Genomic DNA, 49,238 nt, shown 5'->3' on the forward strand with positions numbered 1-49,238 from the left:
CGCCATGCACGGCTGGATCTTCCAGACCGCCACCTTCCGCGAGATCCTGGGCATGCCCGGCGGCGAGCGGGGCACGCCCGACGACGCACGCGTCCAGCAGGTGTTCGCGCGCGCCGGGGCCTATGTGATGGGGCGGCGCATGTTCGACGAGGGCGAGGTCGCCTGGCCCGAGAACCCGCCGTTTCGCGGCCCCGTGTACGTGCTCACGCATTCGCCGCGCGAGCCGTGGGTGCGCCAGGGCGGCACCACCTTCCACTTCGTGACCGACGGCCTCGCGAGCGCGCTGGCCCAGGCCAAGGCCGCGGCCGGCGGCAAGGACGTGCGCATCTCCGGCGGCGTCGACACCGTCCGCCAGGCCATCCGCGCGGGCTTGCTCGACGAATGCACGATCCACGTCGCGCCGAACCTGCTGGGCGCGGGCCAGCGGCTGCTCGAGGGCCTCGCGCCCGGCGAGATGACGCTGGTGCCCGTGCGCGCCGACGGCTCGGCGCTGGTGACGCACCTGGACTATCGGTTCACCTGAACGAGGCCTGAGCCGTGACGTGAACGAGGCCTGAGCCGTGACGTGAGCGAAGGAGAATGGTGGCGCGCGCTCGCGCACACAACAATTCTTCAGGGAGCTCCCCATGTCCGAACATCCGTTCGCTGCGCGCGTTGCCGCGCGGCTGTCCTTCGCCGTGTCCGCGGTCGCCGCAACCGCGCTGCTCGCCGCCTGCGGCTCGCGCCAGCCGGCCCCGCCCGAGCCGCCGCCCGCCACCGCCACGCCGCGCAACAGCGTCGTCATGCCCGCCGTTGCCTACGGCACCACCGCCAAGGGCGTGCAGCTGACGAAGGCCGACGACGCGTGCGACGTGCCCGCGTCGTTGCGCCAAGCCGTGCAGGACCAGTTGCTCGACCCCTACGAGTTCGTGCTGGCGCCACCGGCACCCGCTGCGGCACAGGCCGCGCCTTCGCTGAAGCTGGAGATCACCGACCTGCTCGCGAATGCGGGCGGCCTGTACGGCGGCCCCAAGATCGTCCAGCTGCGCGGCACGCTGGAGCGCCAGGGCGAAGCGCCCGCCAGGTTCACCGCGCAGCGCCAGATGTTCATCTACTTCGGCATGCCGCGCAGCACCTGCAGCATGGTCGGTGTCGTGACCTACAAGCTGGGCGAGGACATCGCGCAGTGGCTGCTGAAGCCGCTGGACGGCGCGGTGCTGGGCGAGCGCTGAGCACTGCAAGGACATGGCGAACCACGAGGCCGCACAGCCGGTCGAAGCGGTTGCGATGGCAAGCGCCTCCGGTGCCGTCGCCTCGGCTGAAGTCGTGCGCGTCGACTACGCGATGCACCGGCTGGAGGTGACCGTGCGCAGCGCGACGCACGGCACCTCGGTCAAGATCGGCTTCGGCGAGGTCGCGGCCTACCGCGTCATGGACGAGCGGGACTTCGGCGAATACTGGCCTGCCTGCGCGTCGCCCGACGGCCTGCTGTTCCAGATCCGGTCGGGCGGCTGGCTGGCGAAGGAACGGGTTCGCCCCGGCAGCTGCATCGCCTTTCATGGCGATCTTCGCGAGTACCTGGTCGCAGGAATCACCGACTGCGTCTGCGTGCTTTGTGCCGCAGAGCCCACCATCGAGCCGTATCAGGGCGTGGCCTAACCCGCCCGCCCGATGATCGCCACCCCGAACACCACCACCCCCAGCGCCAGGTTCACCGTCACCAGCTGGCGCACCGTGTTCAGCCGCGCCGCGGCCACCGGCCATGCGCTCTGTTCCACCGCGCGCCGCAGCGCCTTGAACACCGACGCGCGGATGTAGACGTAGATCGCGGCCATCACGATCGCGATGCTCATCATGGCTTGCACGCGCCAGTGCACGCTGCGAAAGCCGCCGGTCGCGAGGATCATCGCCACGCCAGTCACGAACAGCAGCGTGAGCGCCGCGTCCACGCCGATGAAGAAGCGCCGCAGCGTCGCGGCCATCATGCGCAGGCGCAGCGGCGGCTCCAGCGTGGCGACGGCGGACGGGCGCACCGCGAAGTGCAGGGTCGCCATGCCGCCGACCCAGAAGGCGGCGCACAGCAGATGGACGAAGAGGGGAACGACGTAGGACATGGGGCCCGATCAGAACACCGAACGGGCCGTCCGCGCAACGCCGTTGCCGCCGGCTACGCCGCGACGCGGCGCTTGCGCGCGGCCGGCCGTTTCTGCGGTGCGGCTGCGGGTGCCGGTGCCGGCACCGCCAGGTCGGTGTAGCGCCGCATGTCGGCCACGATGCGCCGCAGCAGCTCGCTCGCGGCCGGCGACAGCATGCGGCCGTGGCGCGACACGATGTGCGAGCGCCCCTGCGACAGCAGCGGGTTCTTCATCGGCAGCTCGATCAGCTCGGGGTTGGTGGCGCTCGGCGTGAGCGAGATGCGCGTGCCCAGCGTGTAGCCCAGCCCGGCCGACACGAAGTGGCCGAGCGCGCTGAACGAGGTGGTGGTGAGCAGCGAGGGCAGCCGCACGCCCTCGCTGATCTCGGCCGCCTCGATGTGCTGGCGCACGCCGAAGTTGCGGTGCAGCGTGGCGCCGGGGTAGGGCAGCAGGTCGGCGAGCTTCAGCGGCCGGCCCAGCTGCGCGAGCGGGTGCGAGCGCAGCACCATCGCCTGGATCGGCTGCGGGTGCGACTGGTGCGAGGTGAGCCGCTCGTCCCTGGGCGGCTGGAACAGCATGCCGATGTGGGCGCGCTCCTCGACCACGCGCCGCACGATCTCGTCGGTGCTGGCCACGTCGAGCTCGACCGTGATCTTCGGGTGCGTGGTCATGAACTCGCGCAGGCTGTGGCGCATGAGCCAGTCGACGTAGCCCTCGCCGGCCACGATGTCGATGTGGCCGCGCTCGATCTTGCGGATGCTGTCCATCTGCGCCATGAGGTGCTGCTTCTGGCTGTTCTGGCGCCGCACGTAGCCGGCCAGCATCTCGCCCGCGTCGGTGGGCACCACGCCGCGGCCGTGGCGCTCCAGCAGCGGCACGCCGCACTCCTGCTCGAGGATGCCGATGGCGCGGCTCACGGCCGAGGGGTCCATGTCGAGCACGTCGGCGGCGCCGCGCACCGAGCCGCTGTCGAGCACCTGCATGAAGTAGCGCACGCGGCGCGTGTCGAGCTTGTCGTCCATCGCCCGGTCTCCTGAGTGTTGCATTCGATGCATCGAATATCCCGATTTACGGTCATTGATGCAAGAGGCCTGCATGCGGAAACTTGCCGGCATTCGTTCCAACCGCGCCAGATGAGCCCCCACCGATGACCTCTGCTGCCTCCGCTCTCGCCACCGCCGCGCCCTCCGGCGCCTCCGGAAAACTCAAGCTCGCGCTCGTCACCCTGGCCATCGTGGCCGCGGCCGAGCTGATCGGGCCGGTGCAGTTCAGCGTCGGCCCCGGCAAGGTGGCGCTGCTGCCGATGCTGTGGGCGCTGCTGATCGCGGCCGTGTGGGGCATCGCGCACCGCCGCGTGCCGGGCGTGGTGCGCGTGGCGACCGCCGAGCAGACCTTTGCCGGCGGCCTGCTGAACGCGGGCCTGCTGCTGTTCGTGGTGAAGCTGGGCCTCACGGTCGGCGCCGCGCTGCCGCAGGTGAAGCAGGCCGGCTGGGCGCTGCTGTTCCAGGAGTTCGGCCATGCGCTGGGCACGCTGGCGCTGGGCCTGCCGCTGGCGCTGCTGCTGGGCATCAAGCGCGAAGCCGTGGGTGCCACCTTCTCGGTGGGCCGCGAGGGCAACCTGGTGATCATCGGAGAGAAGTACGGCATGGCCTCGCCCGAAGGCCGTGGCGTGCTGGCCGAGTACATCACCGGCACCGTGCTGGGCGCGCTCTTCATCGCGGTGCTGGCGGGCTTCATCGCCAGCCTGCACATCTTCGATCCGCGCTCGCTGGCCATGGGCGCCGGCGTGGGCTCGGGCAGCCTGATGGCGGCGGCGCTGGGCGCCATCGCCGCGCAGCAGCCGGCCGAGATGCTGCCGCAGCTCACCGCCATTGCCGCCGCGTCGAACCTGCTGACCACCGTGGCGGGCTTCTACTTCACGCTGTTCCTCTCGCTGCCGCTGTGCTCGTGGCTCTACGGCAAGCTGGAGCCGGTGCTGGGCCGTTTCTCGAAGCGCGGCGCGCAGGACGCGGGCACGGCCGCCGTGTCGCAGGTCAGCGTGGGCCATGGCGGCGCGCTGCCGCTGCGCCACACGTTCATCGCCTGGGCGGTGGTGGGCGGCGGCGTGCTCATCGGCAATTCGCTGACCTACAAGGTGCCGATGCTGGTCTCGCTCGAAGGCATGGCCGCCGTGGTGGCCATCGCGCTGGTGGTCGAGGGCATCAAGCGCCTGCTGCCGCGCCTGCCGATGGTGCTGGTGCTGTCGGTGGTGGCCACCGTGGCGGGCATTCCGGGCCTGTTCCCGTTCTCCGACGCGCTCATTGCCATCACCGCCAAGCTCAACTTCCTGGCCTTCACCACGCCGGTGCTCGCGCTGGCCGGCTTCTCGGTCGCGAAAGACCTGCCGGTGTTCCGCCAGCTGGGCTGGCGCATCGTGGTGGTGTCGCTCACCGCCACGGCCGGCACCTTCCTGGGCGCCACGCTGATCGCCGAATTCTTCCACTGACAAGACAACCCACGAGAGGCCCACGCCATGTACCGCGACCCCGAAATTGCCGAAGACACCCGTGCCCGCATGCTGAGCTGGCGCCGCGACATCCATGCCAACCCCGAGACCGCCTTCGAAGAGCACCGCACCGCCAACGTGGTTGCCAACGCGCTGATGCTCATGGGCCTGCCCGTGCACCGCGGCCTGGCCGGCACCGGCGTGGTGGGCACGCTGAAGAACGGCGAGGGCCCGAGCATCGCGCTGCGCGCCGACCTGGACGCGCTCAACATGCAGGAGCTGGGCACGCAGGCGCACGCCTCCAAATGCGTGGGCAAGATGCACGCCTGCGGCCATGACGGCCACACCGCCATGCTGCTGGGCGCGGCCGAGCACCTGTCGCGCCACAAGCCCTTCAAGGGCACGGTGCAGTTCATCTTCCAGCCCGCCGAGGAGAACGAAGGCGGCGGCCGCGTGATGGTGGAAGAGGGCCTGTTCGACCAGTTCCCGGCCGACGCGGTGTACGGCATGCACAACTTCCCGGGCCTGCCGCGCGGCAAGTTCGCGATCCGCAAGGGCACCATGACGGCCTTTCTCGACACCTTCGAGATCGTCATCACCGGCAAGGGCAGCCACGGCGCCATGCCCGAGACCGGCATCGACTCGGTGGTGGTCTCGGCCCAGCTCATCAACGCGCTGCAGACCATCGTGAGCCGCCGCACCGGCGCAACCGACTCGGCCGTGGTGAGCGTCACCCAGATCCACGGCGGCGACACCTGGAACGTGATCCCCGAGACCGTGGTGCTGCGCGGCACCGTGCGCACGCTGGACGCCGCCATCCAGGACAAGACCCAGGCCGCGATGCAGCAGATCTGCGACGGCGTGGCCGCCACGCATGGCGCCAGGGTGGCGCTCGAATACCGCCGCGGCTACCCCGGCGTGGTGAACACGCCCGCCGAGACCGACGCCGCCATTGCCGCGGCCGCCAGCCTGGTCGAGCGCGAGCAGGTGCACACCGACATTCCGCCGGCCATGGGTTCGGAAGACTTCGCCTTCATGCTGCAAAAGCGCCCGGGCGCGTACATCGGCATCGGCGCGGGCGAGGGCCCGAACGACCCGAACGTGCACAACCCGTACTACGACTTCAACGACAACATCCTGCCGCTGGGCGCGGCGTACTGGGTGGCGCTGGTGAAGCAGCAGTTGCCTGTACCTGCAGGGGCATGATGCGCTGATGCTGTCCGCCTTCGACATCTTCAAGATCGGCATCGGCCCCTCGAGCTCGCACACCGTGGGCCCGATGCGCGCGGCGCTGATGTTCGCGCAATCGCTCGCGCCGCGCGGCGTGCTCGCGCGCGTGGTGCGGCTGCAGGTGGACCTGTTCGGCTCGCTCGGCGCCACGGGCCACGGCCACGCGACCGACCAGGGCGTGATCCTCGGCCTGCTGGGCGAGGCGCCCGACACGGTGCGGCCCGAAACCGTGCAGCCCCGGCTCGACGCGCTGCGCCGCAGCGGCCAGCTGAGCCTGCTGGGCACCACGCCCATCGCCTTCGACCGCGTGCGGGACATCGCCTTTCGCGGCGAAGAATCCTTGCCCGAGCATCCCAACGCGATGCGCTTCACGGCCTTCGCGCGCGACGGCACCGCGCTGGCCGAGGCCACGTACTTTTCCGTCGGCGGCGGCTTCGTGGTCGAAGGCGGCCAGGCCGTGGCCGAGACGGTGGCCACCGCCGCAACGGTGCCGCACCCGTTCACCACCGGCGACGAGCTGATGGCGCAATGCCGCGCCAGCGGCCTCTCGGTGGCCGCGCTGGTCATGCGCAACGAATGCACGTGGCGGCCCGAGGCCGAGGTGCGCGGCGGCCTGCTGCGCATCTGGGGCGTGATGCGGCAGTGCGTGCAGCGCGGCTTCGGCATCGACAACCCGCTGGCCGCGCAGCCCATGCCAGGCCCGCTGCGCATGCGCCGCCGCGCGAGCGAGCTGCACCGCGAACTGCTGGCGCAGGCCGGCGCGGCCGACCCGCTCGCGGCCATGGACTGGGTCAACGCCTTCGCCATGGCGGTGAACGAGGAGAACGCCGCGGGCGGGCGCGTGGTCACCGCGCCCACCAACGGCGCGGCCGGCGTGGTGCCCGCGGTGATGCACTACTACCAGCGCTTCGTGCCGCAGGCGAGCGACGAAGGCATCGTCGACTTCCTGCTCACCGCGGCGGCCATCGGCATGCTCTACAAGACCAACGCCTCCATCTCGGGCGCCGAGGTCGGCTGCCAGGGCGAGGTGGGCGTGGCCTGCTCGATGGCAGCGGGTGCGCTGGCCGCGGTGCTCGGCGCGTCGCCGGCGCAGGTGGAGAACGCGGCCGAGATCGGCATGGAGCACAACCTCGGCCTCACCTGCGACCCGGTGGGCGGCATGGTGCAGATTCCATGCGTGGAACGCAACGCGATGGGCGCGGTGAAGGCCATCAACGCGGCGCGCCTGGCGCTGCGCGGCGACGGCAGCCACTACGTGTCGCTCGACGCGGTGATCCGCACCATGAAGCAGACCGGCGAGGACATGAAGTCCACCTACAAGGAAACCTCGCTGGGCGGGCTCGCGGTGAACGTGGTCGAGTGCTGACGCGCTCGGCTCGGCTTTCAGCGTTCAGGGCACGAACATGTCCCACGGCCCCTTGCCCGCCGGCAGCCCGGGCCGCGCGGTGAGCGATTCCAGCGGCTCGCCGGCCTCGAAACGCGCGATCAGTGCCTCGGGCTCGAACACCACGCCCATGAAGTTCTCCGCATAGGCGCCGCCCGCGAAGAAGGCGCTGGTTTGCGCCGCGGTCTCGAACACGTCGTGCTGCAGCTCGAGCCGGTGGCCGTCGGGGTCGCGGTAGTACATCGACACCGTCGGCCCGTGGTTGATGCACCAGTAGGGCCGGATGCCTTGCGCGGCCAGCCGGCGGTAGTTGGCCAGCAGCTCGCCCAGCGAGCCGTAGGTGAAGGCGATGTGCTCCAGCCCGGTGCTGGCATCGGCCTCGTGCTTCAGGCCCGGCGGCGCGATCAGGCCGATGCGGTGGTGCTCCTCGTCGTAGGTCAGGAAGCACAGCATCTCGTTCTCGAACGCGGGCTGGGCCTGCAGCACCTCGAGGTACCAGGCGCGCGAACGCGCGAGCTCGCTCACGCGAAGCACCACGTGCGCGAGCTTGACGGGGCGCAGCGCGGTGCGCGTGAAGTCGGGCAGGGCGCGAGCGGGCAGCGTGCGCGCGGGCGCGGGCATGGGCGTGGCGATGTCGTTCATGGGTCGTCTCCTTTTTGGGGCGCACTGCTCAGGCGGCGGGCTCGGCCACCACGCGGTTCTCGAGGTGGCCGATGCCTTCGATCTCCACGCGCACCACGTCGCCCGGCACCAGGTAGCGCGGCGGGTCCATCAGCCCGCCCACGCCCGCGGGGCTGCCGGTGGTCAGCACGTCGCCGGGCTCCAGTGTGAAGGCGGTGCTCAGCTCGACCAGCATGGCCTCGATGCGGTGGAGCATCTGCGCGGTGTTGCCGTCCTGCCGCAGTTCGCCGTTGACCCAGGTGCGCAGCCGCAGCGCGTGCGGGTCGGCGACTTCGTCGCGCGTCACCAGCCAGGGGCCGAACGGGCCGTGCGTGTCGAAGGACTTGCCCAGCGTGTGCGTGGGCGCGCGCATCTGCCAGTCGCGCACGCTCAGGTCGTTCACCACCACGTAGCCCGCAACCATGGCCATCGCGTCTTCGGCGCGCACATGGCGGCAGCGCCGGCCGATGACCACGCCCAGCTCGCCCTCGTAGTCGAACTGGTCGGACACGCGGGGCTTGTGCACCGCGTCGAACGGGCCGGCCACGCACGACACCTGCTTGTTGAACCACACCTGCCCCGGCGCCCGCACCAGGCCCACCTTGGCGGCTTCCTCCAGGTGCGAGGCGTAGTTGCCGCCCAGGCCGAGAAATTTCTGCGGCGCCGGAATGGGCGCGGCCAGCCGCACATCGGACAGCGCCACGCGCGGTGCATCGGCCAGCGCCGCGTGCAGCCACGCCATGCCGTCGTCGCCGCGCGCGAGCAGTTCGCGCAGCCCGGCCGGCGCGCCGGGTTGCGCGCTCAGGTCGGCGATGCCGTCGTTTCGGACCACGCCGAAGCGAAGGGCGTCGCGGTGGTGGAAGCTGGCGAGTTTCATGGGGTGAAGGTTGACCGTGGCGGAGCGATCGATGATGCTGGTGGAACGAACGCAGAACAATTCGCTGCAAAAGAACGGATCGTTCCGCAGGCAGAACAAAACAGAGCGAGACATGAGCAAGACATGGAAGACTTCAACGACCTGGCCCTCTTCGCCCACGTGGTCACGCAGCAGGGCTTCAGCGCCGCGAGCCGCCACCTGGGCATTCCCAAGTCGCGCCTGAGCCGGCGCGTCTCGCAGCTCGAGGAGCGCATGGGCGTGCGCCTGCTGCAGCGCAGCTCGCGCCGGCTGCTGCTCACCAGCGTGGGCCGGCAGTTCTACGAGCGCTGCCAGGCGACGGTGGCCGCGGGCGAGGAGGCCTTCGACGTGGTGCGCCAGGCCACCACGCAGCCGCAGGGCCTGCTGCGCGTGAGCTGCCCGTTCACGCTCGCGCAGTTCTGGCTCACGCCGCTGATCCCGGCCTTCATGCGCGCCTGCCCCGGCGTGCGGCTGCAGCTGGAGGTGAGCAACCGGCGCGTCGATCCGCTGCAGGAGAACATCGACGTGGTGCTGCGCGTGCGGCGCCCGCCCTTCGAGGATTCGAGCCTGGTCGCACGGCGCCTGGGCGGCACGGTCGACGTGCTGCTGGCGAGCCCGGCGCTGGTGGCGCGGCTCGGCATGCCGCAAACGCTCGGCGAGCTGGCCGCGTGGCCGGTGCTGTCGCTGCCCGCCGAGAACGAGCGCTACCGCTGGACGCTGGAACGCGGTGTGCAGAAAGAGATGCAGGAGTTGTCGTTCACGCCGCACTTCGTCACCGACGACATGTTCGCGCTCAGGCATCTGGCCGAACAGGGCATGGGGCTCGCGCTGCTGCCCGAGATCATGTGCCGCGACGCGCTGGCCGAAGGCCGGCTGGTGCGCCTGTGCGGCGAATGGGCCTGCGCGGCCAGCGAGATCCAGGCCGCTTTCGCCTCGCGGCGCGGCATGCTGCCGGCCGTGCGCGCCTTCATCGACTACCTGCTGCAAAACCCGCCGGGCGAGGCGGCCGGGCGCACGGGCTTATCCTGAGCGCCCGGATTTTCGCCAGCCTTGCAGACCCCCCACAGACGCCCACACCAAGAAAGCCGAGGCCCCGCCATGACCCGCACCGTCGCCGAGAAACGCGCCGCCTTCCGCGCCCTGCACGCGCAAGGCTGCTTCGTCATTCCGAACCCATGGGACACGGGCAGCGCGCGCTTTCTCGAAGGCCTGGGCTTCCAGGCACTGGCCACCACCAGCTCGGGCTTCGCGTGGTCGCAGGGCCAGGCCGACGGCGCCATGTCGCGCGAACGCATGCTCGGGCACCTGCAGGAACTGGTGGAAGCGACCGACCTGCCCGTGAACGCCGACTTCGAAAACGGCTTCGCCGCCGACGCGCAGGGCGTGGCCGCCAGCGTGCGCCTGGCCATCGAGACCGGCGTGGCGGGCCTGTCCATCGAGGACTCGACGGGCGACGCCGCCGATCCGCTGTTCCCCATCGACGTGGCGGTGGAGCGCCTGCGCGCCGCGCGCCGGGCCATCGACGCGTCGGGTGCCGACGTGATGCTGATCGGCCGCGCCGAGAACTTCTTCGCCGGCCGCCCCGACCTCGGCGACGCCATCGCGCGCCTCAAGGCCTATTCGGATGCCGGTGCCGACTGCCTCTACGCCCCCGGCATCAAGACCCGCGAGCAGATCGCGGCCGTGGTCGCCGCCGTGGCGCCCAAGCCGGTCAACCTGCTGGTGGGCGCGGCCAGCGAACTCACCATGCAGGACATCGCCGAGCTCGGCGTGCGCCGCGTCAGCGTGGGCGGCGGCATGGCGCGCGCGGCCTGGGGCGGCTTCATTCGCGCGGCGCGCACGCTGGCCCGGCAGGGCCGCTTCGACGGCTTCGCGGACGCCGCGGCGGGCAACGAACTCAATGCCTTCTTTCGTCCCTTCGCCGAATGAAGGTCCGCAAGTCGAAGGTGCGCCAGTCCGGTTGAAGGCCATGGACGCGCTGCTCACCGAAATCCGCGCCTGCCACGCCTGCGCCGTGCACCTGCCGCTCGGCCCGCGGCCGGTGGTGCAGGCCAGCGCGAGCGCGCGGCTGCTCCTCATCGGCCAGGCGCCCAGCCTCACCGTGCACAGGACCGGCGTGCCATGGGACGACAAGAGCGGCGAGCAGCTGCGCCGCTGGCTCGGCATCGACCGCGTCACCTTCTACGACGCCACGCGCGTCGCGCTCATGCCCATGGGCTACTGCTACCCGGGCCGCGGCACCAGCGGCGACCTGCCGCCGCGCAGGGAGTGCGCCGCGCTGTGGCACGACAAGCTGCTCGCGCACATGAAGCAGGTCGAGCTGACCCTGCTCATCGGCCAGTACGCGCAGCGCCACTTCCTCGGCAAGACGGCGCGCGCTGGCGTCACCGAGACCGTGCAGGCCTTCGCCGACTACGCGCCGCGCTTCATCCCGCTGCCGCATCCCTCGCCGCGCAACACCGGCTGGTTCAAGCACCACCCGTGGTTCGAGAGCGATGTGCTGCCGGTGCTGCGCGAGCGGGTGCGCCACGCCCTGGGGCCCGCGCCATCCTTCGTCGTGGAACGAAGCGAGGAGGCGCCTTCGCCGGCACCATAGGGCGCTTTCCCCCTCCACAGAAAGCGCCCCCATGCCACGCGAAGTGATCCGTGTCGAACCGCTGTCGACCTACCTGGACAACTGGAAGGCGCCGACCTCGGTGGTCACGCGGCACGGCGGCACGGCGGCACGGCGGCACGGTGTACGTGTCGGGCCTGCCGCCGTTCGACCCGGCCACCGGCCAGGTGGCCGACGCACCGCTGGAGCGGCAGACCGAGCTGGTGCTCGACCAGCTCAAGCTGTGCCTCGAAACCGCCGGCTCCTCGCTGGACCACGTGCTCAAGTGCAACGTCTACTGCACCTCGGTGGAGAAGTTCGCGGCGGTCAACGCGATCCATGCGCGCTATTTCCCGAAAGACCCGCCCGCGCGCATCTTCGTCTGCGTGCCCGCATGGCCGGGGCGCTTCGACATCGAGATCGACTGCATCGCCGCCCTCCGCACTGCATTCAATGCCTGACTTCAGGGTGCCGAGGCCACCGAGGCGGTGGCCGCGCCGAAGGGCTGCGCCGCATGGACCACGCGCCCGCCCACCACCGTCATCAGCGAGGTGGTCTTGCCGATGCGCTCCAGCGGCACCGTGAAGAAGTCCTGGTCGAGCACCGCGAAGTCGGCGAGCTTGCCCACCTCCAGCGTGCCGCGCCGGCCTTCGTCGAAGCTGAACCACGCGCTGCCCGCCGTGTACAGGCGCAGCGCTTGTTCGCGCGTGGGCGTTTCGTCGGCGCCGCGCATGGCCTTGCCGCTCACCGTCTTGCCGTCGAGCATCCACTGCAGCGCGACGAAGGGGTTGTACGAGGCCACGCGGTGCGCGTCGGTGCCCGCACCCACGTTCACGCCCGCTCGCAGGGCCGTGCCGATGGGCGGCATGCGCCGCGCGGCCTCGCCGCGCACGGCCAGCGCGCGGTCGCCCTGGAAGTACATCGCGTCCTGCATGGTCCAGCCGATGCCCAGCGCCTTCATGCGCGCGAAGGTCTCGGGCGAGGCGTCGTCCAGGTGGGCGATGGACCAGCGCAGGTCCTTCAGCGGCACCTCGGCGTTCAGCTTCTCGTACAGGCCGAGCAGGTGGTCGACCGAGCCGTTCTCCTGCCAGTGGATGGTGACGGCCAGCCTCTGCGTGGCCGCCCATTTCACGAGCTCGTAGAACTTCGCCTTCGCGGCCTCGTCGGGGAAGTTGTTGTTGTACATCGCGAGCGTCACGCGTTCGCCCAGCCCGTTGAACTTCAGCATGTCGTCGCCGAAGCCCATCGGCAGCATCTGCGTGAGGTCGCGGAACTCCTGCAGCTCGGCGCCGGGCTTCTGCGCGAACACGCTGTAGGCCACGCGCAGCGTCAGCGCCTTCTCGCGCCACAGCGCGAACAGCGCCGCGTACTGCGAAGGCGCGATGCTGAAGCCGCCCGGGTCCACCAGCCCGGTGACGCCGAGCCGGTTCAGCTCGGTGAAGAAGGCGCGCGTGCCGGCCAGGTTGTCGTCGTAGGTAGGTTTGGGCAGCTTGTCGAACAGCGCCGAGATGCCGACGATGTCGCCGGTCATCCAGCCCGGCGCGCCGTCGGGCGAGGCCTTCATGCCCACGGGCAGCGTGCCGGCCGGCACGCCCAGCGCCTCGAGCGCCTTGGGCGTCATCACCACCGCTTCGTAGAAGAGCTGCACGTACACCGGGTTGCCGGGCGCGGCCTCCTGCAGCTCCGCCAGGGTCGGGCGGCGGCGCTCGGCGAACTGCTGCTCGGTCCAGCCGCCGGCCACGATCAGCCAGCCGCCGGGGCGCGCGCTGGCTGCGGCGGTGCGGATGCGCGCCATGGCTTCGGCGATGGTGCCCGCGCCGATCCAGTTGACCTCGGTCGAATAGCTCAGCGCGGCGCGCACCGCGTGCATGTGCGAGTCGATGAGGCCGGGGATGACGGTGCGCCCGCCGGCGTCCACCGTCCGTGTGGCGGGGCCCGAGAGCGCGCGCATCTGCGCGGCGTTGCCGACGGCCACGATGCGCCCGTCGCGCACGGCCAGTGCCTGCGCGGTGGCACCGCCGGCGTCGAGCGTGGCGATCTTTGCATTGGTGAGGACGAGGTCGGCCGGTTGCGCCTGCGCGGCAACGGGCAGCAGGAGGCTGGCGGCAAGGGCGGCAAGGGCGGCAAGGGCCACGGCCATGAAGTGCGTGCGGGCCATGTCAGTCGACCTTGATGCTGGCAGCCTTCACCACCTGCTGCGCCTTGGCCGTCTCGTCGACGATGAACCTGTTGAACTGCGCCGAAGGCATCGTGAAGGGTTCGGCGCCCAGCTTCTCGAGCCGCTCCTTCAGCTCGGGCGACACCATGATCTTCGCGACCTCGGCCTGCAGGCGCTCCACCACCGGCTGCGGCGTCTTCGCGGGCGCGAACAGGCCGACCCAGAACAGGTACTCCGAGCCCGGCACGCCGGCCTCGACCGTCGTCGGCGCACTTGGCAGCGCCGACGAGCGCTTGCCCGTGCCCACCGCGAGCGCCTGCAGCTTGCCGCTCTGGATGAGCGGCAGCGCCGACACCATCGGCGCGAAGAACCAGTCGACGCGCCCGGCCATCACCTCGGTCATGGCCTCGGGCGTGCCGCGAAAGGGCACGTGCTGCGCGTCCAGGCCGGCGGCGAGGCGGAACACCTCGGCGTTCATGTGCGTGGCCGAGCCGTTGCCGGCCGAGCCGTAGTTCAGGCCGCCGGGCTTGGCCTTGGCTTTCGCGACCAGGTCCTTCACGTCGGTGAAGTGCGACGGCGCGGTGACCAGCACGTTGGGCAGGCTGGCCATCGGCGTGATGCCGGTGAAGTCCTTGAGGGTGTCGTACGACAGCCCCTTGTAGATCCACGGGTTCACGAGGTGGCCGGCCGAATGCACCAGCAGCGTGTAGCCGTCGGCCGGCGCCTTGGCCGTGAGGGCCGCGCCCAGCGTGCCGCCGGCGCCGGGCTTGTTGTCCACGATGACGCTGGTGCCCAGCACGGGCCCGAGCTTCTCGGCCACGAGGCGCGCGACGATGTCGGTGCCGCTGCCCGCGGTGAAGGGCACCACGAGCTTGATGGGCTGCGTGCCCGGCCACGGGCCCTGCGCGTGGGCGCCGGGGAGCGCGCAGGCGGCCAATGCCGCGGCCAGCGCCGTTGCCAGCGTCCGCCGGCGGCTCCAGGTGAATGTCTTCTTCATGCGTCTTGTCTCCGTTGATTTATTGGGTTGAGCGATGAATGACTGACTGATGAAAGAAAGGGCCGCTACGGCGGCGGTGCGTGGGGCATCACCAGCGCAACCAGCACGGGCCGGTTGCCGCGGTTTTCCAGCTGGCGCTTTTCGCCGGGGGCGAAGCGGCAGCTGTCGTAGGGCCCGAGCACTTCTTCCCAGCGCGCGCCGTCGATCTCGCCCACCACGTGCAGCTGGCCTTCGAGCACGAGGTAGAGCTTTTCCATGGGCGAGCCGTCCAGGCCGGTGTGGCCGCCGGGCAGGATCTGGCTCATGCCCATCCACATCTGCGTGGAGGGGCCGGCTTCCTTGCCTTGCAGGCGCAGGCAGCGCATGTCGAAATGGTTGGGCGCCTCGTAGTGCGGCGCCGCGTCGAAGCGGGTGACGTGCATGGCGTGGGGTTCCTTGCAGGCGGTTCAGGGGCGCAGCACGACGCGGTCGGTGCTGCCCGAGAGCACCAGCCGGTAGGCGTCGAGCGCTTCGTCGAGCGTGAAGCTGCGCGCGACCGGAAAGGGCTTGAGCGTGCCGCGCTCGAAGCCTTCGCGCATGGCGTCGAGCTGCGCGGTGCTCGCGATGCAGTCCATGGCCAGCGAGTCGATGCCCACGAAGGTGTGCATGCCGCGGTAGAACGCGAAGATGTCGAAGGGCACCGCGCGGTCGTGCGTGGCAATGAAGATCTGCGTCGCGCCCTTGGCCATGGCCTTGTTGGCCGCTTCGAAGTAGGCGCTGCCCACGGTGTTGTAGACGATGTGCGCGCCGCGCCCGTCGGTGAGCTCGCGCACCCGCGCGCCCACGTCGGCGTGGTGGCGTGCGTCGATCGCATCGACCGGCCCGCTCGCAAAGCCCTCGAAGGGGCCTTCGCGCCGCTGCACCGCGATCACGCGCGCGCCGGCCTGCGAGGCCAGCTGCACCGCCGCCTGGCCGACCTTGCCGTTGGCGCCGAGCACCAGCACCGTCTGCCCGGCCTGCGGCATGCCGCTGCGGCGAAAGCCCTCGTACGCGGTGACGAAGGGCACGCCCACCGCGCCGGCCTCGTCCATCGAAATGCCCTGGGGCTTGGCGCGCAGCGCCTGCGCGGGCAGCACGAGGTAGCGCGCATGCGAGCCGTCGCGCGTGATGCCGACGTCGCCGCCGGAGCCGTAGACCTCGCGGCCGATCCACTCGGCGGGGCCGCTCACGACGGTGCCCGCAAAGTCGCGCCCCGGGGTGCGCGGCCACACGGCCTGCGGCATGATGCCCAGCGTCGCCTTCACGTCGCTCGGGTTCACCGCGGCGGCGGCGACGCGCACCACGGCATGGCCGGACGGCGGCGTGGGTTCGGCCTGGGCAGCGGCTTCGAGCCGCAGCGCGTCGAGGGTGGCGGCCTTCTCGGTCACGCGCAGTGCGCGCGCCGGGTGGGCCGGGTGGGCGGCCTGTGCGGTGTGCGTGGTGTGCGTGGTGTGCATCGCGGCGGCGCTCATCGTGCGGCTCCCTGCACGGCGCGGGTGTCGGCCAGGCCCAGCATGGCGCGCGCCTCGCGCGGGTTGGCCACCTCGCCGCCCAGGCTCACGAGGATGTCGCGCGCCTTCGCCACCAGTTGTGCGTTGCTCTCGGCGAGCACGCCCTTCTCGAGGTAGATGTTGTCCTCCATGCCCACGCGCACATGGCCGCCCAGCAGCCAGGCCTGCGCGACGATCGGGAACTCCATGCGGCCGATGCCGAAGGCGCTCCAGAAGGCGCCGCGCGGCAGCATGTTGCGTGCGTACAGCAGCGTCTCGGGCGTGGGCGCGAAGCCGTACTTCACGCCGAGCACGAAGGTCCACATGGCGGGGCCGTCGAGCGTGCCGTCGGCGATCAGGTCGAGCGCGAGGTTGATGTCGCCCGAATCGAAGATCTCCAGCTCGGGCTTCACGCCGGCCGCGCGCATCACCTGGGCCATGCGCCGCACGTTCTTCGGCGTGTTGATCACCACGTCGGGGCCGGAGTTCATGGTGTTCAGGTCGAGCGAGCACACGTCGGGCCTGATGAGCGCGATGTGCTCCACGCGCTTTTCCGGTGGCAGCAGCGTGGTGCCGGGTGCCGCGACCTTCGGGTCTTCCTCGCTGGGAACGAAGCGCCCGCCGGGGCCGGTCGTGAGGTTCACGATCAGCTCGCGGTTCTCGCGGCGGATGCGCTCCACCACTTCGCGGTACAGCTCGACCTCCATGGAGGGCTTGCCCGTTTCGGGGTGGCGCACGTGGATGTGCACCTGGCTCGCGCCGGCCTCGGCCGCGGCCAGGCATTCGTCGGCGATCTGCACCGGCGTGATCGGCAGGTGCGGCGTCTGCTCCGGCTTCACGAGGTTGCCCGTGACGGCGCAGGTGATGAGGGTCTTGGCGGCGCTCACAGGTGGCGCCCTCCGTCGACCACGATGCGCGTGCCGGTCACGAAGCGCATCGTGGTGGCCAGCGCCTCGACCGTGGCGGCCACGTCGTCGGGCTGGCCGATGCGGCCCAGCGGCGTGGTGCTGGCCATCTTGTCGGCGAACTCCGCGCCGCGCCCGGGCACGAAGCCCGAGGCCACCGCGCCCGGCGACACCGACACCACGCGCACCGCCGGCGCCAGCGCCTTGGCCAGCGCGTCGCCCACCACGTCGAGCCCGGCCTTGGCCGCCACGTAGGCCAGGTTGCTGCCCACGCCGGTGAAGCCGGCAATGGACGAGATGTTGGCCACCAGCCCGTCGCCGCTGGCCTTCAGCATCGGCGCGAAGGCGCGGATGGTGGCGAACACGCCGCGGAAGTTGGCGCGCACCATGTCGTCGATGAGTTCGTCGGTCAGCGCGTCGAGGTCGGCGGCCGGCACGGGCTGCGTGTGGCCCGCGCTGTTCACCAGGATGTCGCAGCGCCCGAGCGTGGCCTGCACCTCGGCGGCGGCGGCGTTCAGGCTGGCCGTGTCGACGATGTCGGCGCGAATGGCGGCATGGCGCTGGCCGTGGGCCGAGGGCAGGGCGGCGGCGCGCGCGGCGCCATCGCCCTTGCGGTGCAGCAGCACGCAGGTGGCGCCCAGCGCGGCCAGGCGCACGGCCGTGGCGTAGCCGATGGCGCCGAGGCCGCCGGCGATGACGGCGACCTTGCCGTCGAGTCGGGATACGGGGTCGAAGCTCATGGGGAGTGTCTCGGGTTGAGTCAGGGAATGGGGGGGCGGGGGAACTTCATCTCGCCGGGTTCGAGCTCGAAGTCGTGGTGCATCGATGCGGTCTTGCCGTCGGGGGCCAGCGCGAAGCGGCCGATCAGCCGGCGCGTCACGCCGAAGGTCGGGTCGCTCTCGAGGTTCTCGTCGTCGTCCGCGAACACCTGCGTGATCAGCACCTTGTGGCCCGGCTTGCTCACCATGAAGTGCAGGTGCGCGGGGCGATTGGGGTGGCGCAGCTGCGCGCGCAGCAGCACGCCGCACGGCCCGTCGGTGGGCACCGGGTAGCCGGCGGGGCGCACGCTGCGAAAGTGGAAGCGGCCCTCGGCGTCGGTGTCGAAGCGCCCGCGCAGGTTCATGTCTTCCTGCGCCGGGTCCTGGTTCTCGTAGAGGCCGACCGGCGAGGCCTGCCACACGTCGACCGTGGCATCGGCCACCGGCCGGCCCTGGGCGTCGCGCACCGTGCCCGTCACCTCGAGCGGAATGCCCGGCGTGCCCGAGCGCGCGATGTTGTCGCCCAGCGCGCAGGCCGGTGCGTTGGCGCGCCAGAACGGCCCGAGCAGCGCGGCCGGCGACTCGCCGTGCGGGTCCTGGTTGTTCTGCAGCGCCACCACGGTCGACACGCCCAGGATGTCCGCCGCCAGCACCACCTCGTTCTTGGTCTCGCCGGTGGCGTGGCCGATGGCGACGATGAATTCGAGCGCCTGCTCGAACTCTTCCTCGGTCAGCTTCACCTCCTGGACGAAGGCGTGCAGGTGGCGCGTGAGCGCGTCCATCACGGTGCGCAGCCGCGGGTCGGGCGTGCGCTTCATGGCGTCGAGCGTGAAGCCCAGCACCGAGCCGGGAGAGGTGGCAATGTTCATGGCGGGTCTTTGCAATCGTTTGCACGATGTTAGTCCAAATCGCCGAAAAGTAAAATGGCGGGAATCCGGGGTTCAGGAATGAGGGTAAGTCACCCAAGACCGCCGTACCGGACGACAATCGTTTGCACCAATGAGCACCCGCCCGCCCGCCCCTTCTTCTCCGACCGCCCCCGTCACCATCCGCGACGTTGCCCGCGCCGCCGGCGTGCACGTGTCCACCGTCTCGCGCGCGCTCAGCCCGGAGAAGCGCTCGCTGATCAGCGACGAGGTGCTGCGCGTGGTCGAGGAGGCCGCGCAGCGCCTGGGCTACCGGCCCAACCGCGCGGCCTCGGCGCTGCGCACGGGGCGCACCCACACCATCGGCGTGCTGGTGCCCGACATCACCAACGCGGTGTTCCCGCCGATCCTGCAGGGCATCGAGGCCAGCGCGGCGGCGCGCGGGTACTTCGTGTTCGTCGCCAACGTGGTCGACCATGCGCTGGCGCGGCCCGTGCTGGAGCGCATGCTGGCGCAGCGCGTCGACGGCGTGGTCATGGCCACCGCCACGCGCGACGACCCGCTGGTCGACTTCGTCACCCAGGCCGGCATGACGGCCGTGCTGGTCAACCGCGCCGACGAAACCGGCCGCCTGCCCGCCGTGGTGAGCGACGACCGGCTCGCGATGAAGCTGGCGGTCGACCACCTCGTGGGCCTGGGCCACAAGCGCATCGCGCACCTGGCGGGCCCGCAGACCATTCCCACCGGCGTGGGCCGGCGCCTGGGCGTGGAGCAGGCGCTGCGCGACCACCGCATGAAGCCGTTGCGCGTGGTCGAGTGCGCAAGCTACAGCCGCGAGGCCGGTGCCGCCGCCATGAAGCAGATGCTGGAGGCCGGTGCCCCGCCGCAGGCCGTGGTGTGCTGCAACGACCTGGTGGCGCTGGGCGCCTACGACGCGTTGCGCGAGGCCGGCCTGCGCGTGCCGCAGGACATCTCGGTGACGGGCCACAACGACATGCCGCTGGTCGACATGGTCGACCCGCCGCTCACCACCATCCGCCTGCCGCACCGCGAGCTGGGCTGGCGCGCGGCCGAGATGCTGTTCGAGGAGATCGACGGCCACTCGATGTCGGCCTCGACCGTGGTGCTGCGCCCGGAGCTGGTGGTGCGCAAGTCGACGGGTGCGCCGGCAGCGGCACGCTGAGCGCCGGCGGGGCTGCCGGCGGGCCTACTGCCTTACTGGCCTACCACCAGCGGGCGATGTCGTCGCTCAGTCCCGCCAGCAGCAGCGCGACGGCGACCAGCGCGACGATGCACTTGGTGCGCCGCGACAGCCCCTGCTTCGGCGCGAAGGCCTCGGCGCCGCCGCTGCTGAAATGCACGCCGCAATGCGGGCACTGCCGCACGTGGCCGAAGATGGGCTCGCCGCAACGCGCGCAGGGCACTTCGCCGGGGCCAGGGCCGGGTTCTGGCGAGGGCGCGGCGTCTCGCGCCGCCTGCGCCGCGGCGCGCTGCCTCAGCCGCTGCTGCTCCAGTCGGGCGCGGCGTTCGCGGTGCGCGGCCAGGTCGATGGGTTCGTTGGGCTTGTCGGACATGAACGGAATCGGGTGCGGAATCAGGTGCTAAATCAGGTTCAGCGTACCCGCGGCGCGGTCTTCCTGCGAGCGGCCGGCCGTCGCGGCGGCTTGGCCTCCAGCACCAGCTCGGCGGGCAGCTGGTCGTTCCACGATTCGGTGAAGTAGGCGCGGTCGCTCGGCACCAGCTGCGGCAGCGCTTCGCGCAGCAAGGCCAGCGACTGCTCGGCCGCCTTCAGGTCGCCCGCGTGCGCCGCATACCAGGCGTGCTCGAACAGCAGGCTGCAGTGCTGCAGCCCCGGATAGCGGCGGCGCCCGGCCTGGTGGTCGGCCAGCCGCGCCTGCGCCACCTGCACCCAGCGCGCGGGCCAGTTCGTGGCGTCGAAGGCGTCGGCGAGCGGACCGGCCAGCCTGGAAACGGCGGCGGGGTCGAGCGGCTTCTGCGCGCGGAACTGCGCGAGCGCGGGCGGCTTCTCGTGGTCGCCGGGCCGGCAGTGGCCGCGCGCGATGCGCATCAGGTAGATCGCGTTCCACGCCGAGCGGCCCTGGCCGTCGGTGTGGCCGCAGAGCCATTCGCTGAAGGCGATCCACTGCACCGCGCGGCGCGTGGTGTCGGCGTTGCCGTCGTGCGCCAGCGCGGGCAGGTCGGACAGCCCCACGCGGTCGAACAGCCACGCGGCCATGCCCATGTTGGCCGCCACGTGCTGCGCCGCGTCGAACGAGTGCGACTCGAACGCCGCCGCCAGCGCCTCGCCGAAGCGGCGCAGCGATTCCTCGGCCAGCGCGGCCGCGGCCGGCTTGTCGTCGGCCGCGAGCCCCAGCGCGCGCGAACGGCAGGCCAGCGCCCACAGGTTGCACCACTCGAAGCGCACGTCGGGGTGGTGGCGCAGCACCAGCGCGCGCGCCGCGTCTTCGGCCATGCCGGCCAGCAGCGACTGCGCCAGCGGCAAGTCGCGCGCGGTGTAGGCGCACCAGGCCGAGACGATGCATTCCATCGCGCCCAGGTAGTCGTTGCCCGCCACATGGTGCGCGAGCCGCTGCTTCTTCAGCGCCTGCAGCCGGCGGCGCGCCTGCTCGTTGTCGCCGAGCCGGCGCCACAGCATGGCCTCGTTCAGCGTGACCAGCGCGCGCTGGAAGTCGGTGGCGGCCAGCGTGCCGGCCAGGCGAATCGACTCCAGCGCGCTGCCGTTGCCGTCACCGCCGGCCACCGGCGCCATGAGCCGGCCTTGCCGCGCCGCCTGCTGCGAGGCGACCAGCTGCTTCCAGAAGGCCGCGTCCTGCAGGTGCACCGCATCGGGCGGCGCCGAGCCGGTGGCCGGTGCCGCCTGCGCCTTGCGCGAACGCAGGCCCAGGAACGACGCCACCTCCGCCGCCGTGGCCGGGCGGCCGTCGACCCGCACGCGCACGCGCTTCGCCTCGGCCGCCGGCAGCCAGAACGGGCCCTGGCTGCGCCGTTCGGCGTTCAGGAAACGGGGCTCGCGCTGCGTGTCCTCGCCCCAGCCGACCTCGATGTCCCAGGCCTTGAAGTCGCGAAACGCGCGGCTCACCACCATGCGCAGCGTGCTGGCGTCCGACACCTCGCCGCGCAGGTCGGCCAGCCGCACGACGCCGTCGGCGGCCTCGTGGGCGTGCTGCATGCGCACCAGCAGCCAGAGCGACTGGAAGGCCGCGCGCCGTTCGTTGACGGACTGCGGCGACGTGAGTTCGATGAACAGGGGGGCGGGTGAAACAACGGGCTTGGGCACGCCCCGAATTGAACCTCAAAACGGGCGCGATGCCTGAAGAAAAGCGCCGCGCTGCTCAGTACCGGTGGCGGTCCAGCAACTCGGGCACCTCGCTGCGCCCGATGCCCAGGTCGCGCAGCTCGTGCTCGCTCATGCCGGTCAGGTGCCGCATGTCGGCACGCGCACGGCGGCCGTTCACCACGCGGCGGCGCCAGCCGCGCAGGGCATGGATCAGGCGTTGATGAAAGGACGTTGGCTTCGGCGCTGTCACGATGGGCTCCTTGGTTGGGAGCGCCCATCTTCTTGCGGTGCGTGATATTGTGGAAGTTGAGATTCCTGACACCGCCGATCAGTTTTTCTGATACCTGAGAAACCCGCCACCCCATGCGACAGCTCAACCTCGACCAACTGCGCACGCTCATCGCCATCGCCGACCTCGGCACCTTCTCGGCCGCGGCCAAGGCGCTGCATCTCGCGCAACCCACGGTGAGCCTGCACATCAGCGAACTCGAGTCGCGCCTGGATGCGCCGCTGGTGCTGCGCGGCAACCGCCGCATCACGCCCACGGCCGCGGGCGCGGCGCTGGTGGAGCGCGGGCGCAAGCTGCTGCGCGACACCGACGATGCCGTCGAGGCGGTCAAGCGCCAGGCCGAAGGGCGCGTGGGCCGCGTGCGGCTGGGCACGTCGACCGGCGTGCTGGTCGACCTGCTGCCGCAGGTGCTCGAGGCGCTGGGCGAGGCGCACGCGGGCATCGACGTCGAGGTGAGCATTCGCGGTTCGTACGAGGCCATGGAGCGGCTCGCGGCGGGCACGCTCGACATCGGCCTGGTGGCGCTGCCGCAGCCGCCGGTGCGCGGCATCGTGGTCGCGCCGTGGTGCGAGCAGCCCATGATGGCGTTCGTGCCGCAGCGCTGGAAGGCGCCCAGGCGCGTCACGCCGGCCTGGCTGGCGGCGCAGCCGCTGATCTTCAACGAGGCGACCACGCACATGTATCGCCTCACCATGGAGTGGTTTGCCGCGGCCGGCTTCGCGCCGCGCGCGCGCATCGAGCTCAACTACGACGCGGCCATGCGCAGCCTGGTGGCGGCCGGCTACGGCGCGGCGCTGCTGCCGCTGCAGCAGAGCACCGACACGGCGCACAACGAGCGCATGCGGATCCTGCCGGTGACGCCCAAGCTCACGCGGCGCGTGGGCATTGCGCACCGCCAGCCCGCGCTGCTCGACGGTGCGACGCTCAGCGTGCTGAAGGTGCTCACGGCGTTCCGCCAGGCCTGAGCATGGGGAGCCGGGTGCTCGGTCGCGGACTCAGTCCCGCGTGACGGGCCCGTGCGGAATGCCCTCTATCGGGCACTCCACCGTGCCGATGGTGCTGCGCGTGAACGCCTCCACCTTGTCGCGCGCGGCCTGGGGGTCGTTGACCCACTGCGCATAGAAATCGAACGGGCAGTCCGCCACGCCCTTGTCGCCGTCGCCCGAGTTGACGATGCCGGTGTAGCCGCGGTGCAGCAGCTTGAACAGGTGGTTCTGCGACTGGCCGTTTTTGCGCGCGTCGCGAATGAGGCCCATCGACAGCTCGGCGTAGTTGATGCCCATCTCTTCCTCGCCGCATTCGCCGAGCGTGCGTCCGTCGAAGCCGATCAGCGCCGAGTGGCCGAAGTACGAGTACACGCCATCGAAGCCCGCCGCGTTGGCCACCGCCACGTAGGTGTTGTTCATGAAGGCCATGGCCTTGGACACCAGGATCTGCTGCTCCTTGGCCGGGTACATGTAGCCCTGGCAGCGCACGATGAGCTCGGCGCCGCGCATGGCGCAGTCGCGCCAGATCTCGGGGTAGTTGCCGTCGTCGCAGACGATCAGGCTGATCTTCATGCCCTTGGGGCCGTCGCTCACGTAGGTGCGGTCGCCCGGGTACCAGCCTTCGATGGGCGTCCACGGCATGATCTTTCGGTACTTCTGGACGATCTCGCCCTGGTTGTTCATGAGGATCAGCGTGTTGTACGGCGCCTTGTTCGGGTGCTCTTCATGCCGCTCGCCGGTCAGCGAGAACACGCCCCACACGTTGGCGCGGCGGCAGGCGTCGGCAAAGATGGCGGTCTCCTCGCCGGGCACCGTGGCCGCGGTGTCGTACATCTCCTTGGCGTCATACATGATCCCGTGCGTGGAGTACTCGGGAAAGACCACCAGGTCCATGCCCGGCAGGCCCCGCTTCATGCCGACCAGCATCTCGCCGATCTTGCGGGCGTTGTCCAGTACCTCGGCCTTGGTGTGAAGGCGAGGCATCTTGTAGTTGACGACCGCGACGCCGACGCAATCGCTGCTGCTCGAAATATCACCATGTCTCATGACGCTGCTCCTGAAGGGTGGTTGAGAGAAAAACAAAAAAGCCCGAGCCGGTGTTCAACCGATTCGGGCTTGTCTGTGGGGCGGCGGGCAACGGGTTCGTGTCGTCGGAGCCGATTGTTCTCAACTCGGCGCAGGCTGCACATACGTCATTTCGCTGATTGCGGCGGGGCTCGGCGCGTTATGCATCCGGCCCGCGCTCAGCGCGGCTATCTCGCGGTCCGCGTTCAGCGCGACTGCCTTGTGGCCCGCGCTCAGCGCGGGCGTGCGTACTCCGACTCGATCCACGCGGTGGCGCTCGACGCCGTGAGCCTGAACGCGGGCGACACGTTCACGCTGGCGAGTTCCGAGTCGTCGGCGTCGTCGTATGCGGTGAGGGTGGCCGAGGGGTTGTCCTCGTCGGGCACGATGGCCAGCGTCACGCGCACGCGCTGGTCGTTGCGCGCGGTGACGGTCACGCTCTTGTTGAGCGTGGCGTGCAGGTGCTGCTCGTGGCGGCGGATGACTTCGGCGGCGGTCTTCACCAGCGTGGAGAAGGCGGGGCCGTCCAGCGGCTTGGGGTTCTTCTTGTCGCGGCCCATGGTCCAGGGGCCGACGAGCGCGGGCTCGGGGTCGCCCTGGCGGGTCATCTCGACGGCCCAGCCGTCGTCTTCCTCGTTCTTGATGACGCGGGCGGTCCACAGGCCGTCGCGCCAGAGGCGGGCCTCCCGCAGGGGAAGGGAGTCGGAGTCGGTCGGTTCGGTCGGATCGTTGAGGTCGGTCATTCGGTGGTGTGTGTTCTTGCGCGGGCCATTTTCCCCTGTGCGCCGGCCGCTTCGGGCGCGCCAACGTACTGTTGCAGTCCGCCGGCCAGCGCGTCGAAGGCGGCGCGGCAGCGCGGGCTGTGGCGCAGGTCCTCGTGCATGGTGACCCAGGTGTCGAGCTTCATCGAGAAGGCGCGCGGCAGCAGGCGCACCAGCGCGTCGCTGCGCCGGGCCAGGCCGACCTGGCAGATGCCGATGCCCGCGCCCGCACGGATCAGCGCGAGCTGCGCCAGGTCGCTGTCGGTGCGCAGCGAGAAGGCGTCGCGGGTGTAGCCGGGCAGCGCCTTGCCCGCGCTGCCCGCGCTGCCCGCGCTGCCCGCGCTGCCCGCGCTGCCCGCGCTGCCCGCGCTGCCCGCACTCGCCGCCTTGACCGCATCGCGCACGAAGGCCGACGGCTGGTCGTAGCCGATCACCGCATGCGCGGCCAGCTCCTCCAGCTTGCGCGGCGTGCCGTGGCGCGCGAGGTAGTCGCGGTGCGCGTGGAAGCCCAGTTCGATGTGGCCGATGCGCCGCGCCACCAGCTGCTCCTGCTTGGGGCGCACCATGCGCACCGCGATGTCGGCCTCGCGGCGCAGCAGGTCCTGCACGCGGTTGGTCAGCACCAGCTCGACCTTCAGCGCCGGGTGCGCCTCGCGCAGCCGCGCCACGATGGGCGGCAGCACCTCCACGCCGATCACCTCGCTGGCCGACACCCGCACCACGCCGCGCACGCCCGTGCCGTGGCTGCTGGCGGCGCGCTCCAGCGAGGCGGCCGTGCTTTCCATGGCCTCGGCGTGGGTCTGCAAGGCCAGCGCCACCTCGGTGGGCAGCAGGCCGACCTGCGAGCGCGTGAAGAGCACCACGCCCAATGCCGCCTCGAGCGCGGCCACGTGGCGCCCGGCCGTGGGCTGGGTGATGCCCAGCGCGCGCGCCGCGCCTGAAAGAGAACCCTCGCGCAGCACGCCGAGGAAGGAGCGGTAGAGCTCCCAGCCGATGTTCGAAGTCATACGGAAATGTATAGCTGCTGGCTCATGTTCGGCAATTCCAATGCAACCTCGCCCAGCCCAGAATTCATCCATCGACACCTTTTCAGGAGCACTTCATGGCACGCAACGACACGGTTCTGGTTCTGGGCGCAACGGGCGGCATCGGCGGCGAAGTGGCGCGCCAGCTGCGCGACGCCGGCTGGGAGGTGCGCGCACTGAAGCGCGGCGCGACCGAAGGCCGCCGCGACGGCATCAGCTGGCTGGCCGGCGACGCGATGGACGCGCAGGCCGTGCGGGAGGCCGCCCGGGGCTGCGCGGTCATCGTGCATGCGGTCAATCCGCCGGGCTACCGCCGCTGGTCGGAGCTGGTGCTGCCGATGCTCGACAACACCATTGCCGCCGCCAGGGCCGAAGGCGCGACCGTGGTGCTGCCCGGCACGGTCTACAACTTCGGCCCCGACGCCTTCCCGCTGCTGGCCGAGGACGCGCCGCAGCACCCGCTCACGCGCAAGGGCGCGATCCGCGTCGAAATGGAGAAGCGGCTGGAAGACGCGAGCCGCCAGGGCGCCCGCGTGCTGATCGTGCGCGCCGGCGACTTCTTCGGACCGAAGGCCGGCAACAACTGGTTCTCGCAGGGGCTGGTGAAGGCGGGACAGCCGGTCAAGGCCGTGAGCTACCCGGGCCGCGCCGGCGTCGGCCACCAGTGGTCGTACCTGCCCGACGTGGGGCGCACCATGGTCGAGCTGCTGGCGCGGCGCGACCGGCTCGAGCCCTTCGCGCGCTTCCACATGGCCGGCCACTGGGACGCCGACGGCACGCGCATGAGCGACGCCATCCGCAAGGTGGTGGCACGCCACGCGCAGGGCGGCGGCGCAGCGGTGCGCGTGTCGGCCTTCCCGTGGTGGCTGCTGACGCTGGCCTCGCCCTTCGTCGCCACCTTCCGCGAGATGCGCGAGATGCGCTACCTGTGGCGCACGCCCGTGGGCATGGACAACGCGAAGCTGGTCGCCTTCCTGGGCCGCGAGCCGCACACGCCGGTCGAAGAGGCCGTGGAGGCGGCGTTGGAAGGCATGGGTTGCCTGGCCGCCGCACCGGCGGCGGTGGCGGCCTGATCCGTCGGCGCCATCGACGTGATCGTGTGATCAGAACACCGACAGCCCCGTGCGCGCCACGAACATCTCGAGCGCCTTCATGCCCAGCAGCGAATTGCCCGTGGCGTCGAGCGCGGGCGACCACACGCACAGCGTGAGCTTGTCGGGCACCACCGCCACGATGCCGCCGCCCACGCCGCTCTTGCAGGGCAGGCCGATGGAAAAGGCCACGTCGCCGGCCGCGTCGTAGGTGCCGCAGGTGAGCATCAGCGCGTTGATGCGCCGGGTCTGCCGCTCGCCGGTGATCCCGGGTTCGCCGTCCAGCGGGTGGGCACCGTCGCGGCACAGGAAGGCCGCGGCGCGCGCCAGCTGGCGGCAGCTCATGCGCAGCGCGCACTGGTGAAAGTAGGTGTCGAGCACGGCGGCGACGTCGTTGTCGATCTTGCCGAAGCTCTTCATGAAGTTGGCCAGCGCGATGTTGCGAAAGCCCGTGTCGGCCTCCGACTGCGCCACCTCGTCGTCGAAGCCGATGGGCTCGCCGCACAGGCTGGTCATGAGCGCGAGGATGTCGGCCTTGGCACTGTTGCCGTTGCTGCCGTTGTCGCCGTTAGCCAGCGCCTGGCTCACCAGCCGGTCGGCCACCGCGATGGCGCCCGCATTGATGAACGGGTTGCGCGGCTTGCCCTGTTCGTTCTCCAGCTGCACCAGCGAGTTGAACGGGTTGCCCGACGGCTCGCGGCCGATGCGCTCCCACAGCGTGTCGCCCATGCGCTGCATGGCGAGCGTGAGCGTGAACAGCTTCGACACGCTCTGGATCGAGAACGGCGTCTCGAAGTCGCCCGCGCCGGCCTCCTCGCCCTCGCAGGTGCGCAGCGCAATGCCGAACTGCCGCGCATCGACGCGCGCCAGCGCCGGGATGTAGCTTGCAACGGTGCCGCCCTGGCCGAGTTGCGGGCGCAGGGTGGCCGCGATCTCGTCGAGCACCGGCTGGAATTTCATGGTCTGGGTCATCGGGTTCATGCCGTGCGTTGTACCGCGGGCCGCCGGTTCACCAGCACGATGCCCACTGCGACGCCCGCCAGCGCCACGACCAGCTGCGCCGTGAGCGGCTCCTTCAGCAGCACCACGCCGCACACCAGCGCGAACACCGGCGTGAGGAAGGTGAAGGACGACATCTGCGTGGCCGGGTAGTGCCGCAGCAGCCACATCCAGGTGAGGTAGCTGGCGAAGGCGCCGATCACGGTCTGCAGGCCGATCGAGCCCCAGGCCGCCGCCGAGTACGCAAAGCCCCAGTGCTCGCCGAGCGCGAGCGACAGCAGCGGGCACACCGCGGCCGTCACGGCGACTTGGTAGAACAGCGTCTTCTCGGCGCTGGCCGTGGCCAGCCGCGTGGTGCGCAGCGTGAGCGTGGTCAGGCCCCACAGCGCGCCGGCCGCCAGGGCCATGGCGTCGCCGATGAGCTGCGACGAGCTCATGTGGCCGAAGCCCTCGCTGAACGCCAGCACCACGCCGGCGAACGCAATGAACAGCCCCAGCCACTGGAAGCCGCGCAGCCGCTCGGCCGGCACCCAGCGCGGCAGCAGCAGCGACACCCAGAAGGGCGCGGTGTAGAGAAACACCGTGAGCCGCGAGGCGCTGGTGTGCTGCAGCCCCAGGTAGATGCCCGCGAACTCGCCCGAGAACAGCAGGCCGGCCAGCAGCCCCGGCCACAGCGTGCCGTCGCGCGCGAACAGCGGCACGCCGCGCCACACGCACCACAGCCACAGCAGGAAGGTGGCGCCCACCATGCGGATCGAGGCCTGCCACATCGGCGGCACCTCGGCCACGGTGGTCTTGATGAGGATCTGCTGCAGGCCCCAGAAGGCGCAGCAGGCAATGAGCAGGCCGATGGCGAGGCTGTCGAGGTGGGTCTTGCGCTGGATCATTTCGCGGTCAGTCAATCGCGGCGCGGGGCCGCCAATTCGTCCGATGATCGTATCGCGGCGCCGGGCGTGCCGTGTGACGGCGTGGGCACTGCGCGCAGCCGCGGTATTTCGCCCCGCGCGGCCAGCGGGTGGCCGGGGGGCGGCCTACCTCGGCCCTACCTCGTGGCCACGGGGTAGGGCGGCTTGCCCCGCGTGCCCACCATCAGGTCGGGCACCACCGCCTCCACGTCGGGCAGCGCGCGCGCCGCGCGCTCGAGCTTGCTCGCCAGCGCCGCGTTCGGCACGCAGCCCTGCAGGTACACCCAGCGGCGCTGCACGGTCACCCAGACGCTGCCCTTGTCCACGCCCGGCACGGCCCGCAGCGCGGCGCGCACCTTGGGGGCCAGGGGCTTGTCGTAGCGGTAGGCGTTGCTGTCGGTGCACTTGCCGGCCAGCCAGCAGCTGGTGCCGCGCTCCAGCCGCGAGTGCGTCTGCAGGCGGCGCTCCTCGGCCGTGTAGAACGGCCCCTCGGGCACGGCGCAGGCCGGCAGGCCCGCGGCCACCTGGAAGAACGGGTCGTCGAACCAGTTCTGCTTGACGGGCTCGCGCGGTGCCGCAGCTTCCTGCGCCATGCCCGCCTGTGCGGCAAGCAGCAGGACGAGCAGGAGCGCAGGGCGGGCCATTACAAGGGGTGTTCGGTGTAGAAGCGCCCGCCGTGGAACAGCAGCGGCGAGGCGCCCGCGTCGTGCGTGCAGCGCTCCACCTCGCCCACGAAGATCACGTGGTCGCCTTCGTCGTAGCGGCTGCGGTTGAAGCACTCGAAGCTGGCCGCGGCCCCCGCCAGCACGGGCGCGCCGCCGATGCCTTCGGTGAAGGCCACATCGGCCCAGCGGTCGATGTTCTTGGTGGCGAAGCGCTCGGCCAGCGCCTTCTGGTTGGCCGCCAGGATGTTCACCGTGTAGTGCGAGCCGGCGCTCAGCGCGGGCATGGAGCCCGCGGCGCGCGCGAGGCTCCACAGCACCAGCGGCGGCGCGAGCGACACGGAGTTGAAGGAGTTGGCCGTGAGGCCGACCAGCGTGCCGTCGGCCGCGCGCGCGGTGACGATGGTGACGCCGGTCGCGAACGTGCCGAGCGCTTCACGAAACTCGTCGGGCGAAAAGGAGGGCGGCTGGGCCCGTCGGGGAGTGGTCACTGAAAAAGGCAGCAAGGGCTTGGAGGGCAGAGGGCCATTTTGGCTCAGCGACCCGGGGGCTGCTCGGCGGGGCTCATCGATCGGGCCGCAAGCCGGTGAAAAGGCAGTGGCCCCGCCACCTATCCGAAGAACCAGTAGCACACCGCCACGGCCGCCACCACGCCCGCCAGCTCGGCCAGCAGCGCGCAGGCCACCGCATGCCGCGCGCGCTGGATGCCGACCGCGCCGAAGTACACCGCCAGCACGTAGAAGGTGGTCTCGGTGCTGCCCTGGATGGTGGCGGCCACCAGCGCGGGGAAGCTGTCGACGCCCTGGCTCTTCATGGTCTCGATGAGCATCGCGCGCGCCGCGCTGCCCGAGAACGGCTTGACCAGCGCGGTGGGCATGGCGTCGACGAAGCGCGCGTCGAAGCCGCCCGCGCTCACCAGCCAGCGCAGGCCGTGAAGCACGAAGTCCAGCGCGCCCGACGCACGCAGCACGCCGATGGCGCACAGCATGGCGACCAGGTACGGCAGCAGGTTCTTCGCGATGTCGAAGCCTTCCTTCGCGCCTTCGACGAAGCACTCGTAGACCTTGATGCGCTTGAAAGCCCCCGCCAGCAGGAACCCCACGATCACGCCGAACAGCGTGAGGTTGCCCAGCAGCGACGACAGCGACGCGATGGCCGCCGCCGACAGGGTGCCCAGCAAGGCCATGAAGCCGCCCAGCAGCAGCGCGCCGGGCAGCAGGTAGGCCAGCACCACCGGGTCCCACAGCCGCAGGCGCTGCGCCAGCGCCACCGTGAGCAGCCCGACCAGCGTCGAGGCGCTGGTGGCCAGCAGGATCGGCAGGAACACCAGCGTCGGGTCGCCCGCGCCCTGTTGCGCGCGGTACATGAAGATGGTGACCGGAAGCAAGGTCAGCGACGAAGCGTTGAGCACCAGGAACAGGATCTGCGCGTTGGTGGCCGTCACCGGGTCGGGGTTGAGCCGCTGCAGCTCGCGCATGGCCTTCAGGCCGATGGGCGTGGCGGCGTTGTCCAGCCCCAGCGCGTTGGCCGCGAAGTTCATGGTGATGAGCCCGAGCGCCGGGTGCCCGGCGGGCACGCCCGGCATCAGGCGCCGGAAGAGCGGCCCCAGCAGCCGCGCGAGCCAGCCCACCAGCCCCGCCGCCTCGGCGATGCGCAGGAAACCGAGCCACAGCGTGAGCGTGCCGAACAGCAGCACCATCACCTCGACCGCCAGCCGCGCCATGGTGAACAGGCTCTCGACCAGCGCCGCGAACACGCCCGGGTCGCCCCCGACGAGCCACCGCGCGAGCGCCGCGAGCGCCGCCATCCCGAAGAAACCAAGCCACAAGCCGTTGAGCACGCTTCTTTTCCTTTTTTGCGGGCCGATCATAGGCCGCCATTCCGGGCCGCCGCGAGCTACAGTTCGGGCCATGCGCGCCGCCAACTTCCGCCGAACAGCCGCCCTGGCACTGGGCGCAGCCACCCTCTGGCTGGCCGGTTGCGCGAGCCTGCCGCCGCCCCGGCCGATGCCGGTGGTCACTGCGCTTTCCGCCACGGACGTGTCACAAACCGAACTGGCGCAGCTCGCGGCCAAGGGCACGCCGGGCGGCTCCACGGCGCTGTCGGGCTTCCGGCTGCTGCCGGAGGCGGCCTTCGCGTTCGATGCGCGCATCTCGCTCGCCCGCCACGCCGAGAAGTCGCTCGACGTGCAGTACTACCTGATACAGAAGGACGACGTCGGCCTGCTGTTCCTGAAGGAGCTGCGCGAGGCCGCCGCGCGCGGCGTGCGCGTGCGGCTGCTGGTGGACGACCTGTACACCGGCGGCGAAGACGAGGTGTTCAGCACGCTGTCGGCGTTCCCCAACATCGAGGTGCGCCTGTTCAACCCGCTGCCCTCGCGCGCCAGTTCGCTGTCGGCGCGGCTCCTGTTCTCTCTGACCGACTTCGGCCGCATCAACCACCGCATGCACAACAAGCTGCTGGTGGCCGACAACAGCTTCGCGGTGTCGGGCGGGCGGAACATCGCCAACGAGTACTTCATGCGCAGCACGGCGGCGAACTTCATCGACATGGACGTGCTGTCCAGCGGCCCGGTGGTGCGCCAGATGTCCGAGGGCTTCGACCGCTACTGGAACAGCGAGCACGTGCGCCCCATCGAGCAGGTCGCGCCGCAGCGCCTGCCGGTGGAGGAGGCGCAGAAGCGCTTCGACGCCATCGCGCGCACGGCCGTGCCCGACGTGGCCATGCACCAGCGCGACGTGCTCAACAGGCCGCCGGTGGGGCAGGAGCTCATCACCGGCAACGTGGGGCGCTACTGGGCGCCGTCCACGCTGTTCGTGGACTCGCCCGAGAAGATCACGCGCAAGCCCGACGCCGCCTACGAAGGCAGCGTGACCGAGGGCGCGCTGAATGTCATCAACTCGGCCAGGCGCGAAGTGAAGATCGGCTCGCCGTACTTCATTCCGGGCGCGCACGGCATGGCCATGATGAAGAAGGCCATCGAGGGCGGCGGGCGCATCACGGTGGTCACCAACTCGCTGGGCGCCACCGACGAGCCGCTGGCCTATGCGGGCTACGAGCGCTACCGCGCCGACATGCTGAAGATCGGCGTCACCATCTACGAGATCGCGCCCACGCTCACCGGCCGCTCGGGGCGCTTCGGCGACTTCGGCAAGTCGATCAGCCGGCTGCACGCCAAGCTCGCGGTGATCGACGACGACCGCTTCTTCGTGGGCTCGATGAACCTCGACCACCGCTCGGCCGCGGTCAACACCGAGATGGGCCTGGTCATCGACAGCCCGGAACTGGTGCAGGACTACGACAAGCTCATGGCCGGCGACCGCGTCAACCTCGGCTACCGGCTGCGCCTGGGTCCCGACGGGCGGCGCGTGCAGTGGCTGGAGTACGACGACGCCGGCGGCGACATCGTGCACGAGGACGAGCCGGGCGAGTTCCTCTGGCTGCGCTTCAAGAACTGGCTGCTGCTGCCCATCGTGGGCGAGGAACTGTTGTAGGCAGCCTACCGGCGGGCGCGCTTTGTCATCTCCGGAGGGGGTTAGTGCATTACATTTCCGGTAGAAATGTAAACTTTTGTCACTGCCCCTTGAGGCCCCTGGAGACTTCGACATGACCGTTCCCGTGCCGCGCGAGTCCATCTCTGCGCTTTCGCCGCTTTCCACCAGCCGCCGCCGCGCATTGACCGGGCTGGCCACCGCCGCGGCCGCCGCGGGGCTGGGGTTTCCGGCGTTCGCGCAGGCACGTTCGGTGCGCATCGGCGCGACCTTCGACAACAGCAGTGTCGAGAAGGCCAACGGGCAGGGGCTGTTCCAGGGTTCGAGCGCATTCTTCGCGGCGCTGAACAAGGCCGGCGGCATCAACGGCACCAAGGTCGAGCTCGTGATGGCCGACGACACCTTCAAGCCCGACGTGGCCAAGGCCAATGCGCTGGCCTTCGAGAAAGACAGCGCGGTGCTCGCGCTGCTGCATCCGCTGGGCACGCGCCAGACCTCGGAGGTGATGGACGCGGTGCCCGGCATGGCCGTGGTGGGCCCCAACACCGGCACCATCTCGCTGCGCAAGAAGAATTCGCCCAACACCTTCTGGGTGCGCGCCAACTACGACCAGGAAGTCGACAAGCTCGTGAGCACGGCCGCCGTGCTGGGCCAGACCCGCATCGGCCTCGTGCATTCGGAGGATCCGCTGGGCCAGTCGGTGCTGGCGGCCTTCAAGAACGCGCTGGCCAAGGCCAAGCTGGAGCCCGCGGTCATCGCGACCACGCCCAACACCACCAGCATGGAAGTGGGCCCCGCGGCCGCCGCCATCGCCAAGGCCAAGCCCCAGGTGGTGGTGGTCGGGCTGGCCGGCACGGCGCCGGTGTTCCTGAAGGCGCTGCGCGAGGCGGGCAACAGCAGCTCGGCCTACGGCCTGTCGATCACGGCCAGCGCGCTCGCGGCCATGGGCGACCTGGCCAAGGGCCTGGGCTTCGTGATCGTGGTGCCGTCGCCGTACTCGACCAAGTTCGAGATCGTGCGCCGCTACCAGGCCGACATGCTGGCCAGCGGCGTCAAGGAGTTCTCGCTGCCCAGCCTGGAGGGCTACATCGACGCCGCCGTGCTCGCCGAAGGCATGCGCCGCGCGGGCGGCACGCTCACGCGCGCGTCGGTGATGTCGGGGCTCGCGAGCATCGAGAACTTCGACCTCGGCGGCCTGAAGATCCACTACGGCCGCACCAACCGCGAAGGCGGGCAGTTCGTGGACGTGGCGGTGATCGGCAGCCGCGGGCAGATGCTGAGCTGAGCCGGTGCTCCCCCGGGGAGCGTCTGCGGATACCTTGGCAAGGGCCGCGCTCTGCGGCGGGGGTGCGCCGGTACAGTGCACGCCCATGGACCTCGACTTCCCGCTGTTCAACGGCCTCCTGCTTCTCGGCTTCGGGAGCTGTGCGGCGCTCGCCCTGGCGGCCTTCCTGTTGTGGCAGCGGGCCGTTTCGCGGGGCCGCATCGGCGCGCTGGGCGCGAGCCTCGGCCATGCCTTGTGCGTGGCCGCGGTGCCGCTCGGCGTGTGGTGGAGCATCCAGGCCTTCCTGGAGCACCTGCCGGCAGATCCGCCGTCGTTCTGGACGCACCTGGCGGACATCAGCGTGGCCTTCATCCTCTTCGCGTGCCTGTGGATGTCCTGGGCCGTGGCCTTCGTCGTCGCGTGCCTTGCCGCGTGGCGCTTCTCGGTCTGTGCGAAGCGGCTGGGGCGGCAACCCCGGGCCTGAGACGTGAGACCGAAGCCGTTTCAGCCGGCCACGCCCTCGGCCACGTCCGTGGTCGCGTCTTGCGCGATCCCCACGCCCAGCAGCCCTTCGAGCAGGCCCCGGTCCGCCGCGAGCGCCGCGCTCGGCCCGGCATGCACCACGGTGCCGCGTTCGAGCACGATGGCCTTGTGCGTCATCTCCAGCGCCAGCACCGGGTGCTGCTCCACCACCACCGAGGCCAGGCCTTCCGATTCGCACAGCCGGCGGATCGCCGCGGCCAGCTCCTCCACGATGATCGGCGCGAGGCCTTCCATCGGCTCGTCGAGCAGCAGCAGCCTGGGGTTGGTCATGAGCGCGCGGCCGATGGCCAGCATCTGCTGCTCGCCGCCCGAGAGCTGGTTGCCGTAGTTGCCGCGCCGCTCGCGCAGGCGCGGAAAGAACTGGTACACGCGCTGCAGGTTCCAGGCGCCGAAGCGCGCGATGACGGTGAGGTTCTCTTCGACGGTGAGCGAGGGGAACACCTCGCGCTCCTGCGGCACCCAGCCCAGCCCGGCGCGCACGCGCTGGTGCGAGGGCCAGCGCGTGATGTCCTCGCCCTGCCAGCGGATGGCGCCCTGCATCACGCGGGTGTTGCCCATGAGCGTCTCTAGCAGCGTCGTCTTGCCCACGCCGTTGCGCCCGAGGATGGCGAGGCTCTCGCCCTGCTGCAGCGAGAAGCCGAGGCGGTTGAGCACCACGGCGTTGCCGTAGCCGGCGGTGACGCCGTCGAAAACGAGTGCGGGCTTGGCGGTTTCAGCCATGGTGGTGCGAGCTTCCCAGGTAGACCTCGCGCACGCGCGGGTCGGCGCCGATCTCGGCGGGCGTGCCTTCGGTGAGGATGCGTCCGCCCACCAGCACCGAGATGCGGCGCGAGAAGCGGAAGACGAGTTTCATGTCGTGTTCGATGAACAGAACGCTGATGTCCTGCGGCAGCGCCGCGATGGCTTCGAAGAGTTCGCCGCTCTCGTCCTCCGGCACGCCGGCGGCCGGTTCGTCGAGCAGCAGGATGCGCGGCTTGGCCGCCAGCGCCAGCGCGATCTCCAGCAGGCGCTGCTTGCCGTAGGCCAGTTCGGCCACGGGCACGTCGGCCAGGCTGTCGAGCCGCAGCGTGCCCAGCAGCGCATGCGCCTCGTCGAACACCGCCGTGCAGCCCTTCAGCGGCCGCCACCAGGTGGCGCCCAGCCCTTCGCGCTCGCTGATGGCCAGCACCACCGACAGGAGCGGCGTGAGGCTGGGGAACAGCGTGTTGATCTGGAAGGTGCGCGCCAGCCCCATGCGCGCGCGCTTGTCGCTCGACAGGCGCGTGATGTCGCGATCGCCCATGTGGATGCTGCCGCTGGTGGGCTTGAACACGCCCGTGAGCAGGTTGATCAGCGTGGTCTTGCCCGCGCCGTTGGGGCCGATCAGCGCCTGCCGCGCGCCGGGTTCGAGCGACAGCCCGACCTCGCTCACGGCATGGAAGGCGCCGAAGTGGATGCCCAGGTTTCGCGTGCGCAGCGTGTGCGTGGTCGAGCCGCTCATCGCGCCTTGCCTCCCGTGCGAACCAGGCGCGAGAGCGCGCCCATGATGCCGCCGCGGCCCAGCATGACCGCCGCGATCAGGAAGATGCCGAGCCAGAACATCCAGTACTGCGGGTTCATGTCGGCGAACCAGTCGTGCACTAGCATGTAGACGATGGCGCCGATCACGCCGCCGTACAGGCGCCCGGTGCCGCCGAGCACCAGGATGATGAGCACCTCGGCCGAGCGGTTGAAGCCGATCGACTCGATGCCCACGAACTGCGTGGTCTGCGCCAGCAGCGCGCCCGCGACGCCGGCCACCGCGGCCGAGAAGGCGTAGGCCATGCGCAGGCGCGCTTCCACCGGCGAGCCGATGGCCAGCATGCGCTTGCGGCTGTCGTGGATGCCGCGCAGCGCCAGGCCGAAGGGCGAGCGCAGCACCAGCCGCACCAGCAGGAACATCGCGAGCACCACGCCGAACGCATAGCAGAAGGCGGTCTTGCCGTAGAGATCGAAGTCGAAGAAGCCCAGCACCGGTGCAATGACCACGCCCTGCAGGCCGTCGGTGCCGCCGGTGATGCCCGACAGGCGGTTGGCCACCTCGAACAGCAGCACGCACACGCCGATGGTGATCATCAGCCGCGTGAGGTCGGCGCCGCGCACCACCAGGTAGCTCAGCACGTAGCCCAGCACGCCGCACACCGCGAGCGCGAACAGCAGGCCGGTGAAGGGCTCGCTCCAGCCGTACTTGGCGAGCAGGCCGGCCGCATAGGCACCCGCGCCGAAGAAGGCCGCGTGGCCCACGGTGAGGATGCCCGCGTAGCCCAGCGCCATGTCGAGCGACACGGCGAACAGGCCGAAGATCATGACCTGGCTCATCAGCGTGAGCTTGTCGGGCAGCAGGAAGAAGCACGACGCCAGCGCGAGCCAGAAGGCGGCTTCCGCGATGCGCAGCTGCGCGGGGGAAACGGCCAGCGCTTTCATGCGAGCCCCTTCTTCGCGACGATGCCGTTGGGCCGCACGAGCAGCATGACGATCATGAAGACATAGATGAGAAAGGCGCCCGCCTCGGGCAGGTAGTACTTGCCGGCCACGTCGACGATGCCCACCAGCAGCGCCGCGATGAACGGCCCGGTGACGGTGCCCGCGCCGCCCACGCACACCACCATCAAGAAGTAGACGAGGTACTTGAGCGGGAACGACGGCTCCAGCCCCAGCATGCCCAGGCTCAGCGCGCCGCCCAGGCCGGCCAGGCCGCAGCCCAGCGAGAAGGTCAGGAAAAACAGGCGCTGCACGTGGATGCCGGTGCCGCCCGCCACGCGCTGGTTGTCCACCGCCGCGCGCACCATCGCGCCGTAGCGCGTCTTGCCCAGGCCCAGCAGCAGCGCAACCAGGACGGCCACGCCGCAGACGATCAGGAACAGGCGGTAGCGGCCCACCTCCAGGCCCAGCAGCGACACCTGGCCGTCGAGCGCCGGCGGCAGCGTGAAGGGCTGCATCGTCGGCCCGAAGAAGTAGGTGAAGGCCGCGATCGACACGAACACCACGCCGATCGACAGCAGCACCTGGTCCAGCGGGTGCGCGCGGTACAGCCGCCGGTAGAACGCGAACTCCAGCACCGCGCCCACCACGGCCGCCGCCACGAAGGCCGCCGCCAGCGACAGGCCGAAGCCCAGGCCGAAGTGGTTCATCAGCACGCTGGCCGCATAGCCGCCCACCATCGCGAAGCTGCCGTGCGCGAGGTTGACGAAGTTCATGAGCCCCATCGTGATGGACAGGCCCACGCCGATGAGGAACAGGAGCATGCCGTAGGCCACTCCATCGAAGATCACGATGCCCATGAATTTCCTGCTTGCTGCTTTCTGCGTGCTGGCTGGCGGACGGAAGGTGTCCCGGTTACTTGGCCGCGGCGGCTTCCTTCGCCGGGTCCTTCACGCGGTCGAACTTGTCGAACTCCACGTTCACCAGCTGGCCGTTCACGCGCTCGGTCTTGCGGATGTACACGGTCTGCACGATGTCGCGCGTGGCCGGGTCGATCTCGATGGGGCCGCGCGGGCTCTCGAAGCTCAGGCCCTTGAGCGCGTCCATGAACTTGTCGCCGGTGGTGTCGCCCTTGGTCTTGGCCAGCGCGAGGTCGATGGCGGCCATGGCGTCATAGGCGGTCACGGCGAAGTAGCTCGGGCGCAGCTTGGCGCCGTTGTCGGCCGCGAAGTCCTTCACGAACTTCTGGTTCTTGGCCGAGGGGTGAGCGAACGAGTAGTGGTGGCTGGTGACCAGGCCCAGCGCCACGTCGCCGGTGGCGTCGAGGTAGCTGTCGTCGGTGGCTTCGCCCGTGGCGTACAGCTTGATGCCGGCCTGCTCCATGCCGCGCTCCTTCCACACCTTCAGGAAGGCCGGCGGCATCACGCCCGAGGGGAAGAAGAAGAACACGGCCTGGGGCTTGGCGTCCTTGATGCGCTGCACGTAGGCCGAGAAGTCGGGGTTGTTCATGGGCGTGCGCACCTCGCCCGACACCTTGCCGCCGCCGGCGGTGAAGGTCTTCTTGAAGGCGGTTTCGGCGTCCACGCCCGAGGCGTAGTCGGCGACCACGGTGTAGGCGTCCTTGATGCCTTCCTTGAGCATGTAGCGCGCCATCGGGTCGGTGACCTGCTGCACGGTGAATGACAGGCGCGCCACATAAGGCGAGCTGGTGGTGATGGCCGAGGAGGCGGCGTTCATCACGATGGTCGGGATCTTCGCCTGCGTGGCGATGGCGCCCACGGCGTAGGCGTTGGGGCTGAAGTCCAGGCCGGTGAGCACGCTCACCTTGTCGCGCACGATGAGCTCCTGCGCGATGCGCTTGGCGGCGTCGGGCGCGGGGCCGGCGGTGTCCTTCTTGATGATCTCCACGGTGCGCCCGCCCACCTTGCCGCCGTGCTCCTTCAGGTACAGCGCGATGCCGGCGTCGAACTGGCGGCCGTAGTCGGCGTAGGGGCCGGAGTAGGTGGCGATGAGGCCGATGCGCAGCGGCTCGTCGGCGGCCTGGGCCGTGGCGCCCAGCAGGCCGAAGCCGGCCAGCAGCAGGGTCGAGAGAACGGTTCTCTTGGTCATCGTCGTCGTCATGGGAAAACGCCTTTCAGGTGGAATGAACGCGCCCCCTCGGGCGCTGCTGTCGTGTAACCGGATGTGCAACGCGGGCGATGATGCCCGAGCCGCGCTTCAAACCTGGGTATCGGGCACGTGCACCGTGAGGCCATCGAAGGCCGCGGTGACCGTGAGCTGGCAGCTCAGCCGGCTGCCGGGCCGGCGCTCGGACGCCACGGCCTCGAGCAGCGCGCTCTCCATGTCGTCGGGCGGCGGCAGCAGGCCGATGAAGGCGTCGTCCACGTAGACGTGGCAGGTGGCGCAGGAGCAGCAGCCGCCGCACTCGGCGTCGATGCCGCGCACGTTGCCGCGGATGGCGGTCTCCATCACGCTGGCGCCGACCTTGGCGTCGACCTCGCGCGTGGTGCCGTCCTTGAGGATGTAGTGGATCGTGGGCATTCTTGTGGAGGCTCGTTCAGAACATGTCGAAGTACTCGCGGTGTTCCCACTCGCTGACTTCGAGGTTGAAGCGGGCGATTTCCGCTTCCTTGATGTGGCAGAGGTAGTCGACGAAGGTCTTGCCCATCTGCGTGTTGAGCATCTCGTCGCGGCGCAGGCAGGCCAGCGCATCGCCGAGCGAGCGGGGCAGTTGCTCGGCCGGCGTTTCGTACGGCGCATCGGCGGAAGGGCCCGGGTCGGTCCGGTTCCCGATGCCGTCGAGGCCGGAGAACAGCTGCGACGCGAGGTACAGGTACGGGTTGGCCGTCGGCTCGCCCACGCGGTTCTCGATGCGCGAGGCGTTCTGCCCCACGCCGCCGAGCACGCGCAGCATCGCGCCGCGGTTGTCCTTGGCCCAGATCGCGCGGTCGGGCGCCAGCGAGAACGGGCGGTAGCGGCGGTAGCCGTTGATGGTCGGGCTCGCGAGCGCCGCGGCGCCGCAGGCGTGCGCCTTCAGGCCGCCGAGGTAGTGCATGCCGATCTCGCTCAGGTGCTGGCCCTCGGCCTCGGGCATGAACGCGTTCACGCCGTCGCTCTTGCGGCGCAGCGACTGGTGCAGATGCCAGCCGCTGGACATCACGTTGGGGATCTTCGGGCGGCACATGAAGGTGGCGTGCAGGCCGGCGCGCTGGCAGATCTGCTTGATGGCGCTGCGCAGCAGCACCATGGTGTCGGCGGGCGTCACGCCGGCGGTGGGGCCGAAGGTCAGCTCGAACTGGCTCGGGCCGAACTCGATTTCCAGCGAGCGCAGCGGCAGGCCCAGCGCAATCAGCTGCGAGCGCAGCAGCTCCATCAGCGTGTCGACGCGGTCGTAGCGCAGCTCGGTCAGGTACTGGTGGCCGTGCGACAGCAGCGACACGCGCGGCGGCTCGCCGGGCTGGCCCGAGTCGGCCAGGCCCATGCGCGCGTCTTCCAGCTTGAAGACGTGGAACTCCACCTCCAGGCCGGCGATGAAGTCCAGCCCCAGCGCGTCGAGCTGGCGCACCGCGCGCTGCAGGATCTGCCGGGTGGCGAAGGGGCAGGGCTTGCCGTCGGCCATGTAGGCGTCGCACAGCACCCAGCCGGTGCGCGGCGACCACGGCAGCACCTTGAAGGTGGCGGGGTCGGCCACGATGGTGAAGTCGGCGCCGCCCTGCAGGCCTTCGATGGCGAAGCCGCCGTTGGCGCTGAACACCGGGAACACGGTCTTGTGCGAGGTGTCCTTGGCCAGCAGGGTGGAGGTGAGGTTCACGCCCTCCCACAGGGCCGAGCGCGCCTCGGTGGCGACCAGCGTCTTGCCGCGCAGGATGCCGTGCTGGTCGGGCCAGGCGAAGCGGACGAGGTCGACCTCGCCGCTGTCGATGCGGCGCACCAGTTCCCTGGCCTGCGCGTGCTGGTCGTCGGACCACAGACCGAAGCGGTCGACGAATGTGTGGCTCTTGGTGCTCATGGCGTGCGTGCGGTGAGCGGGGCTCAGGCGGCGAGCCGTGCCGAGGCCCAGTCGGACTTCAGGCGGCGCGCGCGGTCGGCCTCCTGCCAGTAGGTCTCGGTGGCGGCCTCGTCGCTGACGTGGCCGATGCCGTCGATGGACGGCGGCCCGGTCATGGCGCTGGCCTGCGCGGCGTCGATGAGCATCGGCGCGGTCTCGCCGGCCAGGGTGGCCTCGATGGCCTTCACCAGCACGCGGCGGTAGGCGATGATGCCCTTGTCGGTGCTGCCCAGGTGCTCGCGCGTGCGGTCTTGAATGGCGCCCTGCGACTCCACCGCCCACTGGTCGTGCACGTTGATGTCGTCGCCCATGCCGGTGTAGGTCTCGGTCAGCTGCTCCTCGATGCTGAAGCCGTAGTTGTTGCGCTTGTTCTTGCGCGAGGTGTAGTCGGGCAGCTCGTAGAGCTTCAGGCGCTGGTCGCGCATCTGCTGCTTGTCGACCGGGCCGGTGAAGCTGGTGAAGACGGCGTACCAGTAGCAGTGCGTGTCGTCCACCGGCACGTGCCACTGCGAGATGGTCATCTCCGCGCTCATCGGGATCACGAAGGCCTGCGGGAACACCACGTTGGTCACGCGCACGTGGGTGGTGTCTTCGCTCAGCTTGCGCAGCGCCTTCAGGCGAAAGCCGTAGTCGGTGGGCTCCACGCTGATGTCGGGGCGGTCGTACTCGCGCAGCACCTTGGTGATGGGCATGTCGGAGTCGGCGGAGGCGCCGCGGAACTGCTTGCCGTAGCTTTCCGAGGTGTCCGCGTCCTCGAAGAAGCGGTGCAGGTACGAGGCGTGCGCGGGGTCGATGCCCACCTCGAGCGCCTGCAGCCAGTTGCACTCGAACAGGCCCTTGAAGGCGAAGGTGTGGCTGTCGGGCGCGACGAAGCAGTCGAAGTCCGCAAAGGCCGGGGGCTCGCCCTCGCCGATGTACGCGAAGACCACGCCGGCTTTCTCGACCACCGGATAGGCCGACTGCTTGATGCGGCTGCACAGCTTGCTGGTGGCGGGCTCGGCCGGGGTTTCGAGGCAGTTGCCCTTGGCGTCGAAGAGCCAGCCGTGGAAGGCGCAGCGGATGCCGCCGTTTTCGAGCCGGCCGAAGGCCAGGTCGGCGCCGCGGTGCGGGCAGTCGCGGTCGAGCATGCCGAGCTGGCCGCTCTCGTCACGGAACAGGACGAAGTCCTGCCCCATGAGCTTCACCGGCTTGACCGGGCGCGGGCCCGCCAGCTCGTCGGCCAGGGCCACCGGCTGCCAGTAGCGGCGCAGCAGCTTGCCTGCGGGCGCGCCGGGTCCGACGCGGGTGAGGAAATCGTTCTGCTCTGCGCTGATCATCGTGCGGGCTCCATCGTGGGTGCTGTGGAAAGAGGCTTGCATCCATTGCATGCAACTGTATGCATTGTCTTGGTGATCCTCGATCCAGGTCAAACTTTCATCGGCCAATCTGCCCCGAAATGGGGCTTGCAACGCCTTTTATCAGGGTAAATGCTGACTGTGACGTGTGTTTTTCACACTTGCTTGCATCAAGTGCATGCAACAACCGAGCCAGCCTAAATTGGCTGCGTGCAATGCCGGGCGCGTCTCCTAAAATCGCCCGATGGACTCCCAACAATCCCGCGTGCTCGTGCAACTGCGCGACCTGATCCTCAAGGGCGAATTCGTGCCTGGAGAGCGGCTGGCCGAGATCCCGCTCGCCGAGAAGCTCGACGCCTCGCGCACCCCGGTGCGGCTGGCCCTGACCAGCCTGGAGCACGAAGGCCTGATCGAGCAATCGCCCAGCGGCGGCTACCAGATGCGCCGCTTCACCTCGCAGGAGGTGGCCGACGCGATTCGCGTGCGTGGCGTGATCGAAGGCTTCGCGGCGCGCCTGCTGGCCGAGGACGGTGCGTCGCGCCAACTGCTGCGCGACCTGAAGGAGTGCCTGGACGACGGCGACCGCGCCGTGAACAAGCCCAGCATGGAAATCGACGACTACGCGGCGTACGTCGAGATGAACGACCGCTTTCACAAGCTGATCGTCGACGGCTGCGGCAACCTGGCGCTCAAGCGCGTGATGGACATGCTGGGCGGCCAGCCCTTCGCCGCGCCCAGCGCGATGCTGCCGATGCAGTCGTCGATGGAAGAGGGCCAGCAGTGGATGCGCCAGGCGCACCGCACGCACCATGCGATGGTGCAGGCCATCGAGCGCGGGCAGGGCTCGCGGGCGCAGGCGCTGGGCGAGGAGCACGTCGAGATCGCACGCATGAACCTCGACTACGCGCTGGAGCGGCCCGAACTCGCGGCCGAACTGATGCCCGGCATCCGGCTGGTGTCGAAGAGCCGGGCGAGCTGATCGCCACGAGCAGCCGGGACGAACTCGGCGGTCTGTAAAAGACTGGCCGGTATTTCGGTGTTCACGTCGTCTGGTTGGCGACGCCCGAGACTAGAATTTCCGCATGAGTGCCACTGCCCCCGCCAAGACCTCGTTCAAGGAACAGATGCTGCAGGCCCGCGAAGAGGCCATCGTGCAGACCGCGAACCGCCTGCTCGCCGAGAAGGGCTTCGAGTCGATGACGGTGGACGAAGTGGCCGCCGCCGTCGGCATCGCCAAGGCCAGCCTCTACAAGCACTTTCCCAGCAAGGAAGACCTGGCCGCCGCGGCCATGGTGCGCATCATGCAGCGCACCCTCGACTTCCTGGCCTCGGTGCCGGCGCAGGACAAGCCCGTCGACAAGCTGCGCGCCGTGGTGCGCTGGGCCATGCAGGTGCAGCTGGCCGGCGAGATGCCGTCGCTGCCGCACCAGAACTCCACCCTGCGCGCCACGCTGATGAACAACCGCGGCTACCTCGACCGCCTGGTGACCATCAGCGACCAGCTCGGCGGCTGGATCCAGGCGGCGCAGGCCGACGGCTCGCTCGACCCGAAGCTGCCGGCCATCGCCGTGCTCTACACCTTGTTCGCGCGCGCCTGCGATCCGGTGCTGGGTTTCCTGAAGGCCGGCGGGCTGCAGACGGACGAGCAGATCGTCGAGCTGGTGCTCGCGACCTGCTTCGAAGGCATTGCCGCGCGCTGAGCGGCTTGCGCCCGCGCCTCAGCTGCTGAGCGCGCGCCGCGGCGTCACCACCGCTTCCACCGCCGCGCCCACGGCCAGCAGGCGGTGGTCGGTGTTGCCGATGCTGGCCACCATCAGCCCGACCGGCGCCGTGCCCGCGTCGTGGCAGGGCACCGAGAGCGCACAGCCGTCGAACAGGTTCACCACCGAGGGGTTGCGCAGCATGCGGGCGTTGATGCGGTAGTACGTGTCGTCGTCCTTCACCACCTCGGCGATGGGCGGCGCGGTGTCGGGCGTGGTGGGCATCAGCATCGCGTCGTAGCCGGCGGCCGCGGTGTTGATCGAGCGGATGAACTGGCGGCGCAGCGCCAGCAGCTGCAGGTAGTCGGGCGCGCTGATGGTCTCGCCGGTCTTGATGCGGGCGAGCACGCGCGGGTCGTATCGGGCGGCGCCGTTCTTGATGAAGTCGCGGTGCCAGGTGAAGGCTTCGGCCGCGGTGATCATGCCGCGCGGGTTGATGGTCGGCGCCTTCGCGAACTCCGCCATCGGCAGCTCGGTGACCGTGGCGCCCGCCGCCGAGAGCTTGGCCAGGGCCGACGCGAAGGCCGCGGCCACCGCCGGCGACAGGTCGTCCTGGAAGAAGGTCTTGGGCACCGCGAAGCGCAGGCCCCGCAGCGGCAGCACGCGCAAGGGGCGCGGCAGCTCGGCGGCCAGCACGGCGTCGAGCAGGGCGCAGTCTTCGACCGTCCATGCCATCGGGCCGGCGGAGTCGAACGAGGTCGACAGCGGCATCACGCCGTCCAGCGGCACGCGCCGCTGCGTCGGCTTGAAGCCCACCAGCCCGTTGAGCGCGGCCGGAATGCGCAGCGAGCCACCGGTGTCGGTGCCGATGGCGCCGGCCGCCATGCCGTCGGCCACCGAGATCGCGCCGCCCGAGGTGGAGCCGCCCGGGATGCGGCCGGTGGCGCGGTCGAAGACGTTCTTCGGCGTGCCGTAGTGCGGGTTGACGCCCAGCCCGGTGTAGGCGAACTCGACCGTGTTGGTGCGCCCGACGATGATCGCGCCGGCCCGGCGCAGCCGCTCGACCACGATGGCGTCGCGCGCCGCGGGCGGCTGGCCGGCCAGCACGACCGAGCCGCCGAGCGTGGTGATGCCGGTTTCGTCGAACAGGTCTTTCAGCGAAATCGGGATGCCGGCGATCGGCGAAGCGGCGGGGCGGCCGGCCTTGCGTTCGGCGTCCAGCCGCGCGGCGGTGCTTCGGGCCGTGTCGGCGTGCACGCGGATGAAGCTGCGCGCGCCTTCGCCCGCGGGGTTCTGGATGGCGGCCAGTGCTTCTTCCACCAGCTGGCTGCTGGTGAGCGTGCCGGCGGCGAGGCGGCGCGCCATCTCGGCCATCGACAGCTGGCCCATGGCCTTGCCGGTGCTTGTACCTGTGCCCATCCCCGTGCCGTCCCCCGGACCCTGGGCGAACGCCCGCGAGCAGATGCCGAGCAGGCCGGTGGCCGCGGCGGCGCCCGCGGTCTGTTTCAGGAAGGTGCGTCGTTGTTCTTGCTGTTGCGTCATGGCGCTCTCTCCTCCATCGGTGAGATGGTCTCGAACCAGTCTACACAGCGGTCGCGGCGCGCACGTTGCCGGCCGTTACGGTGTTACCGGGCGTGGCGCCGTCGGTTCAGCGCACGTCGATCAGCAAGTGGGGCTTGAAGCCTTCCTGCTCGCCGTTTCGCGCATAGCCCAGCGGGTTGGCCACGACGCGGCAGCCGTTCTTCACGTAGTCGGACGGGCAGTGCAGGTGGCCGTGCAGCCACAGCCTGGCGTGGGGCAGCAGCTCGTCGAGCGCATTGCAGAAGCCGGCCGTGCCGGGCGTCAGGCCGTAGCGCGGATCGCCGCTGTCGAGGCTGGGCGCGAAGTGGGTGATGGCCACCGTGGTGCCGTCGAAAGGTTCGGCCAGCGCCTGCGCGAGCCAGCCTTGGCAGGCCAGTCCCTGCTCGCGAAGCTGTTCGGCGAGGAAGAGCTTGCCGTTACGCATGGTGGCTGCTTTTTCAAGGTAGAAATCGGCTGCGCGCATCGCCTTGCCGCGTTTCTTCAGCGCCTCGCCCAGGCTGTCGGTGGGTTCGGCCAGCGCGTCGAAGTCGGCCCAGAGCGTGGTGCCGACGAAGCGGATGCCCCCGATGACGCGGGTTTCGCGCTCGAGCCAGAGGATGTCGAGCTCCTCGCAGAGGGAGCGCAGGCGGTCGTGGGTCTCGTCGAAGTCGAGGTTGTCGTACTCGTGGTTGCCCGGCACGTAGATCACCGGGGTCGGCCAGCCGTTGCGCGGCGAGAAGCGGCCCAGGCCGAAGTCGGTCTCGGTCAGCCGGGAGCGTTGCTGGTAGGAGCCGATGTCGCCCGCCAGGATCAGCATGTCGGCGCCCGGGACGGGCTCGGCATGGAAGCGGGGATGGGACTCCAGGTGCAGGTCGGACAGCAGTTGCAGCTTCATCGTCGGGGCAGTCTAGGTGAATTGCCCCATGCATGAAGTGCATAAGGTTGAGCTTGTTTTACTAGGGATAACCCTTATTCTTGAAACATCAACCACTCAGAGCACGGCCACAAGCCGCGCAACACCATGTTCAGCCTCATCGCCCAAGTGGCCCGTTTCTTCCGTTCCTCGACCGCCACCGCCCCGGCCAGCCATGCCGCCGCGCTGATGGAAAGCGCCGACATGCGCGCCGGCCGCGGTGCGCACCACGCGCAGGAACTGCGCGCAGCTGCCAGCGCCTGGCTCAGCGTCGTCCGCTGATCCACCTTTCGGTCAATCGGGCACCTTCTGCCCGAGGACCGAGCCGGCGAAAGCCGCGGCTGCGGAGCGCAACAGCGCCGTGCGCAGCCACTCATGTGCGTGCCCATGCTGGGCGCGCCGGTGCCAGATGGCATCCACGTGCACCGGCGGCTGGTCGAACGGCAGGTCGCGCAGCACCAACTGGTCGTCGATGCCGGTCACGGTCACGAAGTGGCGCGGCAGCACGGTCAGCAGGTCCGAGTTGGCCACCACCCGACCCGCCGTGAAGAACTGATTCACCGTCACCACGATGCGCCGCTCGCGCCCCATGGCGCCCAGCGTCTGGTCGATGAAGCCGTAGGGCCGTCCCGAAAAACTCACCAGCAGGTGCCGCGCCGCGCAGTAGTCGTCCAGCGTGAGGGGCGCCTTGGCCAGCGGGTGGTCCCGCCGCATCACGCATACATATTGACCCAGGTAGAGCCGCTGGGTCTCGAACGCCACCCCCACGCCGGACTGCCCGCGCGCGGCGAGGCTGGCGATCACCGCCGGGAAATAGCCGATGGCCATGTCCACCTCTTCCAGCTCGAGCATGCGGCGGGGGTCGCGCGTGGTCAGCGGCAGCACGCGCAGCGAGATGGCGGGCGCCTCGGTTTCGGCGATCTGCACCAGCCCGGGAATGAGCTCGGCGGCCGTGGCATCGGCCATGGCCAGCAGGAAGGTGGTGTCGGCCGTGCCGGCGTCGAATTCACCAGGCGCCAGGGTGTGCTGCAGCTGGCGAAGGGCGTCGCGCACGGTCGGCCACAGAGCCAGGGCACGGGGCGTGGGCTCCACCCCGGCGCCCGAGCGCTTCACCAGTTCGTCTCCCAGCACCTCGCGCAGGCGGCGCAGCGCATTGCTCACGGCCGGCTGCGTGATCGACAGGTTGCGGGCGGCGCGTGTGAGATTGCGCTCTGCCATCACCTCGTCGAAGACGCGGAGCAGGTTGAGATCAAGCGTGCGAAAGTTGACGTCCATCAGTGATGTGAATGATAAACATCAGAAAGATAAAGTAGAAACGCACTAGGGTAAGCCCTAATATCACTGCATCGGCCTTGTTCGCCACCACTGATTACCACCGTTCCTCAGGAGGGACACATCATGACCAGCTTCGTTCACGTTGACCAACCTACCGTCCACCCCGGCGTCCGTCGCGCCGAAGTCCTGTTCGGCCAGATCCAGGCCGCACGCGCCGGCGCCAATGGCGCCCGCCCGCTGATCGCCCTGCTGATCATCGCCATTGCCGCAGCCGTGCTGGTGGTGACCGACTCGCTCGTTTCCAACTGGAACGAAGGCGGCCTGCTCGCCGTGTGGACCGTGTTCTGCCTCGCCGCGATCGCCTTGTTCGCACTGTTTGCCGGCTCGGTCCGCGAAAGCAGCATCGGCGCTGCCTTGCGCGCTGCTTCCCAACGCCGTGCAGCTGCACGTGCCGACGCCCGTTTCCTGGCGACCGCTCAGAGCGACCCGCGCGTGATGCAGGAACTGCAAGCCGCCATGTGGCGCCAGCAGGAGCAAGGCACCGTGAACGCCGCCGACGTCGCCAAGATCGACGGCCTGGCCCGCATGAGCGCCCGTTCGCAGGAAGTGCGCATGCCCACGCTGTACGAAGCAATGCGCCGCATGAACAGCTCGCGCTACTATTAATAAGCAAGCGACCTGCTGGAATCAAAAGCCGCCTTTGGGCGGCTTTTTTATTGCCGGTTCCAGTGAACGGAAGTGAGAAGGCTTGATGTGGCGCTCTTCTATTAGTAGTACCAGGTGCTCGCCAGGGAAACAGCTTGCTTCTATTGAGGAGAGCAACGGCTTGGAACGATAAAAAGTTTGCTGTTCGTTGACCGAAGTGTCGAAAACTGTGCATAATCGAGGGCTCGGCTGACAGCGCATCGCAAGATGTTGCAGCGATCAGGCTCTTCGGGGCGGGCTCTTAGGAGTTGATTGAGTGGGTTGAGAAAAAGGTCTTCGAAAGTTGACGTTGTTTGAAAAAACAGTGCATAATCGAAGGCTCCGCTGAAAAG

General features: G+C 70.0%; 53 protein-coding genes (1 of these 53 only partly in view). 20 read left to right on the plus strand and 33 right to left on the minus strand.

The features are described from left to right. The 3 genes from BM004_RS34020 to BM004_RS34030 all read left to right on the plus strand — a co-directional run. Positions 1 to 523, plus strand: the 3' portion of a protein-coding gene (locus BM004_RS34020; protein WP_093134597.1) for a dihydrofolate reductase family protein. 101 nt of this gene lie to the left of the window's left edge; the window shows 523 of its 624 coding nt (coding positions 102-624); the start codon falls outside the window, past its left edge; the stop codon is at positions 521 to 523. A gap of 103 nt (positions 524 to 626) precedes the next feature. Continuing rightward, positions 627 to 1,211, plus strand: coding sequence for a hypothetical protein (locus tag BM004_RS34025; protein WP_093134600.1), 585 nt, complete (start codon positions 627 to 629; stop codon positions 1,209 to 1,211). A gap of 13 nt (positions 1,212 to 1,224) precedes the next feature. Next, a complete protein-coding gene (locus BM004_RS34030) occupies positions 1,225 to 1,638 on the plus strand; it encodes a hypothetical protein (protein ID WP_093220156.1) in 414 nt (137 codons plus the stop codon). Here the strand turns inward: BM004_RS34030 and BM004_RS34035 are convergent. Both BM004_RS34035 and BM004_RS34040 read right to left on the minus strand, forming a co-directional pair. After that, positions 1,635 to 2,093 (minus strand): CopD family protein, encoded by a 459-nt coding sequence (locus BM004_RS34035; RefSeq protein ID WP_093134605.1) that lies wholly within the window; start codon positions 2,091 to 2,093, stop codon positions 1,635 to 1,637. The two genes, BM004_RS34030 and BM004_RS34035, sit on opposite strands and share 4 nt — an antisense overlap. 53 nt (positions 2,094 to 2,146) lie before the next feature. Further along, a complete protein-coding gene (locus tag BM004_RS34040; protein WP_256220175.1) occupies positions 2,147 to 3,136 on the minus strand; it encodes a LysR family transcriptional regulator in 990 nt (329 codons plus the stop codon). Between the two features lie 125 nt (positions 3,137 to 3,261). On the opposite strand from BM004_RS34040, the gene BM004_RS34045 reads away from it, so the two are divergent. Genes BM004_RS34045 through BM004_RS34055 form a run of 3 tightly spaced genes read left to right on the plus strand, consistent with a single transcriptional unit; the run spans position 3,262 to position 7,195 of the window. After that, complete coding sequence (locus BM004_RS34045; protein ID WP_093134607.1) at positions 3,262 to 4,599, plus strand: DUF3100 domain-containing protein; 1,338 nt, start codon at positions 3,262 to 3,264, stop codon at positions 4,597 to 4,599. 27 nt (positions 4,600 to 4,626) lie between these two features. Further along, positions 4,627 to 5,805, plus strand: coding sequence for a M20 aminoacylase family protein (locus tag BM004_RS34050; RefSeq protein WP_093220159.1), 1,179 nt, complete (start codon positions 4,627 to 4,629; stop codon positions 5,803 to 5,805). Positions 5,806 to 5,809: 4 nt separating this feature from the next. Then, entirely contained in the window at positions 5,810 to 7,195 is a 1,386-nt protein-coding gene (locus BM004_RS34055) for an L-serine ammonia-lyase (protein ID WP_177206700.1), read from the plus strand. 24 nt (positions 7,196 to 7,219) lie between these two features. On the opposite strand, the gene BM004_RS34060 is transcribed toward BM004_RS34055, so the two are convergent. Together BM004_RS34060 and BM004_RS34065 are read right to left on the minus strand one after the other, a co-directional pair. After that, on the minus strand, positions 7,220 to 7,855 hold the full coding sequence (locus BM004_RS34060) for a VOC family protein (RefSeq protein WP_093220164.1): 636 nt from the start codon (positions 7,853 to 7,855) through the stop codon (positions 7,220 to 7,222). Positions 7,856 to 7,883: 28 nt separating this feature from the next. Next, on the minus strand, positions 7,884 to 8,750 hold the full coding sequence (locus BM004_RS34065; protein WP_093220231.1) for a fumarylacetoacetate hydrolase family protein: 867 nt from the start codon (positions 8,748 to 8,750) through the stop codon (positions 7,884 to 7,886). Between the two features lie 123 nt (positions 8,751 to 8,873). On the opposite strand from BM004_RS34065, the gene BM004_RS34070 reads away from it, so the two are divergent. The 4 genes from BM004_RS34070 (at position 8,874) to BM004_RS34085 (ending at position 11,822) form a co-directional block, all read left to right on the plus strand. Beyond that, positions 8,874 to 9,797 carry a LysR substrate-binding domain-containing protein gene (locus BM004_RS34070; RefSeq protein WP_093134621.1) on the plus strand — a complete coding sequence of 308 codons (924 nt, stop codon included), beginning with the start codon at positions 8,874 to 8,876 and terminating at the stop codon, positions 9,795 to 9,797. Between the two features lie 69 nt (positions 9,798 to 9,866). Then, entirely contained in the window at positions 9,867 to 10,697 is an 831-nt protein-coding gene (locus BM004_RS34075) for an isocitrate lyase/PEP mutase family protein (RefSeq protein WP_093220167.1), read from the plus strand. Positions 10,698 to 10,737: 40 nt separating this feature from the next. Then, complete coding sequence (locus BM004_RS34080) at positions 10,738 to 11,364, plus strand: uracil-DNA glycosylase family protein (RefSeq protein WP_093220234.1); 627 nt, start codon at positions 10,738 to 10,740, stop codon at positions 11,362 to 11,364. Positions 11,365 to 11,504: 140 nt separating this feature from the next. Further along, a complete protein-coding gene (locus tag BM004_RS34085) occupies positions 11,505 to 11,822 on the plus strand; it encodes a RidA family protein (RefSeq protein WP_256220176.1) in 318 nt (105 codons plus the stop codon). Between the two features lie 2 nt (positions 11,823 to 11,824). Here BM004_RS34085 and BM004_RS34090 read toward each other — a convergent pair whose 3' ends face one another. The 7 genes from BM004_RS34090 to BM004_RS34120 form a co-directional block, all read right to left on the minus strand. Next, complete coding sequence (locus BM004_RS34090) at positions 11,825 to 13,519, minus strand: amidohydrolase (protein WP_256220177.1); 1,695 nt, start codon at positions 13,517 to 13,519, stop codon at positions 11,825 to 11,827. A 1-nt stretch (position 13,520) separates the two neighbouring features. After that, positions 13,521 to 14,516 (minus strand): Bug family tripartite tricarboxylate transporter substrate binding protein, encoded by a 996-nt coding sequence (locus BM004_RS34095; RefSeq protein WP_093134628.1) that lies wholly within the window; start codon positions 14,514 to 14,516, stop codon positions 13,521 to 13,523. A 65-nt stretch (positions 14,517 to 14,581) separates the two neighbouring features. Continuing rightward, a complete protein-coding gene (locus tag BM004_RS34100) occupies positions 14,582 to 14,938 on the minus strand; it encodes a cupin domain-containing protein (RefSeq protein ID WP_093134631.1) in 357 nt (118 codons plus the stop codon). A gap of 24 nt (positions 14,939 to 14,962) precedes the next feature. Beyond that, a complete protein-coding gene (locus BM004_RS34105; RefSeq protein WP_093220239.1) occupies positions 14,963 to 15,991 on the minus strand; it encodes a quinone oxidoreductase family protein in 1,029 nt (342 codons plus the stop codon). Between the two features lie 11 nt (positions 15,992 to 16,002). Continuing rightward, positions 16,003 to 16,911, minus strand: coding sequence for a beta-keto acid cleavage family enzyme (locus BM004_RS34110; RefSeq protein ID WP_093134633.1), 909 nt, complete (start codon positions 16,909 to 16,911; stop codon positions 16,003 to 16,005). Further along, positions 16,908 to 17,669: an SDR family NAD(P)-dependent oxidoreductase gene (locus BM004_RS34115; RefSeq protein ID WP_093220170.1), complete on the minus strand. Its 762-nt coding sequence runs from the start codon at positions 17,667 to 17,669 to the stop codon at positions 16,908 to 16,910. Before BM004_RS34115 ends, BM004_RS34110 begins: the two co-directional genes overlap by 4 nt. A 20-nt stretch (positions 17,670 to 17,689) precedes the next feature. Then, the gene (locus tag BM004_RS34120; RefSeq protein WP_093134638.1) at positions 17,690 to 18,556 is read right to left on the minus strand and encodes a dioxygenase family protein; all 867 of its coding nucleotides are present in this window, start codon (positions 18,554 to 18,556) and stop codon (positions 17,690 to 17,692) included. Between the two features lie 130 nt (positions 18,557 to 18,686). On the opposite strand from BM004_RS34120, the gene BM004_RS34125 reads away from it, so the two are divergent. Beyond that, the gene (locus BM004_RS34125) at positions 18,687 to 19,736 is read left to right on the plus strand and encodes a LacI family DNA-binding transcriptional regulator (protein ID WP_093134641.1); all 1,050 of its coding nucleotides are present in this window, start codon (positions 18,687 to 18,689) and stop codon (positions 19,734 to 19,736) included. A 40-nt stretch (positions 19,737 to 19,776) separates the two neighbouring features. Here the strand turns inward: BM004_RS34125 and BM004_RS34130 are convergent, their stop codons facing one another. From BM004_RS34130 to BM004_RS34140, 3 genes are read right to left on the minus strand one after another with little or no spacing between them, the layout of a single operon-like run. Further along, positions 19,777 to 20,127 (minus strand): hypothetical protein, encoded by a 351-nt coding sequence (locus tag BM004_RS34130; RefSeq protein ID WP_093220173.1) that lies wholly within the window; start codon positions 20,125 to 20,127, stop codon positions 19,777 to 19,779. A 38-nt stretch (positions 20,128 to 20,165) separates the two neighbouring features. Beyond that, the gene (locus tag BM004_RS34135; protein WP_093220175.1) at positions 20,166 to 21,851 is read right to left on the minus strand and encodes a hypothetical protein; all 1,686 of its coding nucleotides are present in this window, start codon (positions 21,849 to 21,851) and stop codon (positions 20,166 to 20,168) included. A 55-nt stretch (positions 21,852 to 21,906) separates the two neighbouring features. Beyond that, on the minus strand, positions 21,907 to 22,101 hold the full coding sequence (locus BM004_RS34140) for a YjiS-like domain-containing protein (RefSeq protein WP_093134649.1): 195 nt from the start codon (positions 22,099 to 22,101) through the stop codon (positions 21,907 to 21,909). A gap of 113 nt (positions 22,102 to 22,214) precedes the next feature. Here BM004_RS34140 and BM004_RS34145 point away from each other — a divergent pair, with 113 nt between their 5' ends. Continuing rightward, positions 22,215 to 23,105: a LysR family transcriptional regulator gene (locus BM004_RS34145; RefSeq protein WP_093134651.1), complete on the plus strand. Its 891-nt coding sequence runs from the start codon at positions 22,215 to 22,217 to the stop codon at positions 23,103 to 23,105. 30 nt (positions 23,106 to 23,135) lie between these two features. On the opposite strand, the gene BM004_RS34150 is transcribed toward BM004_RS34145, so the two are convergent. The 3 genes from BM004_RS34150 to BM004_RS34160 all read right to left on the minus strand — a co-directional run bounded on the left by BM004_RS34150 (position 23,136) and on the right by BM004_RS34160 (position 25,959). Beyond that, positions 23,136 to 24,173 carry an aliphatic amidase gene (locus BM004_RS34150; protein ID WP_093220178.1) on the minus strand — a complete coding sequence of 346 codons (1,038 nt, stop codon included), beginning with the start codon at positions 24,171 to 24,173 and terminating at the stop codon, positions 23,136 to 23,138. Between the two features lie 251 nt (positions 24,174 to 24,424). After that, positions 24,425 to 24,934, minus strand: coding sequence for a hypothetical protein (locus BM004_RS34155; RefSeq protein ID WP_093220181.1), 510 nt, complete (start codon positions 24,932 to 24,934; stop codon positions 24,425 to 24,427). Then, positions 24,931 to 25,959, minus strand: coding sequence for a LysR family transcriptional regulator (locus BM004_RS34160; RefSeq protein ID WP_093220184.1), 1,029 nt, complete (start codon positions 25,957 to 25,959; stop codon positions 24,931 to 24,933). Before BM004_RS34160 ends, BM004_RS34155 begins: the two co-directional genes overlap by 4 nt. Positions 25,960 to 26,054: 95 nt before the next feature. Here BM004_RS34160 and BM004_RS34165 point away from each other — a divergent pair, with 95 nt between their 5' ends. Continuing rightward, positions 26,055 to 27,050: an NAD-dependent epimerase/dehydratase family protein gene (locus BM004_RS34165; RefSeq protein ID WP_093220186.1), complete on the plus strand. Its 996-nt coding sequence runs from the start codon at positions 26,055 to 26,057 to the stop codon at positions 27,048 to 27,050. 30 nt (positions 27,051 to 27,080) lie between these two features. Here BM004_RS34165 and BM004_RS34170 read toward each other — a convergent pair whose 3' ends face one another. From BM004_RS34170 to BM004_RS34190, 5 genes are all read right to left on the minus strand, one after another. Beyond that, positions 27,081 to 28,040: a glutaminase gene (locus tag BM004_RS34170; protein ID WP_218152764.1), complete on the minus strand. Its 960-nt coding sequence runs from the start codon at positions 28,038 to 28,040 to the stop codon at positions 27,081 to 27,083. 5 nt (positions 28,041 to 28,045) lie between these two features. Next, complete coding sequence (locus BM004_RS34175) at positions 28,046 to 28,954, minus strand: DMT family transporter (protein WP_093134664.1); 909 nt, start codon at positions 28,952 to 28,954, stop codon at positions 28,046 to 28,048. A 155-nt stretch (positions 28,955 to 29,109) separates the two neighbouring features. After that, complete coding sequence (locus BM004_RS34180; RefSeq protein ID WP_093220189.1) at positions 29,110 to 29,616, minus strand: BON domain-containing protein; 507 nt, start codon at positions 29,614 to 29,616, stop codon at positions 29,110 to 29,112. Then, the gene (locus BM004_RS34185; protein ID WP_093134669.1) at positions 29,616 to 30,125 is read right to left on the minus strand and encodes a flavin reductase family protein; all 510 of its coding nucleotides are present in this window, start codon (positions 30,123 to 30,125) and stop codon (positions 29,616 to 29,618) included. The genes BM004_RS34180 and BM004_RS34185 overlap by 1 nt, the downstream gene beginning before the upstream one ends. A 119-nt stretch (positions 30,126 to 30,244) precedes the next feature. Next, the gene (locus BM004_RS34190) at positions 30,245 to 31,474 is read right to left on the minus strand and encodes a nucleoside recognition domain-containing protein (protein ID WP_093134672.1); all 1,230 of its coding nucleotides are present in this window, start codon (positions 31,472 to 31,474) and stop codon (positions 30,245 to 30,247) included. A 70-nt stretch (positions 31,475 to 31,544) separates the two neighbouring features. On the opposite strand from BM004_RS34190, the gene BM004_RS34195 reads away from it, so the two are divergent. The 3 genes from BM004_RS34195 (at position 31,545) to BM004_RS34205 (ending at position 34,873) form a co-directional block, all read left to right on the plus strand. Next, positions 31,545 to 33,128, plus strand: a complete 1,584-nt coding sequence (locus BM004_RS34195; protein ID WP_093220192.1) for a phospholipase D family protein — start codon at positions 31,545 to 31,547, stop codon at positions 33,126 to 33,128. 112 nt (positions 33,129 to 33,240) lie between these two features. After that, complete coding sequence (locus tag BM004_RS34200; RefSeq protein WP_093134677.1) at positions 33,241 to 34,410, plus strand: ABC transporter substrate-binding protein; 1,170 nt, start codon at positions 33,241 to 33,243, stop codon at positions 34,408 to 34,410. A gap of 85 nt (positions 34,411 to 34,495) precedes the next feature. Continuing rightward, complete coding sequence (locus BM004_RS34205; RefSeq protein ID WP_093220195.1) at positions 34,496 to 34,873, plus strand: hypothetical protein; 378 nt, start codon at positions 34,496 to 34,498, stop codon at positions 34,871 to 34,873. Positions 34,874 to 34,893: 20 nt separating this feature from the next. Here BM004_RS34205 and BM004_RS34210 read toward each other — a convergent pair whose 3' ends face one another. The 8 genes from BM004_RS34210 to BM004_RS34245 form a co-directional block, all read right to left on the minus strand. Beyond that, positions 34,894 to 35,652, minus strand: coding sequence for an ABC transporter ATP-binding protein (locus BM004_RS34210; RefSeq protein ID WP_093134682.1), 759 nt, complete (start codon positions 35,650 to 35,652; stop codon positions 34,894 to 34,896). Then, positions 35,645 to 36,412 (minus strand): ABC transporter ATP-binding protein, encoded by a 768-nt coding sequence (locus BM004_RS34215; RefSeq protein ID WP_093220198.1) that lies wholly within the window; start codon positions 36,410 to 36,412, stop codon positions 35,645 to 35,647. Before BM004_RS34215 ends, BM004_RS34210 begins: the two co-directional genes overlap by 8 nt. Next, the gene (locus BM004_RS34220) at positions 36,409 to 37,374 is read right to left on the minus strand and encodes a branched-chain amino acid ABC transporter permease (RefSeq protein ID WP_093220200.1); all 966 of its coding nucleotides are present in this window, start codon (positions 37,372 to 37,374) and stop codon (positions 36,409 to 36,411) included. The genes BM004_RS34215 and BM004_RS34220 overlap by 4 nt, the downstream gene beginning before the upstream one ends. Further along, positions 37,371 to 38,231, minus strand: coding sequence for a branched-chain amino acid ABC transporter permease (locus BM004_RS34225; protein ID WP_093220202.1), 861 nt, complete (start codon positions 38,229 to 38,231; stop codon positions 37,371 to 37,373). Before BM004_RS34225 ends, BM004_RS34220 begins: the two co-directional genes overlap by 4 nt. A gap of 55 nt (positions 38,232 to 38,286) precedes the next feature. Beyond that, entirely contained in the window at positions 38,287 to 39,480 is a 1,194-nt protein-coding gene (locus tag BM004_RS34230; protein WP_256220178.1) for an ABC transporter substrate-binding protein, read from the minus strand. Between the two features lie 108 nt (positions 39,481 to 39,588). After that, complete coding sequence (locus BM004_RS34235; protein WP_093134695.1) at positions 39,589 to 39,912, minus strand: 2Fe-2S iron-sulfur cluster-binding protein; 324 nt, start codon at positions 39,910 to 39,912, stop codon at positions 39,589 to 39,591. 16 nt (positions 39,913 to 39,928) lie between these two features. Next, positions 39,929 to 41,380: a glutamine synthetase family protein gene (locus BM004_RS34240; RefSeq protein ID WP_093220205.1), complete on the minus strand. Its 1,452-nt coding sequence runs from the start codon at positions 41,378 to 41,380 to the stop codon at positions 39,929 to 39,931. Positions 41,381 to 41,403: 23 nt separating this feature from the next. Beyond that, positions 41,404 to 42,735 carry an aromatic ring-hydroxylating dioxygenase subunit alpha gene (locus BM004_RS34245; RefSeq protein WP_093220207.1) on the minus strand — a complete coding sequence of 444 codons (1,332 nt, stop codon included), beginning with the start codon at positions 42,733 to 42,735 and terminating at the stop codon, positions 41,404 to 41,406. 262 nt (positions 42,736 to 42,997) lie between these two features. Here BM004_RS34245 and BM004_RS34250 point away from each other — a divergent pair, with 262 nt between their 5' ends. Both BM004_RS34250 and BM004_RS34255 read left to right on the plus strand, forming a co-directional pair. After that, the gene (locus BM004_RS34250; protein ID WP_093134702.1) at positions 42,998 to 43,732 is read left to right on the plus strand and encodes a GntR family transcriptional regulator; all 735 of its coding nucleotides are present in this window, start codon (positions 42,998 to 43,000) and stop codon (positions 43,730 to 43,732) included. 103 nt (positions 43,733 to 43,835) lie between these two features. Continuing rightward, a complete protein-coding gene (locus tag BM004_RS34255; protein ID WP_093220210.1) occupies positions 43,836 to 44,453 on the plus strand; it encodes a TetR/AcrR family transcriptional regulator in 618 nt (205 codons plus the stop codon). Positions 44,454 to 44,471: 18 nt separating this feature from the next. Here the strand turns inward: BM004_RS34255 and BM004_RS34260 are convergent, their stop codons facing one another. Together BM004_RS34260 and BM004_RS34265 are read right to left on the minus strand one after the other, a co-directional pair. Beyond that, on the minus strand, positions 44,472 to 45,995 hold the full coding sequence (locus BM004_RS34260; RefSeq protein WP_093220212.1) for an amidase: 1,524 nt from the start codon (positions 45,993 to 45,995) through the stop codon (positions 44,472 to 44,474). 106 nt (positions 45,996 to 46,101) lie between these two features. After that, complete coding sequence (locus BM004_RS34265; RefSeq protein WP_093134710.1) at positions 46,102 to 46,908, minus strand: metallophosphoesterase; 807 nt, start codon at positions 46,906 to 46,908, stop codon at positions 46,102 to 46,104. Between the two features lie 126 nt (positions 46,909 to 47,034). Between BM004_RS34265 and BM004_RS41655 the strand changes: the two genes are divergently transcribed. Then, entirely contained in the window at positions 47,035 to 47,208 is a 174-nt protein-coding gene (locus BM004_RS41655) for a hypothetical protein (RefSeq protein ID WP_165941317.1), read from the plus strand. A gap of 12 nt (positions 47,209 to 47,220) precedes the next feature. On the opposite strand, the gene BM004_RS34270 is transcribed toward BM004_RS41655, so the two are convergent. Beyond that, positions 47,221 to 48,201, minus strand: a complete 981-nt coding sequence (locus BM004_RS34270; protein WP_093220215.1) for a LysR family transcriptional regulator — start codon at positions 48,199 to 48,201, stop codon at positions 47,221 to 47,223. A gap of 123 nt (positions 48,202 to 48,324) precedes the next feature. On the opposite strand from BM004_RS34270, the gene BM004_RS34275 reads away from it, so the two are divergent. Continuing rightward, a complete protein-coding gene (locus BM004_RS34275) occupies positions 48,325 to 48,867 on the plus strand; it encodes a hypothetical protein (RefSeq protein ID WP_093220218.1) in 543 nt (180 codons plus the stop codon). Positions 48,868 to 49,238: the final 371 nt, after the last annotated feature.

This window comes from Variovorax sp. OK212, from assembly GCF_900112425.1.
Classification (GTDB): Bacteria; Pseudomonadota; Gammaproteobacteria; order Burkholderiales; family Burkholderiaceae_C; genus Variovorax.

Coding starts and splice junctions, on each gene's coding strand:
- BM004_RS34245 (WP_093220207.1), bottom strand. CDS start 42,735: ATGATCAGCGCAGAGCAGAACGATTTCCTCACCCGCGTCGGACCCGGC.
- BM004_RS34115 (WP_093220170.1), bottom strand. CDS start 17,669: ATGAGCTTCGACCCCGTATCCCGACTCGACGGCAAGGTCGCCGTCATC.
- BM004_RS34095 (WP_093134628.1), bottom strand. CDS start 14,516: ATGAAGAAGACATTCACCTGGAGCCGCCGGCGGACGCTGGCAACGGCG.
- BM004_RS34240 (WP_093220205.1), bottom strand. CDS start 41,380: ATGAGCACCAAGAGCCACACATTCGTCGACCGCTTCGGTCTGTGGTCC.
- BM004_RS34030 (WP_093220156.1), top strand. CDS start 1,225: ATGGCGAACCACGAGGCCGCACAGCCGGTCGAAGCGGTTGCGATGGCA.
- BM004_RS34215 (WP_093220198.1), bottom strand. CDS start 36,412: ATGAGCGGCTCGACCACGCACACGCTGCGCACGCGAAACCTGGGCATC.
- BM004_RS34235 (WP_093134695.1), bottom strand. CDS start 39,912: ATGCCCACGATCCACTACATCCTCAAGGACGGCACCACGCGCGAGGTC.
- BM004_RS34120 (WP_093134638.1), bottom strand. CDS start 18,556: ATGAACATTGCCACCTCTCCCGGCTCGGTGCTGGGCTTCACGCTCGAC.
- BM004_RS34195 (WP_093220192.1), top strand. CDS start 31,545: ATGCGCGCCGCCAACTTCCGCCGAACAGCCGCCCTGGCACTGGGCGCA.
- BM004_RS34225 (WP_093220202.1), bottom strand. CDS start 38,231: ATGGGCATCGTGATCTTCGATGGAGTGGCCTACGGCATGCTCCTGTTC.
- BM004_RS34060 (WP_093220164.1), bottom strand. CDS start 7,855: ATGAACGACATCGCCACGCCCATGCCCGCGCCCGCGCGCACGCTGCCC.
- BM004_RS34260 (WP_093220212.1), bottom strand. CDS start 45,995: ATGACGCAACAGCAAGAACAACGACGCACCTTCCTGAAACAGACCGCG.
- BM004_RS34050 (WP_093220159.1), top strand. CDS start 4,627: ATGTACCGCGACCCCGAAATTGCCGAAGACACCCGTGCCCGCATGCTG.
- BM004_RS34100 (WP_093134631.1), bottom strand. CDS start 14,938: ATGCACGTCACCCGCTTCGACGCGGCGCCGCACTACGAGGCGCCCAAC.
- BM004_RS34145 (WP_093134651.1), top strand. CDS start 22,215: ATGCGACAGCTCAACCTCGACCAACTGCGCACGCTCATCGCCATCGCC.
- BM004_RS34130 (WP_093220173.1), bottom strand. CDS start 20,127: ATGTCCGACAAGCCCAACGAACCCATCGACCTGGCCGCGCACCGCGAA.
- BM004_RS34160 (WP_093220184.1), bottom strand. CDS start 25,959: ATGACTTCGAACATCGGCTGGGAGCTCTACCGCTCCTTCCTCGGCGTG.
- BM004_RS34170 (WP_218152764.1), bottom strand. CDS start 28,040: ATGACCCAGACCATGAAATTCCAGCCGGTGCTCGACGAGATCGCGGCC.
- BM004_RS34105 (WP_093220239.1), bottom strand. CDS start 15,991: ATGCACACCACGCACACCACGCACACCGCACAGGCCGCCCACCCGGCC.
- BM004_RS34200 (WP_093134677.1), top strand. CDS start 33,241: ATGACCGTTCCCGTGCCGCGCGAGTCCATCTCTGCGCTTTCGCCGCTT.
- BM004_RS34075 (WP_093220167.1), top strand. CDS start 9,867: ATGACCCGCACCGTCGCCGAGAAACGCGCCGCCTTCCGCGCCCTGCAC.
- BM004_RS34220 (WP_093220200.1), bottom strand. CDS start 37,374: ATGAAAGCGCTGGCCGTTTCCCCCGCGCAGCTGCGCATCGCGGAAGCC.
- BM004_RS34230 (WP_256220178.1), bottom strand. CDS start 39,480: ATGACCAAGAGAACCGTTCTCTCGACCCTGCTGCTGGCCGGCTTCGGC.
- BM004_RS34125 (WP_093134641.1), top strand. CDS start 18,687: ATGAGCACCCGCCCGCCCGCCCCTTCTTCTCCGACCGCCCCCGTCACC.
- BM004_RS34035 (WP_093134605.1), bottom strand. CDS start 2,093: ATGTCCTACGTCGTTCCCCTCTTCGTCCATCTGCTGTGCGCCGCCTTC.
- BM004_RS34265 (WP_093134710.1), bottom strand. CDS start 46,908: ATGAAGCTGCAACTGCTGTCCGACCTGCACCTGGAGTCCCATCCCCGC.
- BM004_RS34155 (WP_093220181.1), bottom strand. CDS start 24,934: ATGACCGACCTCAACGATCCGACCGAACCGACCGACTCCGACTCCCTT.
- BM004_RS34025 (WP_093134600.1), top strand. CDS start 627: ATGTCCGAACATCCGTTCGCTGCGCGCGTTGCCGCGCGGCTGTCCTTC.
- BM004_RS34270 (WP_093220215.1), bottom strand. CDS start 48,201: ATGGACGTCAACTTTCGCACGCTTGATCTCAACCTGCTCCGCGTCTTC.
- BM004_RS34080 (WP_093220234.1), top strand. CDS start 10,738: ATGGACGCGCTGCTCACCGAAATCCGCGCCTGCCACGCCTGCGCCGTG.
- BM004_RS34255 (WP_093220210.1), top strand. CDS start 43,836: ATGAGTGCCACTGCCCCCGCCAAGACCTCGTTCAAGGAACAGATGCTG.
- BM004_RS41655 (WP_165941317.1), top strand. CDS start 47,035: ATGTTCAGCCTCATCGCCCAAGTGGCCCGTTTCTTCCGTTCCTCGACC.
- BM004_RS34175 (WP_093134664.1), bottom strand. CDS start 28,954: ATGATCCAGCGCAAGACCCACCTCGACAGCCTCGCCATCGGCCTGCTC.
- BM004_RS34090 (WP_256220177.1), bottom strand. CDS start 13,519: ATGGCCCGCACGCACTTCATGGCCGTGGCCCTTGCCGCCCTTGCCGCC.
- BM004_RS34065 (WP_093220231.1), bottom strand. CDS start 8,750: ATGAAACTCGCCAGCTTCCACCACCGCGACGCCCTTCGCTTCGGCGTG.
- BM004_RS34070 (WP_093134621.1), top strand. CDS start 8,874: ATGGAAGACTTCAACGACCTGGCCCTCTTCGCCCACGTGGTCACGCAG.
- BM004_RS34210 (WP_093134682.1), bottom strand. CDS start 35,652: ATGGCTGAAACCGCCAAGCCCGCACTCGTTTTCGACGGCGTCACCGCC.
- BM004_RS34040 (WP_256220175.1), bottom strand. CDS start 3,136: ATGGACGACAAGCTCGACACGCGCCGCGTGCGCTACTTCATGCAGGTG.
- BM004_RS34180 (WP_093220189.1), bottom strand. CDS start 29,616: ATGGCCCGCCCTGCGCTCCTGCTCGTCCTGCTGCTTGCCGCACAGGCG.
- BM004_RS34165 (WP_093220186.1), top strand. CDS start 26,055: ATGGCACGCAACGACACGGTTCTGGTTCTGGGCGCAACGGGCGGCATC.
- BM004_RS34150 (WP_093220178.1), bottom strand. CDS start 24,173: ATGAGACATGGTGATATTTCGAGCAGCAGCGATTGCGTCGGCGTCGCG.
- BM004_RS34275 (WP_093220218.1), top strand. CDS start 48,325: ATGACCAGCTTCGTTCACGTTGACCAACCTACCGTCCACCCCGGCGTC.
- BM004_RS34205 (WP_093220195.1), top strand. CDS start 34,496: ATGGACCTCGACTTCCCGCTGTTCAACGGCCTCCTGCTTCTCGGCTTC.
- BM004_RS34250 (WP_093134702.1), top strand. CDS start 42,998: ATGGACTCCCAACAATCCCGCGTGCTCGTGCAACTGCGCGACCTGATC.
- BM004_RS34045 (WP_093134607.1), top strand. CDS start 3,262: ATGACCTCTGCTGCCTCCGCTCTCGCCACCGCCGCGCCCTCCGGCGCC.